This is a genomic window from Kitasatospora sp. MBT66 (genome assembly GCF_000710405.2).
Taxonomy (GTDB): Bacteria; Actinomycetota; Actinomycetes; order Streptomycetales; family Streptomycetaceae; genus Kitasatospora; species Kitasatospora purpeofusca.
The window spans coordinates 111,357-169,027 of the sequence record NZ_JAIY01000001.1; the positions used below are offsets into that span (position 1 = coordinate 111,357).

Consider the following 57,671-nt stretch of genomic DNA (forward strand, 5'->3'; position numbering starts at 1 on the left):
GAACGGCTGTCGCGGCCACGCACTTGGGGCGTAGCGTCGTCCGTGAGGCCAATCACAGGACGGAGACCACGTTATGACGCAGTGGCAGGACCGCACCACAGGTGAACGGGTCAAGTTCCTTCGCGGCTCGAATCTGACCCAGGAGCAACTGGCCGAAGCCTCGGGCGTGAGTGTCGGCACGGTCCGCAAGCTCGAGCAGGGCGGAAACCTGAGCCTGCCGTACCTGATGAAGATCGCCTCCGCGCTGGGTACGGACGTCTCGACGATGCTGGGCCAGCAGTCACCGAGGCGCGGCATGGAGCGCGACGAACGCGCCGCGATAAGGGCCATGTCGCAGGCGGTCCACGGTTCGGCGCTCGGGGACGTCACCCTCAACGAACCTGGGCCCCTGGCCGACCTCCAGGCCGCCGTGAGGCACGCCGACGCGCTGCTGTGGGTCTCCGACTACCCGAAGCTGGGCGCCGTACTGTCGCAACTGCTTCCGGAGGCCCGGGCGCTGTACGACTCCGCCACCGGAGAGGAGCGCAGCGCAGCAGCCGGTGTTCTCGCGGATGCCTACCAGACCGCTGCATACGCCTCGAATTTGCTCGGGCAACGCGATCTGTCCCGCTCGGCACTCAACTACGGCCGAGTGGCCGCCCTGTCGGTCGGCGACGACCTGCGCGCGGCGCACCTGACGTCCACGGTGGCCTGGGTGAGCCTGCGCGACGGCCAGACCGAGTTCGGCGTCCAGGTGGCCGAGCGGGCGGCTGGGTCGATCGAGCCGAGGATGTCCGAGACGGACCCGGATCGGCTGAGCGTCTACGGCCAGCTGGTCACCAACGCCGCTGTCGCCGCGTCCCGGGGAGGAGCCAGTTCGGATAAGGCCCGGGACCTGCTCAGCCAGGCCCACGCGGTGGCCGCCCGGATCGGCCGCGAGCATGCTCGGGGCGGTCAGAACCAGCCCTTCGGCCCCTCCTATGTCGCTACACAGGCCATGAGCGTCGCCATCGCACTTGGCGACATCGGGAAGGCCCAGCGTCTGGCGGAGGGTGCCGTACTCGACCGCAGCATGCCACTATCCACCCGGGCCCGCTGGTTCCTCGACGTTGCGCTGCTGAACACCGAAACGAAGCGGTGGGAGGCGGCGGCGGACGAGCTCGAGCGGGTGTGTCTGATGGCACCGGCGTGGGTACGGCACCAGGCGCTGCCCGGGGTTGTCGCAGCACGAATCGCCGACCACAACGTCGCCCGGGTCCGCAGGATCGCGGCTGTCGCCCGGGTGCCGCTCGGAATCTGACGGACTACTACGGAGCGTGGTATCCAAGCGGGCGTGATCTGCCCCGGGTACCACGCTCCGTGCATTCACGATCAGTAACTGCGGCGCCACTCTTGGATCATGTCGAACCTGCCGGGCAACCGCATCGTGGTCCTTGTGCAGCGCCGCTCCGGTCCGGCACTGCTACGGCGCCTACGGGACACCCTGCCCGACCGCCGGCCGCGAGTCTCGGCGGAGCTGTGCGTACGCACGCCGCCCGGCACGGGAGTCGTGCCGGTACCCGCCACGCCGCGCCACAGCGCGGTCGAACCGGCGCCGGCAGCGGCGGGCGAATGGGGCGAAGCCTCCCTCGACACCGTGGTGCAGGGGCAGCTGCTCCGGCTCGCCCAAGGGGTCTGGCCGGACGGCGGCGGCGCTTGCGGGCCGGAGTCGCCCGCTCTACCGGGGCCTGCTGGCGGCGTCCCAGCTGCCCTTGGAGGGCACTGTCGCTCCCGCACCGATGCACCCGGCGCTCGACGGCGTCCCGGCGTCCGCACGGCCGTGGGCGGGGGGTCGTGATGGCGGTCTTCTCCCGGACGGGACGTCACCGCGGCCGCGCCGCGGACGCCCTGGCCGCCGTGCGGCAGGAAGTGCAGGATGCCGCAGAAGCGGCCCTTGTCGACACATGGCTGCCCCACCTGCTGCGGGCCGCCGAGGGCGGTCTGTCCCCGCGCCTGGACGGGGCTCCGTCGGCCGTCCTGCGGGCCGCGGACCTGGTCCTCGCGTCGGCAGCCCGGCTCCGGCGGCAGACCGCCGAGGAGGTGACGGCGGACATCGGGCCGGTCCTCGACCAGCTCGGCCGCCAGGCCACGTCCTTGACCGCCGCCCAGCAGACGGTCCTCAACGAGGACGCGCTCCGCCACCTCTACTGCGCCGACCACGCCGGGGCGCTCGCCGCCCGTTTCGGCGTCCGCCTGACGGTGCTGGCCGGAGGCGGCTGGCCCGTCAGGCGTCGGCCCGCCGCGCTGCGCGAGGTTGGCCAGGCCGCGCAGAGCCGGGTGGCGGACTACGAACGGGTGGAGGTCCGGGGAACCCCGGCCCTCAACGTGGTGGCCGGGGCCGTCGAGCCGCTGGTCGCCGCACTGGCCGAGCTCCTGGACAACGCGCTGCGCGCCGGGCCGCAGACCCCGGTCCTCCTGGAGGGATCGGCGGATCCCGGCGGCGCCGTGTGGCTGGTGGTCACCGACACCGGACCGGGTCTGCCACCGGAGACCCTCGCGGCCGTACGGCGCGTGCTGGCGGGCGGCGGGAGCATCCCGCCCGCGACGACGTGGACCGGGCGTGGTCTGCGGCTGGTGGCAGCCGCCGCCCGGCACCTGAACTTCCAGGTCGCCGTCACCAGCAGCCCCGGGCGGACGACCGCCGGCCTGCTTCTGCCGCCAGCCCTCCTCACCCCGCCACCGGCTCCCGTCGCTCCCGCCCTGCGCCGCATCCAGTAGTCCCTCCCGATCGAAAGGCCGACCCGTGCCCATGTCCACACCCGCCTCGCCCGCCCCCGTGTCCGTCCGCCCGTCCGGTGCCGGCGCCCTCCTGCCGGTCGATCCCCAGGCGCTGGCCGCTGCGGTCGCGGCCTCCGGCGTGTCCGCGGCCCTGCATGTGAGCCCGGACGGCCTGCTGCTGTGCGCGGCCGGCGACCTCCACCGGGACACGGCGGAAGCGGCGGCCGCCGCCCTCACCGCCGCCACCGCGGCGATCAGAGGCTGCGGCGCCGCGATCGGCGCCGCCCCGGCCTCCCCGGGCCTGGGCCTCAACCGCTTCTGCGGCGAGTTCGACGACGTGACGCTGCTGGCACAACCGCTCGCAGACGGCGCGCTGGTCGCGCTGGTGGGCGGCGGCCTGGCCGAACTGGCCGCCATGGACTTCGCGCTGTCGGACCTCGCCGCCGAGGTCCGACGCAGCGCCTGCTGACCGGCCCCCCTCACCCGCCACTTGCCCCTGCGATCCGCGAGGACGATCCGATGACCACCCCCCGCACCGCGAAATCCCTTCCCCGGCCGGGCCGGCCCCGTACCGGCCGACCGCGCGGTCCGCTCCGCACGGTGCCCGACAGCCGTGACCCTGTCCGCGCGGCACCGGAGGACCCGGCGGCGGTCGCCGACCGGACCGGCGTCGCGGCGGCGCTGCTGGTGTCGGCCGCCTCCGCCCTGGCCGGGGTCCGGGCCACCTCGAACAGCGGCACCATAGCGGTCACCTGCTCCTACACCGGCGGAAGCTTCACCCGGGCGGCCCCGGCCGGCCCGGGGCGCGGCACGCGGGAGTTGCTCGCGACCGTCCTCCTGGGAGCACCCGTCGGCGCGGCCCGCGTCTTCGTGGAGAGCAGGCTGCACCCGACGGTCGTGGCGGTGGCGGGCGGGTGGCGGGCCTTCGCGCTGGAGGCGGACGGCTGGCTGCTGCTGGCCGTGGTCCCGGACCGGCCGGGCGAGGGCACCGCCCCGCACCTGCGCCTCGTCGGCCCCGGCGCCAACCGCGCCGGAGAAGCGAGGGGAGCGGCATGACGACACCCCACACATCGGCCTTCGCCCGCAACGCGCGCCCCGCACCGCAGGTCTCCACCGCTGCCCGGCCGGTCCCGCACCGTGCGACGGCCCCGCACACGGTGCGTCCCCCGGTCGGCGGCGGTCGGCGGACAGCGCTGGCCGGCGCCCTGTTCGGCGTGGTCCTGCTGGCTGTTCTGGCCGGCGCGGCTGCCGCGGCGGCAGTCCTCGCGGCGGTCCGGGCCGGGCTCTGGCAGGCCTCGCTCCTCGCCGCGTTCGTGCTCGTCGCGGGCATCGGTGCGGGAGCGGCCGCCCAGGTCCGGTCACCGCTCCCCGCGCCGCCGCGGGGCCACCGCCCCCCGCGCCTGAGACCCAGGAATGTCTCCCACCGCGCCCCTCACCGAGGTCCGGTGCGCTCGACCGACGTCACGGCCCGCACGGCCGATGCTTCGCACGCCGTCAACGTGCTGGCCGGCGAACCCGGTCCGGCGATGCCGGTCGCGGTCCTGGTCAGCCGCCCCGGCACCGGCACCGGACAACTGGAGGAGGCCGCCGGCCCGCAGCGGACCACGACATACCCGGACGGGTCCCTGGCGTGCGTGCGGCCCGACACCGCCGGAGCCGGTCCGGCGGACCTGGCCGCACAGCTGCTGCCCGACGCCACGGAGATGACCGGGTACCTGCGCGTCGACGGTCACCTCCTGATGGCCCAGGAACGCCGCACCGACGGGTGGACGGTGCGCGCCACGCGGTGGCGGGGCCTGCTGGTCGCGGCCCGCACGCCCGCCGGTGTGCCCGGCATTCCGCAGGTGCTGCTGACCGCCCACGGTCCCGCTACCGAGCCGGAAGGAAGCTCGTCATGAGCTGCGACCACCGTCCCAACTGCCACAAGGCCGGGGCGGGCGATGCCCAGGCGGCCGTCCCGGTGGCGAACCACCCGGACCGGGGTTGGACCCTCTTGTGCAACCGCGTCGTCTGCTCCTCCGACACCGGCCTGCTGCTGCCCGACGGTCGCACCGTCGCGCCCCGCAGGCCCGGCACCGCCACCCGGGGGCGGGCTGCGTGAACGGGCCCGCCTCCCCGCGCCAGGGCCTGGCAGACCGTCCGGCCGGCCACGCCACCGGCACGCGCGCACGCGCCGTCGTCCACCTCGCACCGCCGCCCGATCTTGCCGACCAGGACCCGCCAGCACGGTGGTGGCGCTCGCGCTGGAGCGAGGACCACCACGGGAGCGACCTGCGCACCGACACAGCCGCATCCGCCCGCGTCGCCGCCGCGCTCCTGGGCGGCAAGGACGACCTCGCGCCCGACCGGCTCGCCACCCAGCACCTGCTCCAGGCGGACCCCGCCTGGAGTCAGGACGCCGCCGCGGCCCGCCGCCTCGTCCTGGACAACGTCGCCCGCCTCGCCGCCTCCGGGACGGACCAGTACGCCGACCTCGGCTGCGGCCTGACCACCGGCGACCACCCCCTGGCACCGCCCGAGCTGCGCCCGCTGCACACGGCGGTCCTCCCGGTCGCCCCGGGCGCGCGGTTCCTCTACGCGGACCGGGACCCGATGGTGATGGCCCACGTCCGCGCCCTGCTCCACACCCCGGTTCCCGGCCACGCCCGGCACCTGCACACGGACCTCACCGAACCGGGCCCGCTCCTGGCAGGCCTGCGCTCCCCGCTCGCGGGCCTGGACTGGCGGCGGCCGGTGGCCGTCGTCCTGTCTGACGTCCTGCACGAGCTGACCGACCGGCAGGCCCGCGCGCTGCTCCGAGCGCTGGGCGAGGAACTGCCCGCCGGCAGCGTCCTGGTCGTCACACACCGTGCCCCGGACGGGGACAAGGAGCGGCGGGCTGCGGTTGCTGCGGCCCATGCCGGGGCCGGGCTCGCTTGGCATCCGCGCACCGGCGCCGAGGTCGCCGTCCTGGCCTCCACCTGGCGGACCCCGGGCCCGCCGTGCGGTGCGGGGGCGGTTGACGGCTTCGCCGTGGTGGTCCTGGAGAGCGGGGCCGGTCGGTGAACACGATGCCGCGCGGGGTGCCGGCGGTGACCCTGTGGTCCGGGGAGTCCCGCACCGGCGAGATCGTGCTCCAGTCCTCGCAGGCGACTGCGTTCTGGCCCGCCCGGGTGCTCGGTGTGGGCTACGCGGACGAGAGGGACGAGGACCGCGACGCGACGGGTGTGCTGATCCAGCGCCGACTCCAGGCGCCCGGCTCGGGCACCGCCCGCCTCAAGCTCGTCCACCCGGCCCGCCAGTACCGGTTCATGGCCGACGAGCTGTGCCAGGGCTGCGAAGGCGACCCCGACCGCACACCGGAGGGGACCCTGTGGCTGATGCCCCGCCCCGATACGGCACCCGCCGGGTGGCCGGAGGGCGTGGCGGTCGAGCACCCGCCGATCTGCCTTGCGTGCGCGCTCCGCTCACGCGACGCGTGCCCGGAGGGCCGTCGACGCGGCTGGGTGTCGGTCCGGGTGGGCGACAGCGACCTGTCGCACGTCGCGGGCCCGGTGTTCGCCGAACGCGAGGGCCGGGCGGTGGAGGTCGGGCAGGGCGTGCTGAGCTACGACGATCCGCGACTGGGGTGGATCACGGCGACCCGGTGGCTGCGCACGCTGTGGGACTGCACACCCGTCGACCTGGACGCCGAAGCCCGCGGCGCCGCAGACACGGGCCGCCTCGCGGCCCCGACAGAGGCGGCGCGGTGAACACGACCACGAACACGATCACGGGCGGAAGCGTGGGCGGGCCGGTGGTGCAGGCCCGCAGCATCCACGGCGGCGTCCACATCCACCCCGGCCCCGCCCAGCGGTGGCAACGCCCTGCCCAACTGCCGCGCCCCGCGACCGTGTTCGTCGACCGGACCGCCGAACAGGCGACGGTGACCGCGACTCTGGCCGCCGGGCGCATCGCGGTACTGGTCGGCCCCGACGGCATCGGCCGCACCGCCCTGGCGGCACGGGTACTGCGCGCACACGACGAGCCGGGCGGCTACCTGGCCGCCGACCTGCGGCCCGCCGCCGGCCGGGCACCCGTGGCCCTGGAGGTCCTCGGAGGCTGGCTGCGCGCGCTCGGCGCACCCCAGGTGCCCGAGCGGCTCGACGAGGCCCAGGGCCTGTGGCGGACCCTGAGCGCGGCCCGCCGACCGGCGGTCCTGCTCGCCGGCGCCCTCGACGACACCCTGGTCGGCGACCTCCTGCCCGCGGCCGGCTGCCGAACGGTGGTGACCGCACCGGCCCCCTTGTCCGGCCTGGTGCCCCACGGCGCCGTGCACCTCGACCTCGGCCCGCTCCCCGCGGGCGACGCGGGTGACCTCCTCGCCGCGCTCGCCTGCCGCGAGCTCGAGCGAGGCGATTGGCCGGGCGTGGAGCGGCTGGTCGAGGTGTGCGCGGGCCTGCCGATCGCGATCGGACTGGCGGCCGCCCAGCTCCAGCTCGACCCCGACCTCACCCCCGCACACCTCGCTCACACTCTGACCCCGTCCACCGCCGCCTCCCGGTCCCATCCCGTGGAGAAGGCCGTGCACCGCGCCCTCGACCAGGCCCACGCCCGCCTCGACGACACCCACGCCGCTGCCTACCGCGTGCTCGGGGCGCTGCCGCCGGTCCCGGTGGACGCCTTCCTGCTCGCCGCCGCCACCGGCACGGACCCGGCAACCGCGGCCGCGCACCTCGCGGCGCTCGAGCGCCGCCACCTCACCGCCACGGCCGGCGAGGGCCCCACCGGGCCGCGGCACCGGCTCCCCGGTCCCGGACACGATCACGCCGCCGCTCTCGCCACCGCCCTCGACGGGCCCCGGGCCGCGACCGACACCGTGCTGCGGGCGCTCTCGTGGTGGGTGGGCGCCGCCGAGACGGCCGGGGCCCTCGCCAGCGCCCGCCGCCCGCTGCTCGCGCCCGACGCCGCCCTCGCCACCATCGGGCACCCGCCGTTCACCGGTGCGGCCGGCGCCCGGACCTGGCTGGACGCCCAGGAACCCCTGGTGCGCCCGCTCGTCGACGCCGCCGCCCGCGCCAGCCACCACACGCTGGTGTGGCGCGCCGCGCTCGCCCTCTGGCCACTGGTCCTGGCCGGCCGCGACTACCCGCTGTGGCTCTGGCTCTACCGCTTGGCGCTCGATGCGGTCCGCCAGGACCCCGACGCGCCGCCCGCCGCACTACGCCAGACCCTCAACAGCCTCGCGATCGGCCTGCGCGCCACCGGCCACCACGACGAGGCCCTCGACCTGCTCCACGTGGCGCTCGCCAGCGCCGACACCGATCCCGCAGATGATGCGGCCCTGTCACGGGCGCAGCATCTGCACGACATCGGCGCGACTCGGCACGACGCCGGACACCCCGAATCGGCCCGCGCCCCGCTGGAGGAGGCCCTGCGGCTGCGCCGCGAGCTCGGCTACGTACGCGGCGTGGCACTGACCGAGATCGTGCTCGCCGGCGTCCTCGCCGACCTCGGCGAGACGCGGCCCGCCCTGGCGCTGCTGCGCCGGGCCCGGCAGGCGCTGGCCGGTGAGTCGCTGGAGGCGATGCGGGCGCTCGCCTGGACGGGCAGGGTCCTCGCCGGTGCCGGGCATCCGGTGCTGGCCGGGCGTGTGCTGGGCGCGGCCCAGGACGCCGCCGAGGCGCTGGGGAACGTGCTGTGGAGCGCGCGCCTGCGGGAGTGGCGCGCTCTCGCCTGCGAAGCCGCAGGCCGGCCCGCCGCCGCGTACCAGCTGTTCGCCGCCTCCCTCGAGGCCTACACCGCGGCGGCGTCCAGTTCGGACGTCCGGCGCCTTGCCCGGCACCTGGAACGCCTCACCGGTCCGGCCGGCCGGTCACCGACCTGACCCGCCTTCGCCTCATTGCCCCGCGCCCGTCCCCGTCGATCCTGGAGCAGCTCGTGTCCCGCCCCCGCTCACCCCAGCGGCCCCCGACCCACGGCCCCGGCCCCTGCCCCGGCCTGGAACCGGCCCTCGTCTCCCCGCCGCCCGGCCCCGACGGCCTGCTCCTCGACCCCGGTCCGTCCGTTGCGCCAGGCGAGCGGGCCGGCGTCGTGGCCGGTGTCACCGGGCTGGCGGTCGCCGTCCTCCACGCCTCCGAGGCTGGGGCGCCGCTGCGGATCGACGCCACCGTGGAGACGGTCGACGGCGGCAACCGCTACACCGGCACCACCGCCCACTACGCCGACGGCGTCACCGTCTCCGTCCGCGCCCACCTGCCGTGCCCGGTGCCGGCCGGGGACCGGGCCGAGGGAAGTCTGGCGGGCGACGGGGCCGGCCTGTTCGCCGCCGGCGCGCTGGTCGCCGACGGCGTCCCGCACCCGGCCACGGGCTGCCGGGCGGTGCCCGGCGGGCCGGTGAAGGGCTGGACAGCACGGGTCGACGGCTGGACGGTGACCGTGCACGGGGTGCCGGACACCCCGGCGGTGCAACTCCTGCGCCCCCAGGCCGGGCCCGGGGCCGGCCGGACCGTCTCCGCGGGCCCGGCCCTGCGGGTGCCGCTGCTCGACGGCGGGGGCGAACCCCGCGTCGAGCCCGTCACCGCCGGCGGCGCCGTGGCCGCGGTGCGCAGCACGTACGACGACGGCACCGTGCTGTGGCTGATGGCGGGCCGGGTGGGGCCGGACGCGGCCGCCCGGACCGTCTTCCCCGGCGAGACGACCACGCCGGGCCCCGAGGTGTTCGTGCGCATCGACGGCTGCACGCGGACGGCACAGCAGCGCCGCACCGCCGGGGCGAGCGCGCGGGTGGTGGATCTGTGGGGGGCGCGGTCGCGCACGCTGGTGCTGGTCACGCCCGGCCGCCCGCAGGGGCCGGCGCCGCGGGTCCTGCTGGCCCCGGGCGAGGGTGCCGGCCCGCTCGCGTGCGGTACCGGGGCGCTGCGGTGAGCGCGGCCGCCCTCGCCGGGCGCCCGGAGGTGCCCGCCGACGCCGGGTCCCTCGCACTGGCCAGGCTGCTCGCCGGACCGTCCGGGATTGAGGACATCGCCCGGGCGCTGGGCTGGTCCCCGGCCCGGGTGAAGGACGGCACGGCCCACCTTCAGCAGGTCACAGGCGCGCGCGACCGCACCGAACTGGTCGCCGACTACGCCTGGGCCGGACACCTGACCGCCCGCCACCTCGGCGCCCACGACCTCGAGGCCGTCCACCGCCTGCCCGCCGACAAGCGGCTGCTGCTGCGCCTGAGTGCCGGCGGGGGTGACGACCGGACGGTCGGCGCGGAGATCGGCGCGAGCGCGGCGACGGTGCGCCAGCGCCGCGACGTCCTCCTCGGGGCCCTGGAAGTGGCGACAGTGCACCAGGCCGTCGGGCTGGGCTGCCTGGCCGGGGTCGTACGCCGTGCGGACATGCCCAGGCGGTTCGGGCCCGCGGCCGCGCCGGTGGCCGACCACCTGCGGCTCCCGGTCGCCCTCGCGCTGCGACAGCTCGGCTCCTCGGGGCGGGCCCTGGTCATGGTGCCGCGCCGCGAGCAGTCCCGCCTCGCTGCGGCGGCCGCCGCCCGCACCGGCGGCCTGCGCCGCGTCCTGGTCCTGACCGAGCCGGGCGAGTACTGGCAGCACGACCTGGAGGTCCTCGCGGCCGCGGACCTCGACACGGGCCAGGTCCTCGCCGTCCTGGGCAGGGCCGAGGCCGCCCGGCTGCCACTGCCGCCCGGTGTCGAGGCCGCCACCAACCCGTCGGCCGTCCGCGCCGCCGCCGGCACCACCCTGCCCGCGGTCTTCGTCACCACCCCCCAGGGCCTGCCCGCTCTCACCCGCCTGCACCGCGAAGGCCGGTGGCCGCTGCTCGACCTGGCCGTCGTGTTCGACGCGCACCTGCCCGGCATCGGCGACCCGACCGCCCGCCCCGAGGAGTGCCCGCCCGCCGACGGCGTGCTGCGCCTGACGTCCGCACCCCGGTTCACCACCGCGGACCGCACCGGGCGCGGCGGCTGCCGGCGGGCCGTCACCGGCGCGCTCACGGCGGCGGTGCCGCTGAGGCGGGCCGCGGAGCTGGAACTGATGCGCCACTACCGCCTCGCGGCCACAGCCATCGGCCGCAGCGCCCAGCACGCAGCCCCGGCCCAACTTGTCGCGGACCTGGTCCGGGCCCACGCCCTGCGGCGCATCCTCGTGCACAGCGGCCCGCGTGACGCCCGGTCCCTTGCCGTCGCCCTCGCAAGGATCGGCCTGGACGCCGAGGTCCTTCCCGCCCGGGACCGCGGGCCGGTGCTCGCCCGGTTCGCCGACGACCGGGCCCCGAGGGTGCTGGTCACCGACAGGCCACTGCCGTCGGGGCTGGGCGCGGACGCCCTGGTCCACACCTCCACCGGGGCCCCGACCGAGCGCACCGCCGCGGTTGTCGAGGCCGCGCTCACCCCCGCCCGCCCCGGCGAGGGCCCGCTGCGGCTCGTCTCCGCGGACCGGGCGGACGAGAACTGGGCCGCGCTGGCCGAACTCACCGGCGCGCTGGCCGCTCTCGACCCGCAGCTGGCCAAGGATCTGGCCGACGCCCGCGACCGGCACGCCGGCCACGCCGGCCTGGAGCTCGCCCTGCCGCTGCCCGCCGGCACCGCGGAGCAACGCGCCCGGGCGGTGTGCGCGTGGGCGGACACCACATGGGACGAGGAGATGAAAGCCGCTGCGACCCGCGCGCCCGCCGCCGTCCGGCCCCGCCGCGACGCCGTCTCCCCGTCCGGACGCCCGCTCTCGACCTTCACCCTGTCCCGTCCCGCCGCCCGGACCGCCGCACTGCGGCACAGCACCGGCGGTGCCGCGTGAGCGCCGCCGCCCGCCTCGCCACCCTGTGGGTCCCCGGCCTCGATGCCACCGGCCTGACGCCCGCAGCCGCCCGGCAGGCCGCGGGCCGGCTCGCCCTGCCTGACGGCGATCCGGACCGGCGGACACTGCTCGCACTCGCCGAGATCCACCACCGCGCCGACGGGACATCCCCCGAGCGGGTCGTCGACACCCGACCGGGGCGGCAGGACCGCCTGGAAGCGCTCGCCGCCCGGCCGGCACGCTCGTGCCCGGCGGGCTGCGCACCCCCGAATACGCCCGCCTGCTCGGCGCGACCGCGGCCGGCAGCCGCTTCGCGCCGGGGACCGCCGACCCGGTGGGGGAGGGGTCGGTCGTCGTCCTCGACGAGTCGGCTCTGGCCGCGTCGTCTACCTGCTCGCCGGCACACCCTCCGGACGGCGGGCGCGGGCCGTCCTCGACCGGTGGCTGCGCCACGCCCAGGACACGAGAGGTGCCCTCGAACAACTGGCCGGCGCGCGGGCGGCACTGCGCGCACTCGACCGCACCCGCCGCCCACCCAGATAGCCGCCTTGTCTGAAATGCATCTTTGCTGACCTGCTGTCGTGAACGGAGCCCTGTGTCCTCCCCGCCCTCCCCCCTCGACCCGTACGCCTCTCCGACGGCCGACCCCGACCACCTCGGCACGCCGCACTCCGACAGTCCCCGACTGGGCTACCTGGTTCTCGGCCGCCACTTGCGGCACCTGCGCGAGTGCCAGGACCTCGCTCCCGGCGACATCGCCGACCGCCTCCCCGCCTTCCCGGGCCTCACCTCCCGGGACATCGCGGACCTGGAGGCCGGGCACGGCCCGGTGCTACGCGAGGCCGCCGCGGCCGACCGCCTCCGTTTCCTCCTGCGCGCCTACGGCGCCGGCACGGTTGCCGTCGCCGATTTCCACCAAGGCGCGGCGGAAGCCGGCCGTGAGGGTGGCGGCCGTGCGTGGCCCGATGCCGGGGCGGGTGCGGCCCACCGCTACCAGCTCCTGGAGCAGGACGCCGAGCATCTGCTGCTGGCCGCGGTGACGTCGATCCCCGGTCCGCTGCGCACCGCTGCGGTGGAGCGGGGGATGTGGATGGAGGGCGGCGAGGCACCGCTGCCGCCGGCGCCCACCTCGCAGGTCCTGCGGATCCTGCCTACCGGTGGCTGCCAGGTGTGCCGGATCTACCGGGCGGACCTGTTGGCGGACCAGAACGTGGCCGCCGTGTGGAAGCAGGCCGTCGCCGCCACCCGCAAGGAGGCCCTCGACCAGCGGATCCGACGCCCCGGGCCCGTGACGACCCTGCTGATTGACGAGGCGCTGCTGCACCGCGGCGCGGGCAGCTCGCGCGCGCACGCCGAACAGATGGCCCACCTCGCCGACCTCGTCCGCACCACCCGGCTACAGGTCCGGGTCGTGCCGCTGAACAGCGGCGCCGCACTGCGCTTCGACACCGTCGAACTCGGCCTCGACGGGCGCACGATCACCGCCAACCCGGCGGGCACGCACACCCGCTACCTGGGCGGCGAACACCACGCGCTGCGCTTCGCCCGCGACCGCGCCCACGATCCGGACACCAGCCTCCTGCTGCTGAAGAAGGCCGCGGACGGCACGCTGCGCCGCCCGGACAGGCAGCCGTGGTGACCCCGAGCACCCGGCCGACCAGTGCCTCCCTTCTCGGGCCCGCACACGCACCGCCCTCCTCGTCCCCCCGTCTCCCTCGTACCGAACGGATCCGCCGTGTCCCGCTCCCTCCCCGACCCGGGCAACGGCCGCCTGGCTCTCGACCCCGACTACCTCGCGGCCCTCGACGCGGACCTGTGCCGGCGGGCGAGCGAGTGGCTGCATCCCGTCCGGCCGGACGGCGTCCGCCGGGTACTGGACCCCGGCTTCGGCCAGGACGCCCCCGAGGTCGACCTCGACGACAGGATCGAGGCGGTGCGCCGCGCCACCGGCCTGCCGGTCGTCCTGCTCGACACCGACGAGTCCCCGAAGCGGATCAGCGCCCTGACCCGGTGCGTCGACGGCTTGTCGCGCTACACCGGGACCGTGACCCGCTACGCGGACGGCCGGTGTGCCGAACTGCGCCTGCCCTGCCCGCTGGGCCCGCCCCCGCGGAACGCCGACACCTCCGCGGCCGAGGAAGCCTGCGGGCTGTTCACCCACAGCCACCTAACCGTCGACGGCACACGGGTGGATGCCACCGGCTGCCGCCAGGAGCCCGACGGACCGGTCGAGCTGCGCCTCGCCGATGTCGGCGGATGGAACATCGGCGTGCGCGGCACGGCCGTGGCCGACGGCGCCGCGGTGCGCACGGTGGGCGCCGGCCAGCCACCGCGCCCGGGCCACCTGTGCACCACCGGTGCCACCTGACCCCACCACCCCCACGGCCCGCCCCGGCCCGACCACCCCACCGAGGACACGGGACCGACCCCGCCACCGCACGCACCACGTGCCGCCGTCCACCGTCCAGTCCTCCGATCCACAGGAACGCCCGTGATCCACCTGACGCACCCCGCCACCCGCGCCGCAGCCCCCACCGGGGCGGCCCTGCTGGCCGACCTGCTCCCGCGCGACCGTAGGTCACTTGGATGGGCCGAAGCGCTGTGCTCCGGCGGGACCATCCGCAGCATCACCGACAGCGGCGCGACCGCGCGCGCTACCGCCCGGCGGGAGATCACCGCCCTGATGGACCGCTGCGGCACCTCCCTCCGTCCCCAGATCACCGCGCAGTACACCGCAGCCGACCTGGTCCCCGCCCATTGCCTGCCCCGTGAGGTGACGGACCCGTGGAACCTCGACCCGGCCGACCGGGCGCTGCTGCGCCTGCTCGCCCGCATGTCCCACTCCGAGGCCGCCGCCGAGCTCGCCCTCACCCAGGACACCGTGAGCTCGCGGGCCGCCCGGCTTCGGCGGCTGCTGCATGTGGCCACCGACCACGAGGCGACCGCGCTCGGGGCGATGCGGGGCCTGGTGCGCCCGGGCGACACCCGACCAGGACTGCCGCTGCCCGCCCCGGACCTTCCCGACGCGCTCGCCCCGGCGGTGCGGGCCGTCCTCGCCCGCCTCGCCGCCACTTCGCACGCCACCGCGCAGATCCCGCGCGCCGAGCAGCAGGTCGTGGCCGCGGCCGTCGCCCATGCCCGCGCCGGCCACCGCTCGCGGGTCCTGGTGGTCGCCGACGACGGCCCCGGGTGGGACTGCGCGATGGACACCTGGGCAGGAGCCCGCAGGGACGAGGGAAGCGTGGTGGGCCTGCGCCACCGGCCCGTCCACCCCACGGACGACGAACGGGCACTGGCGTGGACGCGACGCGGCCTGCTCGACCTGGCCGGCACCCGCCGACCGGTCACCGTTGTGGCGACGCCCGAGTCCCTGGACCTGCTGACCGCCCTGCACCACGCCCCCAGGCACCCCCTCACCCGATGGGACCTGATCGTCACAGTCGACGCCCACCGCCCCGCCAACACCGGGCACCGTTCACCAGGAGCCGCAGCCGACCCCGCGCTTCCCGCCGCGGCCCGCCTCGCCCTCACCGCCGCCCACACCCCCGTGCCGCTCATCAGTACCGCAACAGCAGTTCGGCGCAGCGTCGCGCTCGCCGGCGGGCAGGGCCGTGTGCGCGGCCACCGGCTGCTGGCCGTTCCCTGGACGGTGTCCGCGACACCGGACGAGGTGGCCGCGGTGGTCCTGGAGGCGGCGCGCCGACACGGCCTGCGGCGGGTGCAGGTCGTCTGCGGTTCGGCGACGACGTGCCAGCAGCTCGTCGACGCCGTGGCTCGGGCGGGCGAGGCCCTGCCCGGCTGGAGGCGCCCAGTGTCCTCGTGGACCGGCACGATCACCCCCGACCTGCCTGCCGGGGAGCGGGCGCAGGTGCTGCAGTCGTTTGCCGAGGGCCACGAGGAACTGCTGGTGCTCGCGGCGAGCGGCCCGGTGCGGGCAGCCGGCGCGGATGCGTTGCTGCACCTGGTCCCGCACGACGGGGCCGCGGCGGGTGAGGCCGTGGAGTGGGCCCTGGAGACCCGCGACCCGCGCGACAGTGCGCGCACGCTCGCCGTCCTGGTGCCCGTGCCCGACGAGTCCACCCCCGGCTCCGGCACCGGGCGCGCCGAGGAGGTGCTGCGGGTGTGTGCGGCGCTCGACCCCTCCCTCGCCGACCGGGCCCAGGGACATCCGGCCGGGTCGCGGTGGCCGTGGATCGACGGCGCCCCGTACCTCGACTCCGGCCGGCGCTCCCACCTCGACGCGGCCGTGCGCGCTCTGACCACAGGACAGCCGTCGTGACCGCCGACCTCGACAACGGGACGACCGCCGGGCCCGTCACCGTCGTGCCGGACGATGCCGAGCACACAGTGCTGGACCAGCTCTCCGCCGGGGTCACCCAGCGGCGATCGCCGACCGCCTCATCGAGGCGCTGCGGGCCCGCTACGGGGTGCGCACGACGTGCGGTCTCCTCGCCGAGCACTTCGCCGATCCGGCCCACCACGCCCGCTGGAGGCCAGCGGGGACTTTCCGAAATTTCGGACGACGAGCACGGACAGACACACGTGTGAGAGCGGGCGGTCAAGGGCCCGGACCAACCATCAATCCCAATGATCAGGAGAGGCACCGTACGTGGGAGCTCTGTTGTGGCCGCACCAGGAGGAGGCAACCGAAAGCGTTGCCAAGGTGCTCGCCCAAGACCGCAAAGCTGTGCTGCTGATGGCCTGCGGAACAGGCAAGAGCCGTACTGCCGCAGCGGTCGTCAACACGATGCTCGACCATCCAAGCGGCCACATCCTCGTCGGAGCGCCCACGCTGGATCTTCTCTCCCAGATGCTGCAGCAGTGGATCGACGCCTTCGGCCGCAGGTGGCTCGGCGAGATCCTGGCGGTGTGTACCGACAAGGAGCTCCTGTCGGCCCAGGTCTTCCGCGGCGGGCCGGGCGCAGGCGTCAGCAGCAACCCCGCAGACATCGCGCACCAGCTGGGACCTGACCGCAGGGTGACTACTGCGGTCACTTACCAGAGCCTGCACACCCTGGTTGCAGCCCACCGTGACCACGGGCTGCAGCCATGGGACCTGGTGATCGCCGACGAAGCGCATCGCACCGTCGGCGTCAACAACAGCTGGTCCGTGATCCACGACGAACGGCTGCTCCCGTCCCGGCTGCGCCTGTCGATGACAGCAACGCTGAAGGCGGTCATCGGAAGCGAGGACGACGAGCGGGCCGTAAGCCTGGACCGGCCGGACCAGGTCGGACCCATCGCGTACAGCCTGCCGTTCAGCCAGGCCATTGAGCGGGACTTGCTCGCGGATTACCGGCTGGTCGTCGCTACTGTCACCGACGACGACATCCGCGCGCTCGTTTCCGACGGCGGTCAGTATCTGACGATCGGCCACAGCAGCGTCGAGGCCGCCGTCTTCGCCAAGGCCATCGCGGTCCTGCGGGCCGCAGCGAAATACGGCTGCCAGCGGATGATCACCTATCACGCCACGATCGCCGCCGCCAAGGCGTTCGCGCTGGTCCTCCACCAGGCGATGGAGCACCTGCCAGCGGAGGAACGACCGGCATCGCTGTGGACCGGACACGTCAACGGCGAGCAGCGGCGCGAGACTCGCCGACGAGTCTTGGACCGGCTGCGCACCGGGACCGACGCCCTGATGGTGGTCACCAACGCGAAGCTCCTGACTGAGGGCGTCGACGCACCGGAAGTCGACTCGGTTGCCCTCATCGACGAGCGCGGCTCCGTCATCGACCTCATCCAGATCATCGGACGCGCCCTGCGCCGCGGTGACCGGAGCAGGCCCAAGACCGCCACCGTGATCATTCCCGCGCTTGTCGGTCCCAGCGACGGCGACGGGCAGGAGGCTGCCTCCGCGTCAGCAGTGCTGGCACCGGTGATGGCCATGGCTGCGGTGGACGACCGGGTTCGCGTGACGCTCGACCGTGCCAGACGGGGCCGCCACACCACCCACTCGGACTCCGGGGGCGGCCCGACCTCCTCGCTCCCGGACTGGATCTCCTTTGAGGGCAACGCGGTCCCGGAGAGATTCGTCCAGGCGATCAGGGTGTCTGCTCTCGACGCCTCTGCCTCCCGCCGCGAACACATCCTGGACGCGCTGGCCGCCTTCAAGGCCGAGGAGGGCCATCTTCTCGTCCCCCCGGACTGGGTCAGCCCCGCTGGGGTCATGGCCGGCAGGTGGCTCGCCAACATCAGGAGGAGGCCTGGCCACCTGCCCCCCGCCATCCGTCAGCGCCTGGACGAACTCGGTGTGGTCTGGAACATGCTCGACGCGGCCTGGGACCAGTTCATCACCGACCTGGCCGCGTTCAAGAAGGAGTTTGGGGATCTGCTGGTTCCGAACGCTCACGTCACCCCCGAAGGCCGCAGGCTCGGCTATCGCGTCCAGCATGCCCGAAAGGACTACGACCGCTACACCCCCGCCCAGCGCAAGCAACTGGACGACCTGGGCTTCGTCGTGAGTGACCTGGAGCGGCGCCGTCAAGCCTGGATGAAGCTCCTACGGCAGTACATCGGCGGCACCGGGCGCCGACGCGTGGTGCAGAGCTACGTCACACCTGATGGCGACAAGCTCGGCGCCTGGTTCAACGCCGTCCTCGTCAAGGCCCGCCGGGGACAGCTCCCCGATGAGCACCGAGCGGAACTCGTCGCGGTGGGAGCAGACATCCCCCTCCCGAGGGACGCTCCGAATCCTCCTGGACTCGACCCCACGCATGCCTCTACCGCCGAGCGCTGACGGTGAGGTCCGCCCTGATCGCCGTGCCGCTGCGAGGAGCCCTTCCCCGTGCGCCGGTATCTGGCCGCACGGCTGCAGATTGCCGCAGCGGCGTCGCCGCTCCGCCCCTGAATGGAGAACGCCCGGCATGACCGGAGGAATGGACGGCCCGGCCGAGCTTGCGGAGTACCTCCAGCTCAAGAAGCGGAAGGAGGAGAAGACCCGCCTGAAGGAGGAGATGAGGCTCCTGGCGGACCCCACAACGGACTTCAGCGCCCTCCAGGACCGCGTCTTCGGGCGGCTGCTGCGAGCGGTCTGCGCCGACGGCGTCGTGCCGGAGCCGTTCAGGGACGAGCTGGTGCTGCGGGTGAGCGCCGGCCGGGTCCGCGCACCGTACCTGCGCGCCCTGCTGCTCGGCGACAAGGTACCCGGCGTCATGCCGCTGGCTGTCGCGGCGTGGGAGGCGATGGCAGCGGCACCGCACAAGGCGGCCGCCGTGCTGACCGCCCACCACCAGGCCACCGACAAGTCCGCCCGGCTGGTGGTCCGCCAGGTCCCGATGTCCGGGGACGGAGTGGCCGTCCAGGCCGCCTGTCGCTCGGACAGCGGCTTCGCCCACGGTGCCGCGGCCTTCTCCCACACTCTGGAGGCGGCGCAGGACCTGGCCGTCCTGAGCCTGCTCGGACACCTCAGCGGAGCCCACCCGGTCGCACAGGTGGAGCCGGATGGGGACGGCTGGTCGCCGTACGGTGCCAAGCCGGCGGCGGAATCTCCGGCCGCTGCTCCGGAGGCGTTCCACACCGAGTTGCTGCGGCTGTGCGCGCTGGAGACGGTGGCGCCGGCGGTCCTGGCCGAGATTTCCGCCCGGGTCCGCGCGGGCGCCTTGGCAGCTCGCGACCTCCACCTGGTCCTGTTCCTGGCCGCCGGGCCGCAGTGGGAGCCGGTACGCCGGACCGCGCTGGAGGCCGCGGCGGCCCCCGGCAAGGCCCAGGCCGTGCTGAAAGCCCACGCCAAGGAGGCAGGGGCCCGCAGGCCGGTCTACCAACAGGAGCCGGCCGCGGACCCCGCCGACTTGGGGAAGCTCCATGCCGTCCGAGTCGTCTACGAGGTCGGCGAGTACGTGCACCAGGTGACCAGCGGCCTCTACCGCTCGCCGACGACGGCCCTCTCCGTCGCCGCGCTCCGCCTGCTGGCAGACCTCGCCGGCCTTCCCACGCCCGACCTCGCCGGACCGGCCGCCGCAGACCCGCAGGGAGGCAAGGACAGCATCGCCACGCTGCGCGAGATGGAGCAGGCGATGCTCCTGACCGGTCTGCGGATCGAGGACGACGACGAGCTGACCGGCACCTCGCTGATGTTCAACTGCCGTATCACGTGCAGCGCCGGAGGCCGAGACCTCAAGTCCCGCGGGAGTGGGGCGAGCACCGCAGGCGCCCGGGTCAAGGCGGCGGACGCGATGCTGCGGCTCGTTCTCGACCTCCCCACGCTCGACCCCCACCCCAAGCAGCCACCACAACTGCCGGTGAGGATGGTGGCCCCGCCGGAGCTCACCGACGGCCGGGATCCGCTGCGGGTGCTGAAAGTGCTGCGCGACCGGCGGACGATCACCGACGTGACGGAGGATGTCGGCACTCCGACCGGCCCGGCCCACAGCCCGCGGCTCCCCTGCACCTTCTCCTGCCGCGTCCAGGGCGCCGCCTACTCGGCCACCGCCCGCGCCGTCGGCAAGCAGACTGCCCGGCGCGAGGCCGCACGAGCCCTGCTGCGTCTGCTCGGCACCGTCCCCCTCCCCGCCACCGTCACCGCGCCGGCCGCACCACCGGCCCCCGAGCCCGTGCCGGTCCCGGCGCAGCGCCGCGCTCCGGCGGCGAGCGCCGCCGAGGTGGTGGCGGCCGAGCGGGCGGTGTGCGAAGTGCTGCTGGACGGTGCGGCGATGGTCGCCGAGCCGGTGGACGGCGGTGTGGCGATGGCCGTGTTCCGGGTGGACGGCGCTGCTCTGCCGGGCGGCTGCCCCGCACCGCTGCTGGAGGCCGGCATGGAACTGGTCCTCCCGCACATGGGCGTGGGCGTTCGGGCGGTGGCCGTTGCCGTCTGGCGGGTGCCGGTGCGGCTGCTGACCGGCGTCCTGGCCCGGCTGTCGGACCAGGGCCTGCATCCGTCGGTGCTGCTGTGGGCGCGGGCGACCCGGCTCGCGCTGACCGCGATCGCGGCCGGATTGCTCTACCCGACTCTGGACGCCGGCGACCGCGACGTGTGGCGCCTGGGCCCGCTCCCCGCAGGGCTGGCCGCCGAGGCCGCGGGGCTGGCCGACGCGATGCCGGCCCACGCCCACTGCGTGCCGGCCGCCCGCGCGCCGTACCGGCTGTGGGCGCCGCGCACCGTGCTGCGCCAGTACCTGGACGCCGTGGCCGAGGCGGTGGTCCGCGGGCCCGGTGCCGCCGCAGTCCTGGGGACCGGTCCGTGGAGCGGCCCGGTCCCTCGCCCGCAGCAACCGCGGTTCCGCTCCTGGTGCGACCAGGTGGAGCGCAGCATCGGCCACCGGCTGCCGGCGCTGGTCCTGACCATCCGGCAGCCGTCCGAGGGCAGCCCCCTGGACACCGACCTGCTGTGGGCCCATCTGGGCGTGCGCACCGCCACCACGCGCGGCGGGCGCCTCCACCTCGTCCCCGCCGCGGAGTACCTGCCCGTCGCGGGCTGCGACCTGGCCCGGCTGGAGCGGGTCCGAAGCGCGCTGCGGGCGGCCGAGCCCGCCTGGCCGCCGCTGGGCCGGCTGCTGGAGCAGGAGCGGCCCGGCCGGTTCACCGTCCGTCCCGCCGAAGCGGCTCTGCTCCTGGGCGAGATGGGCCAGCGCCTCACCCGGGCTGGCGTCGAGGTCGCCTGGCCCAGGCACTGGGCGATGGGGCTGCAGCTGCGCACCGTCGTCGGCTCCCGACCCGTCCCCGAGGCGACCGACGCCCCGCACCGCTTCGGCCTCGCGAACCTGCTGGACCTCCGCTGGCAGCTCGCCCTCGACGGCGACCACCTCACCGAGGCGGAGATGGACGCCATGGCCGCCTCGGGCCGGCCGCTGCAGCAGGTGCGGCGGCGCTGGGTCCTTCTCGACAGGCCCACCACCCACCGCGCCGGCCACCGCGACATCGGCACCCTCGACGTCCCGCAGGCCCTGGACGCCGCGCTGACCGGCACCGCCGCCGTCGACGGAGTGGACCACCCCTGCGATCCGGCCGGACCGCTCGCCGACCTGGTCGAAGCGCTGCGCCCCGGTGCCCGCGAACCCGTGCCCGCGCCCGCCGCCCTGACCACCGCGCTGCGCGACTACCAGGAACGCGGCATGAGCTGGCTGGCCCACACCCTGAACCTCGGCTTCGGCGCCGTCCTGGCCGACGACATGGGCCTGGGCAAGACCGTCCAGACCCTCGCGCTGCGGCTTCACCGCCGGGAACAGACCGCCCGGCCCCACCCGGACCTGATCGTCGCACCGGCGAGCATGATCACCGTCTGGCAGCGCGAGATCGCCCGCTTCGCCCCCGGCACCCCGACCCGTATCTACCACGGCCCCGAACGCACCCTCGAGGGCGTCACCGCGGACACGGTCGTCATCACCACCTACGGCACCCTGCTGCGCGACATCGACGCCCTGGCCGGCTTCCCGGTCGACCTCCTCATCGTCGACGAGGCACAGTTCGCCAAGAACCACCTGAGCCTCACCGCCCGCGCCCTGCGCCGCATCCGCAGCACACGGCGCATCGTGCTCACCGGCACCCCGCTTGAGAACCGCCTCCTGGACCTGTGGGCCGTCTGCGACCTCGCCAACCCCGGCCTCTTCGGGACAGTGCGCGCCTTCGGCGAGCGCTTCGCCCGGCCGATCGAGGCGGACCCCGGCGGCGAGGCGACCCGCCGCCTGTCCCGGCTCATGAGCCCGTTCTTGCTGCGCCGCCGCAAGAGCGACGCCCACATCCTCCAGGAACTCCCCCCGAAGATCATCTCCCACCGCTGCATCCCGCTGACGCCCGAACAGGCCGTCCTGTACGAGCGGGTGGCCCAGGAGGCGATGGAGCGCATCCGCACCGCCGAGTCGCCGCACCGGCACGCCCTGGTCCTGACGCTCCTGTCCGAGTTGCGGAAGATCTGCAACTCCCCCGCCCACTACCTGCGCGAGGAGCCGCAGGAGCCGGGCACCTACGACGTGCCGGCGGCGCGGGGCCGCTCGGGCAAGCTCGCGGCCCTCGACGAGCTCGTCGAGCAGGTCCTCCAGGAGGAGAGCGGCGGGGGCGCGCTGGTGTTCACCAACTACGCCGTGATGGGGCGGCTGCTGGTCGCCCATCTCAAGGCGCAGGGCATCGCACCCTTGTTCCTGCACGGCGGCGTCCCGCCCGGTCCCAAGCGGCAGCATCTCGTCGATGCCTTCCAGGACGGGCGCAGCCCGGTCCTGATCAGCACGATGAAGGCTGGCGGCATCGGGCTGACGCTCACCCGTGCCACGGACGCGATCCTCTACGACCGTCCCTGGAACCCGGCCGTGGAGGACCAGGCGACCGACCGCGCCCACCGCTTCGGCCAGGACGGCACGGTCCGCGTCCACCGGCTGACGACCGAGCTGACGGTCGAGGACCGCGTCGACGCCCTCCTTCACCACAAGCGGATCCTGGCTGACGCCGCCGTGCCCCATGCCGCGGAGACCGCGCTCGGAGAGCTCTCGAACGGCGAACTCGCCGACCTCATCACCCTCGGAGCACGCCCATGAACCCGCACGGCCCGTGGGCCCTGGCCTGGCAGCTCGCCGCGCAGCAGGCCGCCCTCCACCAGCACACCTTCCTCCAGGCAAGCGCGATCCACCTCGCGGGCGAAGTCGGCGACCTGAACCTGGCCGCCGGGAGAGCAACCGGGCTCGTCACCGCCCACCAGGACGAGCCGGCCCGCGCCCAGCTGGACCTCGTGCCGTTCACCGCCGACGAGCAGGCCACGCTCGGTGCCGCCCTCGCGGCCGGCACGCACCGGGAACTGCTGCTCGCCGGACACCTCCCGGCAGCACTCACCGACTCCGACCACACCGGCGGCATCAACATCACCCCCGACCCCGGGCACTTCACCTGGGACTGCTCCTGCGGCCAGGCACCCTGCCGGCACACCGCCGCCCTCGCCCACGCCGTCACCGACCGCCTCGACGCCGACTCCGCCCTCCTCCTTCTCCTACGGGGGCTTCGCGAACACCGACTCACCCAGCTCCTCCACGACCACGCCCCCGGCGCCCGCCCCAAGCGCCAACACCAGTACACCGCGCTCGTCCCCGCCCACCAGGCCTTCCAGGCCCGGCCGGCCGCGCTGCCCAGCACCCCCGCGGCATCCGAACCCCTCCAGGACCCGAACGCCGTCACGTTCGCCGACGCGCCGCTGCCCGCCTCACCCGAACCCGCCCCCGCGCTCGCCCAGCTGCGCCACCTCGCCGCCCTCGCGGCCGACGAGGCCCGGCACCTCCTGGCGGGCCGCGGCACGCTGGACAACGACCCGGTCAGCGACGCCGTCCGCATCGCCGTTGCCCTGCCCGCCGCCGGGAAAGTACCCGACCTCGCGCACCACCTCGGACTGGAACCCGACGAACTGCGCCTGCTGCTGGCCGCCCACAAGGTGGCCGGCGCGGCCGGAGTGCGGGCCGCCCGGACAGACCTCCCCGCCAACCCGGCCCTGCTGGAGCGAGCACAGCGGGCCATCGCCCCGCTCCGGCCCGCCAGCCGGGCACCCCTGTCGGCCGAGGGCAACCGGATCACCGACACGCTCGTCGGCGTCCAGGTCCGCGTCGACCCCGACGGGAACTGGCACCCGTTCACGGCGGCCGACGGCGACTGGAGGCTCGCCGGGCCGGCGGCTCAGGACGCCGCGGGCGCGTACCGCGACGCTCTCGCGTCCCGCCGGATCCGCACGAAGGGGCTCTCCCAGGACCGAGGCCGGCATGCCTGAGCTGACGGCCATCCAGGTTCCGGCGGCATCCGCATGAGCGGGTCGGTGCCGGTGAGCGGCACCTCGCAGAGGAACACGGAGCTCGAGAGGATCGTGCGGGATGAACTCGGGTGGTCGATGTCGGGTTTCGCCCAGCGGATCCGGGAGCGCTGCGCGGCCACCGGCCACCCCCGGTCCGTGAGCACCAGCACGGTGTCGCGATGGTGCGCGGGGGCGCACCCGGGGCCGGATCTGGCGGCCGCGGCGTGCTACGTCCTCGCCCAGGCGTGCAAGCGCCCAGTGACGCCCGAGCGCCTGGGGTGGCCCCCCGAGGATGTGAGGGTCGCCGAGCAGGCGCTCCAGTACGGCGATCTGACCCACGCGGTACGGATGCTGAGCCGGCTGTGGCAAATGGACGCCGTCCCCGAAAGCGCGTCGGTACGAACGATGCCGTTCGCCGCGACGCCTCCGCCGATGGAGGCGCTGGTCATGTTGCCCGACACCAAGATCGCAGGGTCCGGGCAGTACCGGGTGACCGTGGCGGACATCGAGTTTCTGGACTTACAAACCGATCTGTACGGCAGGTCGGACGCCCGGCACGGGGGAGGGAAGTTCCGCTCGGCGTTCGCCGGCTTCCTGGCCGCTCACGCCGTCCCGCTGCTCGAAGGCGGGTACAGCACCGGGCGTGGGCGGCGGCTGCTCGGCAGCGTCACCGACGCGGTGCTCGTGCTGGCGAGCATGGCCTACGACGACCAACTCACGGGCCTGGCGCAGCGGTACGACGTGCAGGCGATGCGTATGGCGCAGGCGATCGGTGATCGCGGCCGGCTGGCCCGGGGCTGCATCCACCAGGCGCGGCTGGCGGCGGTGCGAGGGGACGGCCGGGAGGTGCTGACCCACGCCCGCAGCGCTGTGGTCGCGGCCACCGGCTCTCCCGCGCTGGTGCGGGCGTATGTCGCGGTGACGGAGGCGAGGGCCTGGGCCTACAACGGGGACGCCGGCCAGTGCCGGGCGGCGGTGGAGCGGGCGCGGGCGGCGTTCAACCGGGCCGGGAGCGGGTCGGACCCGCGGTGGCTGGCGTGGCTGGACCGCCCGGAGCTGGAAGGCCAGGCCGCGTGGGCGCTGGCGATGGCCGGGCTGGTCGAGGAGGGCGGGCAGGCGCTCAAGGTGGCGATGGGCCTGTCGCCGGAGCGCACGCGCGACAGCGTGGAGCTGCTGATCACCGGTGCCGAGCTGGCCCGGCTGCGCGGGGACCGGGCGGAGCGGGAGGAACTGCTGGCGAAGGCGAAGACGACGGCGCAGCACCTCAAGAGCCGCCGGCTGGCGCGGCGCCTGGCCGACGCCGCCGCAGGCGGGCCGCTCCACGACTTCTGACCCCGGGCCGACCGGGCCGGGCAGCCGGTGGTCAGGAAGCCGGTCAGGCCGCCGTGGAGCCGAGCCAGCTGAGCCTGGAGCGGACGTCGATCGCCGCGCGGGGCCGGGCCGCCTCGCCGGGGACCGGGGTGCCGACGTACAGGTAGCCGAGCAGCTGCTCGTCGTCTCCGATGCCGAGGTGCTTGCGGACCTGCGGCGCCTCCGGGCAGGGGCCGCCGAACCAGACTCCGCCCCAGCCGCGCGCGTCCAGGAGCAGCAGCAGGGTGGTGGCCATCGCGGACGTCGCTGCCATCTGCTCCCAGCGCGGGATGGTCGGGTGGTCGCGGGGCTGGAAGACGAGGCCGAGCATCAGCGGTGCGCGCAGGTGCTTGGCGGCGATCCGCTCGGCCAGGTCGGCTGTGGGCGCGGCCTCGGCGGCGGCTTCGCCGAGCCGGGCCCGGGCGTCGCCGCAGATCGCGATCACGCGCCAGGGGCGCAGCTGCCCGTGGTCGGGCGCGGTGGCCGCGGCCGCCAGCAGGTCGAGGAGTTCGGCTTCGCCCGGGGCGGGCCCGGTGAGGCGGATGGTGCTGCGCCGGGTGCGGATCGCCGTCTCGGTGCCGGCTGCGGCGGGCCGGGTGTCGGGGGTGGAGGTCACCGGGCTGCTCCCGGGGTGCTGGGCTGGGCGGTGACCGGCACCTCGATGGGGCCCGGGGTCGTCAGGTCGGGGGCGCCGCGGGTGAGGCGGTCGAGCAGGGGCGCGGTGGCGGCGGTGGTCACGACGGCCATGAGGACCATGATCGTGAACAGGTTGGTGGAGATGACGCCGAGCTGGAGGCCGATGCCGAGGGCGACGATCTCGGTGATCCCGCGGCAGTTCATCAGGGTGCCCATCAGCGCCGACCACCGCCAGTCGCAGCCGGCCAGCCGGGCCGCCCCGGCGGCGCCGATCCACTTGCCCGCCACGGCGACGGCCAGGACCAGGGCGGCCCAGCCCCACTGGCCGGCCGGGAGGTGGGCGAGGTCGGTGTGCAGGCCGAGGTCGACGAAGAACAGCGGGAGCAGCACCGGGACGAAGACCGCCTGGAGGCGGGCGGCGGTGCGCTCGACGGCCAGCAGGCCGCGCGGCACCGTCGCGCCGAACAGGAACGCTCCGAAGGCGGGGTGGACGCCGATCCGGTCGGTGGCGCACGCGGCCAGGAGCAGCCCGGCGACCAGCAGCACCGTCACCAGGTCTTCCGAGCTGCGGGCGGCGCGCTCCAGCATCCGCTTCAGGACCTGGCGGGCCAGGGCCAGGGCTGCGGTGAGGGCGGCGGTGAGCGCGAGGGCGGTGAGCGCGTCGAGCGGGGAGCCGGCGGTGGCCAGGGCGGTGACGGCGATGAGCAGGCACCAGGCGAGCGCGTCGTCGGTGGCCGCGCACGCGAGGGCGAAGGCGCCCAGGCGCGTGGTGGCCAGGCCCCGGTCGGTGAGGATCCGGGCGAGGACGGGGACCGCGGTGATGGACAGCGCGGTGGCGACGAACAGGACGAACGGCAGCCGCTGCACGCCGGGCGGGGCGAGGGCCGGGTACATCACGACGGCGAGCCCGGCGCCGAGACCGAGCGGCAGCAGGATGCTCCCGGCAGCGACGGAGGCCACGGCTCGGCGGGTGGTCCGCAAGGAGCGGAGGTCGAGTTCCAGGCCGACGAGGAAGAGGAACGCGAGCAGGGCGATGTTGCCGAGCACCGAGGTGTAGGGCAGGACGGTGGCCGGCAGCAGGGTGTGCTGGAGGCCGGGGGCGAGCCAGCCGAGCAGGGAGGGGCCGAGGAGGATGCCGACGGCCATCTCGCCGATGACGGGCGGCTGGCCGAGGCGGCGGGCGGCCCAGCCGCCGGCCTGGCAGGCCAGCACCACGGCCGGGACGGCGAGGAGGACGAGCGAGAGCGGAGTGGACAACAGGGTCTCCGGGCGAAGGGCCGGCCTGGGGTGCGGGCTCCGCGAGCGGCCGGGCAGGGATCGACATGCAGGGCGGGCAGCTGCTCGACGGCAGCGGCGTCGAGGCCGGGCGGCGCCGCGGCACGCGCGTGCTCGGGCCGCCCGGGCCGGACGTGCGGTCAGGCCGTGGGGAACAGGGCCCGGTAGAGCGGGTTGGCCCGGAAGGGGCCGCCGTGGTGGGGGGAGGTCAGCGAGGCGTGGTGCTCCTGTCCGCCGGTGGTGCGCAGCGTGGCGGCGAGGTGGTAGTCCGGGTGGATGCCGTTGTCGCTGAGGGCTGTTTCGACGGCGAGTTCCAGGACGTCTCCGGGCGTGACAGGGACGGGCTGGTCGAAGAGCGGGAAGTAGATGCTGGCCCAGTTGGTCTTCATGTGCAGCGCGTCGAGCGGCTCTTCGTCGGGCAGGCACCAGAGGTTGAGCCAGGTGAGCACGCCGTCGACGTGGCCTGCCCGGGTGATGGCCATGCGGGTGGTCGTGCGCTGCTGCGTGCGTAGGTCGCCGTTGAAGTCGAGCACTTCGACGGGCCGGCCCTCGCAGAGGGGGGCGTCGGTGTCGGGGTTCTCGATGCGCAGCCGGATGTCGAAGGGGCTGCCGTGCCAGTCGAAGATGTGCTGCAGGTACGGCAGGGCCTCCTCCGCGAACGCGACGGGCTGGCCGGGCAGCAGGTCGGGGAGGTGGACGGGGGCGGCGAGGGTCACCGCGCGGTGCGGCACCACCAGGCCCCCGGGCGCCAGGTGGCGGTCGCGGGCGTCGGTCAGGACGGCGGCCGCGCCTTCGGCGCCGGCCAGCGAGCCGATGATCTCCGCCACGCAGACGTCGGCCCTGGGCGCGAACTGGAGGGCGGTCGACTCCCCGCGCAACAGCGTGATCAGGTCACGCTCGTCGATGGTCTCCAGGGTGCCGGCGGCCGTGCGGAAGGCGTCCGCGATGACCTCGACGGCCACCGCGGTGCGGGCTCCAACCTGCACGCTCTTCCGCGCCCACAGGAGGTCCTCACCGGTGCCGATGTCCAGGACGCGCCGGCCCGGGGCGAGCTTGGCCAGCGCGGCGAGGAAGCGCCGGTTGCGCTCGTGGTCGGTGGTCATGGTCGAGTAGAGGAAAGGGTCGTAGACGGGGTACTCGCCGACCGTCGGCCACAGGGCCGCCCTGCCTTCCCGCCCAGGCTCCGGGTCAACCTCCACGAGCACGGCCTCGCCGTGCACCTCAAGCTCTCGGGTCTCGTGCATGGTCAGCCTTTCGCGGGTGTGTCGGACTGTCGGGCGGGGTCTGCGCTCGGAGATCGGCTGCCGGTCGCCGGTCGCCGCGGCTTCGTTGGCCGGGAGCGGTGTTCGGCCGCCGGGCGGGCGCGGCGGCTCGGCCCGGCGGCCGTGCCGACCGGGCTCTGGCAGTGCGCGGCCAGGGGTCAGGCGCGCATCAGGGGCAGGGTGGTGCAGCGCAGGGAGCCGGGGATGCGGGTGACCTCGGAGTAGTCGACGGCCAGGACCTCGAGTCCGAGGGCGGTCAGGGCGGCGGCGATGCGGTCGCTGCCGGCGGCGACCACGACCGTGGTCGGGGCGATGGCCAGGACGTTGACCTGGACGGCGCGGGCCTCGGCGTCGGTGACGGGGACGAGGTGGTCGAAGTGGGCGTCGAACCAGCGGTTCTGGTCGGCGGTGAAGACCTCGCGGTGGATCAGGGCGGTGCCTGGCGCGACCACGGCGAGGTGGTCGTCGAGGTGCACGATCCCCTTGACCGCGAAGGGCACCGAAACGACCTCGCGGCCGATGCCGTACCGGGCGAGGGCGTCCTGGAGGGCGGCCGCGCCGTCGGGGCTGGTCTCCTCGCTCAGGCCGACGAGGACCCGGGTGGTGTCGGGGAGCAGGACGTCACCGCCCTCGATCGTGCCGCGCGCGAGGTCGACGGGCTGGACGCCGAGGGCGGGGTCGGTGAGGGCGTCGGCCTCGGGCAGGCGGTGTGCGGAGTTCAGGCGGGCGCGGAAGAGGAGGTGGTCGACGGCGAAGGCGATGTCGCGGGGGTAGTGCTGCACGGAGCAGCCCGGAGCGTCGGGGAGCAGGACCACGTCGGTGCCGCGGTCCCGCAGCAGGGCGATCAGCCGGTCCTGCTGTGCGCGGACGGTGGCCGGGTCGTAGGTGCCCCAGGTGCTGGTGGCCTGCTGGCGGGCGAGGACCGGGTGGACGCCGGGGCCGTCCAGGGGGCGGCTGAAGTCTCCGGCGTGGCGCAGGGCCACCCTCTCGAGGGTGCCGTACTCGGTGGCGACACGGACAGCGTGGTCCACGGGTCCTCCAGGGATCGGTGCGGGCGCGGTGGTGTGCGGGGTGGAGGCGGTCCCGGTACGGCCCGGTGGGTCTGCGGGGGCGGGCGCTGTCAGGCGAGCCCGCCCCCGCAGGGTCCGTGGGTCAGCCGGCCGCGGCGGGCTGGGCGCACTGGGCGAGCCAGGGCGCGGCCTCGGCGACCCGGTTGAGGTTCGTGGGAACCAGGGCCGGGTCGGTGCCGTAGTCGTCCAGGGCGGTGGCGAGGAAGCCGATCATCGTGTCGTCGCCGTAGTCGCGGGCGGCGAGGTGGGTTCCGCACGTTCCGCAGAATCCTCGGGCCGTCTTGCCGGGGTAGGTGTCGAACCAGGTCGGCTCGCTGCCCTCGCCGGTCCACTCCAGCCCGTCCGCCCGGAACCCGACCCACCACTGGAACGGCGCGCCGGAGCGCTTGGCGCAGTGCGCGCAGTTGCACACGTGCGGGTCGTCCACCGGCCCGGTGACGGTGAAGCGGATCCACCCGCACAGGCAGCCGCCGGAGCGGACCTTGAGGTCGGGGCCGGTTGCGGCAGCGGCGGTGGCAGTGGCAGTGGCAGTGGCAGTGGCAGTGACGACGGCGTCGGACACTAGTTCAGTTCCCTTGCGCGATAGGCCAGTTGGGTCCACCAGTGTGCCATTGCTCCGAAGATCTGCAGGAAGCCCTCCAGGGCCTGCGGCAGGTCGAGGTGGAAGAGGTCACTCTGACGGACGAACCGGGCCAGGCCCTCGATGTGGGCCTCCTCCACGCTCATGCCGCCGACCTGCGCGGCCTCGTGGCCCTCGTCGAGGTGGAGCCGGTAGTAGTAGTCCAGGTTCTTCAGCCGTGCGCCGCTGGCCTGGATGGTCAGCTCGCCGTACCGGTCGGTGATGGCGCGCAGGATCTCCGTCTCGGCGACGGCGACGCCCTCGGTGGCGTAGTAGCCGCCGGCGATGAGGCCGGTCATGTGGCTGTTCACCAGGACCTGGTGCTGGAGGACCAGCTTGGCGGTCTCGTCGGCGGGGACGTGGCCGTTGACGAGCAGGCCGAGGTCGGTGAGCAGCGCGCGGGTGTAGAGGATGTAGTGGGCGGGGACCTTGCCGGGCTCGCCGCCCTCCTCCAGGAAGTTGCGGTCGAACTCGTGCCCCAGGGCCGGGCAGGCGCCGTAGACCTGGGCGGCCGCCAAGCGCAGGAACTGCGCGTTGTGCCGGGCGAAGACCGCCAGCTCGGCGATGTACATGCGGGCCTGCGCCGCGGTGAGGGTGGCGGGGTCGACCAGGGCGCGGATCTGCCGGTAGACCGCGTCGATCATGGGCCTGAGGTGCTTGTCGACGAGGTCGTCGCCGCTGTCGCGGGTGCCCTGGAGGGTGGCGTGGATGTAGCCGCGGGTCTCCGGGTTCGCGGCCAGGTACGCCTCGACGAGGCTGGTGCCGCGCAGGGTGTCGAGCGTGGGCGCGGTGGCGGTGGTGGTCACGCGGTCTCCTCGGGCGTGGTGGTGAGGCTCAGGCCGCCGGTGGCGCCGAGCGTGCGGATCGCGGCGAGCACCTGCGGGTCGTCAGGCAGGGTGGTCGGGCCGGCGTTGAGGCGCTCGACCAGGGCGGGGGTGAGGACGGCGGGGTCGGCCGCCGTCTCGCAGCCGCGCAGGAACGCCTGCCGGCCGGTGACGATCAGCCGGTACGGGGCGCGGACGGTGACGCTCGTGCCGGGCGTGAGCTCGGCGGCGGTGAACGCCGCGGCGGCCTCGTCCCGGGCGAGGTCAAGTTCGGTCTGCTGCCAGCCGCCGTTGCTCAGGACGGTGTACCAGCGCTGGTGGGCGTGCTGGGCGGCGGCGGCCGTCGCCTGCTCGGCGGCGGCGCTGAACGCGTCGGCGGCCACCGTGCCCAGGCGGCGGGCGAGCTCGTCCGGGCCCGCGGTCAGCGGCTGCATCGGGGAGGGCCGGCCGGCGTCGGTGTCGGGCTCGCTGGCCAGGAGGTTCTCCAGCAGGTCGGGCGCGATCCAGCCGCGGGCGATCGCGGCGTCGGGGAAGGTGTAGAGGGGGATGGCGACGGAGATGCTGAACTCGTCCTGGCGGCCGACGTGGAAGACGCGCTCGGGCAGGAACAGGGCGTCGCCGGGCTTCAGGGCGAAGTGCTCGCCGTGCTCCAGCAGCCACGTGTAGTCGCCGTACAGCGGGTCGCTGCCGCCGGTGAGCTTGCGGTACTCCTCGGCCGACCAGCAGTAGAAGTCCTTGGTGCCGGGCCCGTAGTGGGTGAGGAACGCGTTCTCGTAGCCCTCGTGGACGCCGAACGCGGTCCCGGAGTAGTTGCCGACGAAGGCGACCAGTTCGGCGCCGCCGGCCGGGACGCCCCATCCGTCGATCAGCGCGCCGACGAACTCGCCGAGGCCCGCGGCAAGCGGCTCGGAGACGCTCTCCAGGGTGTTGAGGACCAGGCTGAACCGCTCCGCGCCGACCTGCTCCTGCATCCACGCGACGAAGTCGCCCTCCGCCCAGCCGTCGGCGGCCAGGACCTTGTCCACCAGGTCGGGGCGGTGCTCCTCCCCCACGTACACCCGGGCGTTCGCGGTGATCTCCACCCCGTCGGCATGGGCCCGGCGGATCGCGGCGAAGCCCTCCAGCACGCTGGCGGCGTTCGCCGCCGAGGTGGGGACGACGCCCTTGAACAGGTACGGGCGCCTCATGCCGTCGGTCCTGGCGGGCAGGGTGTCGGTCCAGAACTCGCGGGGCGGGGGCCACTGTCCGGGGGTGCTGCTCATGGCCGGGGTACTCCTTCGGGTTCGCGGCCGCGCAGGTAGCGGCCGGGCGGGCGTGCACGGGGTGCGGGCCGGGGCGGACTACGCGGCGAGGTAGTCCTCGGGGCCGCCGTCGCGGACGGTGTCGAGGGTGAAGCAGTGGTGGCCGCCGCCGAACAGGCGTCGGTGGCGGTGCCGGACCGGGACGACGGTGAAGCGGCGCTGCTCCAGCACCTTGATCAGCTCCGGGTAGAGGGAGTTGACGACGACTGTGTTCTCGTCGATCGACAGCACGTTGATGTCGATGTACCGGGACGCGGTGGGAACCACGAACCCGAGCCCGTCGTAGTCCTGCTCGGGCACCGAGCTCGGCGGCGGGTAGATCGCCTCCCAGCCACGCATCGCCTCCGGCAGGAGCTCGAGGTAGCTCGGGTCGCGCAGCAGCATCAGGCCCGGGCGCAGCGGGACGACGATGGAGTCGACGTGGTTGTCGGCGATCCCCGGCAGCCGGTGCCAGCGCAGCTGGGGGAAGGTGCGGGCCAGCCACTGGAAGGCGAGCTCGTGGTTGTGGTTGGCGACGTTGACCAGCACGTCGCGGCCCAGGCGGACGCACTGCGCGCCGTCGAAGACCATCTCCAGGCCCAGACCGTCGATGGGCAAGGCGTCCTCGCCGGCCATCGCCGCGGTGACGTCGACGCCGTGCCGGTCGAAGTAGGCGGTGTCCAGGGAGTGGGCGGCGAGCGCGGGCCGCGGCATGGCCAGCCAGTTCGAGCCCTGCTCGAAGTAGCGGGTGAAGTGCGCCTTGAGGTGGTCGTTCTCGAATACCCGGCCGCGGATGTGTGGCGCGGTCTCCACGATCGTCTCCCCGAGGACGACCGTGTTGTCGCGGACGTTCAGCGGCGGCGTCGCACCGCTGCTCCACCACGGGGAGGAGACCTGGACGTCCTTGCCGGGGGCCGAGGGGCGCAGTACGCGCACCCCGCAGCCGGCCAGGGCGTCCGCGAAGCCGGTGACGTCCTCGATCAGCTCGTCGACGATCTGCTGCGGGATCGTCAACTGCCTCTGGCCGTCGGGCAGGTGCGGGGCGACGTTCTCGTAGTAGAACAGCCGCCAGCTGCTGTCGGCGTCGTGCGCGGTGTAGTGGTCAGCACGGCCGACGACGACCTCGCGCAGCCGGGTGAAGTCGTCGAAGCTGTGCACACCTTGGGTGGGCGGGTCGAGCTGGGACTGGGGCTTGGTCATGGGGTGGCCGCCTCCTCGGCGGCGGGTGCCGGCACGGCCCGGGCGGGCAGGGGGTGCCGCCCGGACCGCGCTGCGGCGGACCGGTCGTTGGTGGTGAGAAAGAGGCTGAGCGGTCAGGCGGCCGTGCGTTCGGCGGCCGGGGCCCGGCGCGGTGCGGGCCGGGCGGTGAGGCGGGCGATGACGTCCTCGATCACGCACGGCACCTCGGGGGTGGAGCGGCGGCGGAAGAAGTAGCCGGAGCACCACGGCACCTCGCTCCAGCGCTCCAGGCGCCCAGAGAGGAGGGCGGTGGCCTCGGGCAGGCGCCGCCAGGGGATCTTGGGGCACCAGTGGTGCACGGGGTGGTGCATGTCGTCGAGGTGGCCGCCGAGCAGGTGCCGGGTGAGCCAGTGCGAGGACCAGCCGCGGGTCTGCAGCAGCACATCGTCGTCCTCGATCAGGCCGGCGTGGTTGCCGAGGTCAGTGATCCAGGTGACCACCGGCCGTACGAACACCAGCGGGACCAGCCAGTACAGCAGCAGATCGCCGAGGACGCCGAAGGACCAGCACGCGGTGGCGACGCCGGCCCACAGCACCGCGCGGGCGGCCGGCGCCCACCGGCTCTCCCGCGGACCGCGGGTGACCAGCGTGCGCAGCGCCGACGTCGGCAGCCGCCACAGCGCGGCCCCGCCGATGACCCGCACCACGAACGCGGTCCTGGTCACCGGGGCGCGAACGGTGTGCAGGCGCCCGGCCCGGTAGGACTGGAACATCGGATCGGCTCCGCTGCCGAGCTGCGCGTGGTGCACGCCGTGGGTGGCCCGGTAGGGCCGCAGCCCCTCGCCGAGCAGCCCGGTCAGCAGGTACCCCACCAGGCGGTTGCCGCGCGCGGTGGCCAGCAGCTTGGCATGGACGCACTCGTGCGCCAGGTTCGAGATGTGCCGCTGACGCACCCCGATGTACAGCACAGCGAGCAGCGGGCCGACGACGTGCCCCACCAGGGAGCCCGCGAACCCCACCGCGACAATCGCGCCGACGTCCAGCGCGACATCCCGCAGGCCGACGCTCGGGGCGCCGCACAGGCTCTCCAGCTCGCCGATCAGCTCCGGCCCCAGCGCCTGCCGGACCGGACCGGACGCGCCGGTCGAGTGCCGGGTGCGCCTCGGTGTCTTCTCGCGCCGGGGTATCGACCACCGGCCGGGCCTGCCCATCTGCTCTCCTTCGAACATCACTGAGGGCTGGGTGTCGGCCTTTCGTGCACCGCTGTCGGTGGGCGGGGCGCCCCGCCCACCGACAGCAGCACGTCAGCCGATCAGGACGATCGGAGTCAGGCGGCTCTACCTTCTGAGCCGGGTTGATCGAGCCATTCGTAAGGTTGGGTCGCCCAGGGGTGCTGGGTGTGGCTATCAGGCGGCTGCCGTTTCGTGGCTTGCGTCGCTTTGCCGCCCGGTGCCCCACGACGACTCGGCCGCCGATTAGGAAGTGCGAGCAAGTCGCTGAGTAGAGCAATGCCGGCGAGGTCGTCCGTGGTACGAACAGCACGAACACGCACGTCAGGAGCATGATGAGCCGGATATGGGCGGGGATCGACAGCGGCAAGGGCCACCACCACGGCCTGGCCCTGGACACCGAGGGCAAGACCCTGCTGTCGCGGCGGGTCGCCAACGACGAGCCCGAGCTGCTGCAGCTGATCGGCGATGTTCTCGCCCTGGCCGGCGGCGATCGGGTGACCTGGGCGATCGACATGACCGGTGGGGAGCCGGCCCTGCTGCTGAGCCTGCTCGTCGCGCAAGGCCAGGAGGTCCTGTACATCCCCGGCCGGCTGGTGAACCGGGCATCCGACGGCTACCGCGGCGAGGGGAAGACCGACGCCCGCGACGCCTACGTGATCGCCGACCAGGCCCGGATGCGGCGCGACCTGCAGCCCGTCCGTCCCGGTGACGAGGCTGCGATCGAGCTCAGGCTGCTGACCGGCCGACGGGCCGACCTGGTCGAGGACCGAACCCGGGCTGTCAACCGCCTGCGCGGCACTCTGCTGAGCATGTTCCCGGCCCTGGAGAGGGCCCTGGACGTGACCAACACCGGTCCGCTCAAGCTGCTGACCGGGTACCAGACCCCGGCCGCGATCCGCCGCACCGGCGTCGCACGGCTGACGAAGTGGCTGGCCAACCGCAAGGTCCGCAACGCCAGAGCCCTCGCCGAGGCGGCCGTCGAGGCCGCCGAGCGCCAGTACACCTCCGTCCCCGGGGAGAAGACCATCGCCAGGCTGGTCCACACCCTGGCCGAGGGGGTGATGGCCCTCAACGAGCAGATCGCCGAGATGGACAAGCTCATCGAGGGCCGGTTTCGAGAGCACGAACTCGCCGGCATAGTCGAGAGCGTCCCCGGTATCGGCATCGTGCTCGGCGCCGAGTTCCTGGCCGGCGTGGGCGGCGGTCTGGACGGCTTCGCCTCCCCGGACGCCCTGGCGGCGTTCGCCGGCGTCGCACCGGCGCCCCGCGACTCCGGCAAGGTCAGCGGGAACCTGCACCGGCCAACCGTCTACCACCGCAGACTCCAACGCGTCTTCTACACCTCCGCGTTGGTCAGCATCCGGTGCGACCCGAACTCGCGGAAGTTCTACGACCGCAAGCGCGCGGAGGGCAAGCGGCACGTCCAAGCCGTGATGGCCCTGGCCCGCCGACGGGTCAACGTTCTCTGGGCCCTGATCCGTGACCGACGGTGCTACCACGTCACACCTCCAGTGACCACGGCGGCTTGACAACGACATTAGGAAGCGGCGCCCGGCCGCATGCCGAGCTTGATGCCCGGGCGCATGCCGAGCTTCACGGAGGCGCCGGGGCGCATGCCGAGCTTCACGGTGCCGTCGCCGGGGCGCATGCCGAGCTTCAGGGTCTGGTCCATGGGTTCTCCTCTCGGGCCGCGGGCATGCCGCAGCCACGCGTGGTGAATCGGATGGTCGAGCCGCAGACGAGCAGGCTCGAAGGAGCCGGCCGGGGCGCTGCGCCGTAGCGCCGGTGACCCGTCGCGCCGAGTGGCCGTGCCATCACGCTAGGACCGGACCGGGGGCGGCGGCAACGGGTCGTGCCGTTGCGTCGGATGCGCCGGACCGTTGCGTCCCCGTTGCGTCCATCACGCCGATGACCTGGGCAAACGCCTGCCGGTGCGGCGGGAATCGCCGACACCGTCCACGGGTCGGCCCCTCGGTCGATGCGCGTGGTCTTCTGTCCCGCGGCAGCGCGCGACTACCTTGAGGCGCTCCAGGGCGTCCGCTCCGCCCGGGTCGCCACCCCATGGTCAACTCCCTTTTCTTGTAACCCTGTTGAGAGGAAGTGCGCATGTCTGCGCTGTCCGGTCCCATTCGTCTCAAGGCCGACGTGCTGCACGGCCTGCGGACCCTGCTGCACGAGGAGCGCTTCACCGAGGTGGTCACCCCCGTCGCCCGCCGGGCCGACCTCGGGCCCGGCCGCCGCGTCCCCGCCGCCCTCCACGAGGGCCGGCACCTGCGCGCGATGATCGGCCCGGCGCTGCGCGTCAACGTCCGCGCCGACCTCCCGCGGGTGTACGAGATCGGCCCCTGCTTCCGCCCCGAGGCCCCCGACGCCCTCCACGCCTCCGAGTTCACGATGCTCGACCTGTACGCCGCCGGCCTCACCTTCGAGGGCCTGATCGACCTCGCCTGGCGCCTGGTCGGCCCGCACCTGACCGCCTCCACCCCCGACCGCCTCTCGATCGCCGACCACGTCCGCGACGCATTCGGCATCGACCTGCGCACCGAGCCCCTCGGCGACCTGCACCCGCGCATGGCCGCCCGGATCGGCGCCGATCCGGGCGAGCCGTTCCGCGACGTCCTCGGCCTCTACATCGCCCGCGAACTCGAGGCCGGCACCACTGGCCGCGCGGTGTTCCTGACCGACTACCCGACCGGCGGCGACGAGCCCTGCGCCCGCCTGGCCCCCGGCACCACCGCCGTCCTGGAGAGGTTCGAGCTGATCGTCGACGGCGTCGAGCTCGTCCACGGCTACACCGACGAGACCGACACCGCGGCCTTCACCGACCGCGCCAAGGCCGTCGGCCTCTACGATGCCGAGCAGCAGCTCGCCCTGGACGCCGTCGAAGCCGGAGCCGTCCCCGCGGACACCGCAGGCCTTGGCATCGGCATTGAGCGGCTGTGCGCCGTGTCCGCCGGGCTGCGCGACATCACCCCCTTCCTCCAGTCCCCCCAGTTCTGACCCCGGCACCCACCCTGGACCTGGAGGCACGATGGACCTCGCGATCACCCCGCTGCCCGGCGGCTTCGGCGCCCGCGTCGAGACGGACCTCGCCCGCACGGCCGGCCCCGCCGCGGCGCGCACGCTCACCGATCTCCTGCACCAGCACCGGGTGCTGGTTCTGCCCAGCCAGCACCTCAACCACGCCGACCTGCTCGCCGCGGCCGCCCTGTTCGACGACGTCGACACCGCCACCGACCGCCGGTACACCGTCCCCGGGTTCCCCGGCCTGACCGTCGTCTCCAACATCCACGACCAGGACGGTCGGCCGATCGGCATCTACGACGGCGACGACGAGGAGGAGTGGCACGCCGACAACTCATTCAAGCCGCAGCTCACCGCCGCCACCCTGCTCTACTCGGTCATCACCCCCGGCGAGGGCGGCGAGACCCGCTTCGCCGACGCCACCCGCGCCTACGCGGACCTTCCGGTCGACCTCCGGAATCGGGTCGACGCTCTGAGCGCCGTCCACTCCGCCCAGCACCTGGGCGCCCAGCAGGCCGACGCCGCCGGCGGCCGCTCCTCCACCCAGGCCGGCACCCTCGCGCTCCTGCCCGAGGTCATCCACCCCCTTGCCCCCGTCCACCCCGTCACCGGCACCCGCACCCTGCTGCTCGGCTCCATGGTGATCCCCCGCATCGAGGAGCTTTCCGACGCCGAAGGCCAGGCGCTGCTGGACGACCTCCTGACCCGCACCACCAGCCCCGACTACCTCTACACCCACCGCTGGAGCCAGGGAGACCTGGTCGTCTGGGACAACCTCGCGGTGCTGCACACCGCCTCCCCCTGCGACAGCTCCCGTCACCAGCGGCTGCTGATCCGCGCCGCCGTCCGCCAGGCGACACGCCGCCCGAGTCCTCCTCACGGGGGAATCCCCACCGAGTCGCCCGCCACCGCGCCGACCCACCACTAGGGTGATCGAGTGAGTTCCCAAGTTCCCCTGAAAGAACGGGCTTTAAGCCCGGAGCGGATCGCCCGGATCGGGCGCGAGATGCAGACCGCCTGCCCCGCCTTCGACGCCGCCGCCTTCACCGCCCAGGTCACCGCCGACCTGCCCCGCCTGGAACTCAAAGCCCGCATCGCCCGCACCGCCCAGGGCCTGCACCAGCACCTGCCCCTCACCGGGCAGGCCGCCCTCGACACCGTGCTGCGCTCCCTCCCGGCCACCCCGGAAGCCGCCGGCGCGGAGGTCGACTTCGGGCTCTACACCTACGCCCCGCACTCCGCGTACGTCGCCGCCCACCACCTCCACCCCGGCAGACTCGACCAGGCCCTCGCCGCGTTCGCCAGCATCACCCCGTACTTCTCCGCCGAGGACGCCGTCCGCACCGCCCTCACCTCCTTCCCCGAGCAGACGCTCGCCGCCGCCGCCGGGTGGGCGACCGCGGCCGACCACCGGGTACGGCGCCTGGCCAGCGAGGCCACCCGACCGCACCTGCCCTGGTCCGTCGGCACCGACCTGCCCGTCGACGCGGCCCTTCCGCTGCTCGACGTGCTGTACGCCGACACCAGCCGCTTCGTGACCACCTCGGTCGCCAACCACTTGCGCGACATCACCCGCACCCAACCCGACCTCGTCCTCGACACCCTGACCCGGTGGCGCACCGAAGAACGGGCCAAACCCGCCGAGCTCGCCTTCATCACCCGCGAGGCACTGCAGCTACGGCTCAAGGCCGGCTGGGCACCCGCCTACACCGCCCTCGGCTACGACCCCCAGGCCGCCGTCAGCGTCAGCCCGATCCGCCTGGACCGCACCGACTACCAGCTCGGCGACAGCCTGTCCTTCGAAGCAGACCTCACCGCACCCACCGACACCCCGGTGCACGTGATGTACATCCTGACCCGCACCGACCCCGACACCCGGACCCGCGAGAAGGTCGCCCACCTCACCCGAGCCACCATCAAGGCCGGCGCACCACTGCGCCTGACCAAGGCCCACGCCCTGCCGTCCACCGGCAGAGCCGCCCTCACACCGGGCAGCTACCACCTCGCACTCCAGGTCAACGGTCGCCGCCACAACGTGGCGTTGCTCCGCATCACCAGCGACCGTTCCAACTGACCTAAACGCCGCCGCCCGCCCATGCTCTCCGCAATGGGCAGCGGCTCCGCCATGTTCTCGCCCCTGCGCCGACGCCTACACCGAAGTGGGCTGGGAGCTGCCCACCGCCCTGAACGCTCGTGGACCTCGACTGGCCGGCCCCCTATGACGCATCGGAGTGCAGATGACCGACCGCCCCATCGTCCCCGCCCCGCGCAGTGCGCTGCCGCCACCGCCCGCCAGTGCCGCGTCCGCACCCGAGAGCGGGGACCTGACGGGACACGTCAACAAGGGGTACTGGGAGACCTTCGAAGGGCAGGCATCCCGCACCGGGGTGCTGACCATCCTCCGGAGCCTGCCGGGGATCGTGCGTCAGGTATGGATCACGGCCTGGCGGGCCGACCCGCGCGCCGCCGTGCTCGTCGCCGTGCTCCAGCTGGTCTCTGCCGCGCTCGCCTCGGCGGGCCTCCTCGCGTCCGTCAACGTCCTGCAGCGGGTGTTCGCGGACGGGGCGAGCGGGACGCGGATCCGCGCGGCGCTGCCGGCCCTGGCGGTGGTGGCCGGCCTGCTGCTGGTACGGGGGGTGATGGACACTGGCATCGCGCACTGGCAGGCCCGCCTCGGCCCCCGGGTGCGCCAGGAGCTGGAAGCGCAGCTGCTGGCCCTGACCAGCCACGTGGGCCTGGGTGTGGTGGACGACCCGGGGTGGGCCGACGACGTGCGGCGCGCCTACGATCAAGGCCTCTACTTCGCCAAGGAGTCGGTCGGCAAGACGATCGAGCTCGTCTCGGCGCTGCTCGCGCTGGCCGGGGCCGCCGGGGTGCTGGGGGTCCTGCACCCGCTGCTGCTCGTCCTGCTGCTGGCCGCGGTGCTGCCCAAGGGAGCGGCGTCGGTCACCTCGGTGCGCAAGGGCTACCTCTCGGCGGTGCGCCAGAGCAGCCTGCGCCGCAGGATCCTGCACTTCTCGTGGGTGCTGTACGAGCGGGACACCGCGGCCGAGCTGCGGACCTCCACCGCCCAGGGCGCGCTGCTGGCCGAGCACGAGGCGCTCGCGACCCGGATCAGCGACGAGGAGGTCGCGCTGGGGACCGACCAGGCCCGCACCGCGCTGGTCGGGCGGGCGCTCGGCGGTCTCGGCCTGTTCGCCACCTACGCGGTGCTGGCGTGGATGCTGGGCGCCGGCTGGCTGCCGCTCGCGGCCGGCGGCGGCGCCTACTTCGCCATCCAGGCCAGCCAGAGCGCCCTGCTGCGGGTCGTCATCGCCGCCCACCAGGTGTTCGAGAACAGCCTGTGGGTGCGGGACCTGGCCGACTTCCAGGATTCCTGCCGCCGCCGGCTGCCGCGCACGACCGGGCGTTCGGCACCGGCCGCGGTCAAGGAGATCACCGTCAGCGACGTCGCGTTCTCCTACCCGCAGGGCAAGCAGGCGCTGCACGGCGTGAGCTTCACCCTGCGGGCCGGGCAGAAAGTCGCCTTCGTGGGCCGCAACGGCTCGGGGAAGTCAACGATGAGCCGGATCCTGGCCGGGCTGTACGAGCCCTCCGCCGGCAGCGTGCACTGGGACGGCACCCGCGTGACCGACTTCGACAGTGAGAGCGTCCAGGGCCGGGTTGCCCTCGTGCTCCAGGACCCCGGCCACTGGCCGCTCACCGCCCTGGCCAACGTCACCATCGGGGCCGGCACCATCAACTCCGCCGAGCCCGAACGCGCGCTGCGCGCGGTGCGCGCCTCCGGCGCCGACCGGGTGATCGAAGGGCTCAACCACGGCTGGTCGACCATCCTGAGCCCGCAGTTCGAGGGTGGCGCGGAGCTGTCCGACGGCAACTGGAGCAAGATCGCGTGCGCCCGCGGCCTCTATCAGGACGCACCCGTGCTGATCATGGACGAGCCGACCGCCAGCATGGACCCCCTCGCCGAGCACCAGCTCTTCCAGGCCGTCCTGGACGACTACGCCAGCCCGGAGACCGTCACCGTCCTCGTCTCCCACCGCCTGGGTCCCGCCGTCGCCTGCGACCTGATCCTGGTCTTCGACGAGGGCCGCATCGCGGAATCCGGCACCCACCACGAACTCATGGCTCGAGGCGGCATCTACGCGGCCATGTTCGAGACCCAGGCCGCCGCCTACCGCACCGGCCCCGACCGGGAGGATCCCGCCAACCCCTACCGGCCCGGCCGCACACCGAGCTGACCCGGCTCGCCGAGCCCAGCTGCTCCAGGAGAGGAACCGCCCGTGAGCATCCCCCGCGCAACCCGCGCCGAGCCCTGCCCGCGGACGCCGCCAAGCTCACCCGGCTGGGCCTGGTCATGCTCCACTCCGCCGGCACCTACCCGCCGGAGCCCTGGAACGCCCTGCCCCGCCACCGGCCCCGTGCGCACCGCGCCCGTCCTGTTCGGAGAGCCGATCCCATGTGTTCCCCGCCCCTGCCCGAGGTGCTCGCCTGGGCCGCAGAGCACCTGCCCGGCCCGGTCGAGGCCACGGACTGCTCCTGGCCGCGCGAGACCTCCCGGGTGTGGCGTCTCGACGGCCCCGACGGCGCCGCCGTGTTCCTCAAGATCAGCCCCGACGAGGCGGCGTACGCCCGGGAGGTGGCCGGATACGCCTACGCCGCTCGAGTCCTGATGAAGGGGCAGGCGCCGCTGCTACTGGCAGGCGATCCGGGGCTGCGCACGCTGCTCACCTCGGCGCTGCCCGGCCGTGTCGTGCGCGACCTGCCGCTGGAGCGGGGCGTGGAGGTGCGGCTGCACCAGGACGCGGGGCGGCTGCTGCGGAGCTGGCACGACCACTCCGGTCCCACAGCCGCCGACCGGGCGGCGGTCGCCGAGGCGATGGGCGCCTACGCCCAAGAAGCGGAGAAGTGCCGGACCGCTCTCGCGGGGCAGGTGCCGGACGAGGTGCTCGCCCTCGTCGCAGCCGCGGCGGCCGAGATCCCAGGTCTGGCCGACCGGCTGCCGCTGCGCTTCCTGCACGGCGACTACGCGACCCGCAACTGGCTGATCGACCCGGACACCGGCCGACACGGCCTGATCGACTTCGAACAGGCCCGCCACGGCCTGGTGGTCGAGGAGTTCGTGTGGCTGCTGGGGGCGCTGTGGCCGACGCGCCCCGACCTGCGCAAGGCGTTTTTCGCTGGATACGGTCGTCCGCTCGACCCGGTGGAGGAGCGGCTGCTGGTGCTGCTGACCGTCCGCCTCGGCGCCTCCTACCTCTACACCGGCCTGCGCAAGGGCCGCACTGACCTCCAGGAACGCGGCCGTCTCGCCCTCGTCCGCACCGTCGCCCACCCGTCCCGTCCCTGACTCGCACCGCCGTTGCCCCGCCCGCCCAAACGAAGGAGACGATCGTGTCCGTCGCCGAACCGCACATCGAGCCCGTCGGGCAGGAGCCTGAGGAGCCGGGCGCCGCCCTGCGGCACCCCCTGGCCCATCACCCTGCACCACTGGCCTGCGCTGACGCCCTTCTGCGCTCCCCTGATGGGCGGCTGCTCATCGTCGACCCCACCTACAAGGCCGACTGGAACCTGCCCGGCGGCATGGTGAAGGAGGAACTGCCCGCGGACGCCTTGACCCGCGACCTGCACGAGAGTCTCGGCATCCAGACGACAGTCGGACGGCTGCTGGCCGTGGACGGGGAGTCCGGCCCGTTGGACCGACCGCTGGTGTCCTACGTCTACGCGGCGCACGCATCGGGCCCGGTGGAGGTGACGCTGCAGGCAAGGGAGATTCGGGAGGCCCGGTGGGTCACCGAAGAGGAAGCACTGCAACTGCTCGCCCCGCACGTGGCGGCGCGGCTGCGGGCGGCGCTGGACGCCGAGCGCGGCGCGCACACCGCCCTGCTGCGCGACGGGGTGCCGGTGCCGCCCTCGTCGCGGGACTACTACCGGCAGTTGCCGTCCCCGCTGGCGGCCGCCACCGTGCTGGTCCGCGACACCGCAGGCCGGGTCCTCGTCCTAGAGCCCACCTACAAGCAGCACTGGGAGCTGGTCGGAGGCATGGTCGAGGCCCACGAGTCCCCGGTCGAGGCCGGGGCGCGCGAGGTGAAGGAGGAGATCGGGCTCGACCTGCCAGTCGGGCGGCTGCTGGTGGTGGACACCGTCCCGGGCCGCCTTGCCCGCAACGGCCGTGCCCTGATCGCCCACGTCCACGACCTGGAGCCGCTGACGCCCGCTCAGGTGGACGCGATGGTCCTGGACTCCGGCGAAGTGCGCTCGGCCCGCTGGCTGGCCCCCGCCGAAGCCGCTGGCCTGCTGCCGCGCATCCTGGCCGAGCGCGTCACCGCCGCGCTGCGCGCCCTGGAGAACGGCACCGTCGAGATCCTGGACCGCACGGACACCACCACCCTGGCGGACCCCGAACGTGGGGACGCCGAGTAGCGCCCGCCCCGGTCCTACCGACCGAGGAGCACCTGTCTTGGCGTCGGCTCAACCCGTTCGGCCGGTACGGTAGCGTCCGGCCCGCTCGCCGGCCCCCGCTCCAGTGCCCGGCCGCACCCCACCGGCCCGTTTCGGCATCAACTCGAACCTGCTCGCCCACGTCGCCGACGGCGCGCTGGCGGCGTGCGCGATCGACGTCGTCTACCGGGGCCACGACGGCCCCGCCTACCCCGGCGGCCTGTGGGGCCGCGTCCACACGGTCGTCACCGACCCGCGCCACCGCCACCGGGGACTGGAGAGGCAGTCACCCGGGCCCTGGTCGGCAAGCTTAGGGAACGGGGCTGCGCCCGGTGACGGCCGCCACCAAGCCGTCGGTGCCCAGCCCGGGGCACCAACGCAACGAACCCCACTCAGATCAGAGGAACTCCGACAAGTCGATGGCTGGCACGCCGTTGTTATTGTCGGCCTGGCGGTGCAACAGCGCGTGGCCGGCAGAGGTCAGCACCGCCGTAGTCCCATCCGCTGCGCCCTCCACCAGTCCGTTGGCGACCAGGCCTGAGAGCGGGCGGGTGTCGAGCGGCGAACCCCCTAGCGGGCCGGAGTCGACCCACCGCCCGCGCTGCTTGGTGACGCGCGCCTGGTCGACGGCAGTGAGTAGCCGCCGGCCCTCAGCAGCCAAGGGCCGGACCGCGCTCACCTGGACGCCTACGTTGCGGCAAGCCGGCGCGTCGATCGTCACGGCCTCCATCCCAGCATCGCGCACCAACTGGCGGATCTGGTCGTGGAAGCGGCCCTCGCTGAGCTCGTCGCCCTCGTCGTGGACGTAGCTGACCCTCCAGCCAGGCGGATGCTCTGTCTTCTCAAGGACGAAGCCCGAGCGGCGGTGCACCACCAAGCCGGCTTCATCGCGGCCTGATTCCTGGCGGGGCAGCAACCCCTTGGAGGTGAGCAGGCGGACCAGCACGTCCTTGCCCGGACGGGTGCGGATGAGCGGGGACTCCTCTGCCTGCATGAATCGCCTTCTGGAGGAACGCGGTGCGAGCCGCGGATGCCGTCTGCCCGAGCGGGGTTCGGGCCCGACTAGCACCGTAGAGGTGGGCTTCGGTGCCCGAGGGTGGGCAGGCCGTAGACGTACCGGAAAGGGTGAAGCCGAGGTGGCCGTGATTGCCGCTCGGGACGGGCGGCGGCCCTGGAACGCGCCTCCTGCGTCCGCTGGGCAGGAGTGGGGGCCGTGACCAGCGACAGCGGCCTCGTCCACCCGGTGGTCAGTCCGGACCACTTCGTTGGCGGACGTTGCCTCGGTGGGGTTGCGGGTGCCGTTCTCCAGAGGTGGCAGATGACCCGGACTCATCCCGGGGCGGGCCAGCGCCCGCACCGGCCAGCCGCTGCCGCCGCAACTGCCGTCCGAACCGCACCCGCCCGATCATCCGGTCCATGGCCGCGAGCCTAGGTAGCTGCCGGATGTCCTCTCAAGGCGGTGCGAGCTGAAGACATTCGTCAATCCGTGACTGGGCCGCAGTGACCGCGAGGTTCTCCTGCCTCGCGCGGTTTCCGCGTCCACTCGTTATTACTCTTCGGTAGGAATAGACGGAGGCTCGCCGGGCACGCCCGGCTGGATCGCTCCCCGGCATGGAACCTAGGCGCTGGACGCGCGCTGCCGTTGAACACGCCACGGTGGCAGCAGCTCGAGCTGGACGGCACACCGGCTACGCATGGTCATCGGCAGCGGGAACAATCCGCCACCCGTCAGGCAGGCGCTCACGTCCAGGCGCCAGTCGGAGTGGAATCCGGGCATCGCGCTTCGCGACCTCCGGAAATTCCTCCGCCATCGGTTCGTCTTCAAACTGTAATGAGGGGCTGCATCGCGCTCGACCAAATCACCGAGCCACTCATCTCAGCTCCACCGAGGCAACACTGACAGGCCGTCAGTTATTCCCGTACCCCCCTCGCCGTCGACGGCGGTGGCGATGCGGTGCTGGTCAGCCAAGTGATCCGGCGAACACCGCAGAAGCAAGTCGGCACAGTATGAGTTCGGAGAGTAGTGATGGAAAGGGACTTATCGGACCTTGATGTAGGTCAAATCGGTCATTTTGGACCCCGCCTCTCACAACTGCTACACATCGTGACAAAGAGTTTTCGGTTGACTCTGCAAGGTGATCGTGCGAGATTCGGCCAGTAGTTCCGTGGGAGCTTGTCCGAAAATGGACACGACAATCACGGCAGGGTCACGCAAGGGGGAGTCATGGACGGGCGGGTCTGTCGCATCAGCCGTGGCCGAACCTGCGCGGCTCCCGACACACCGGTTGAGCCGCTCGGGTGGGCTCCCGGCCACGCGCTGTGCCCTACGAGGGCTGGCTGAACCGCTCATGACGGACCGTGACCACCACTCGCCAGGGGGTATGACAGTGGCAATTGCCGATCCACGTTCGCGCCGTGCGGCCGCAGCAGCGGCACTGGTCGGCTCCGTGCTCGCGCTCGCCGGATGCCAGTCGTCCGGCGGCAGCGCGGCGCCGAGCGCGCCCGCGTCCGCCCCGACGAGTGCGGCGCCGAGCCCGTCCGCCAGTCCGGATGCCGAGGCGCGTCAGCTGGTTCTGGCCGCGTACAAGGGCATGTGGGCCGAGCAGGTCAAGGCGTTCACCAGTGGCTCGCTCAAGGACGTGAAGCTGGAGACGTTCGCCGGCGACAAGGCGCTGGCGGACATCAAGAGCGCCGCTGTCTACTACCAGGACAACAACCTGGTCCTCAAGGGCGAGCCGAAGCTCTCCCCCGAGATCACCGCGCTCGACCTCACCGGTACCTCTCACCGGGCCACCATCCGGGACTGCGTCGACACCAGCAGCTTCCTGCCCTACGACAAGGGGACCGGCCAGCCCGCGCAGCTGACCGACACCAACCGACGTCATGTCCAGACGAGCACCCTGCGGATCTACGACGGCCGCTGGGTGGTCATGGAGTCCACCCTGAGCAAGGACCAAACGTGCTGAGCACGCGACGGGCCCTGGCCGGCATCGGGGCCGTCATCGCCGTGCTGCTCGGATTCCTGGCGACACCCGCGCTCGCCGACGGCGGGGCGAACTGCCCGCCGTTCGTGCTGGACTGCACCGTCAACGCCGGCGGTGGCGGCACCACCGGCGGAACCGGCGGAACCGGCGGGGGCGGCGGAAACAACGGCGGCGGAGGCGGCAGCGGAGGCGTGGCCAAGTGCCACGCAGGCGAGCGGGAGGTGCCCTGCTACCGCGACGGCCTGGGCTGGTTCAACAGCTTCGACAGTTGCTACTACACGCTGATGGACCCGCAGCCGCCGGCCGACGACCCGATCTGGACCGGGCCGATCGCGGCGCAGGCGAAGGCGTACATGGCGACCTGCCCCTACAGCACCGCGCCGACCACCAACCCCGGCGGCATGCGCATCCTGAGCACACCTCCCCCTGGCTTCGGTGGCCCGGCGGTCGACCCGCGCCAGCTCGCGGAGACCGCCGTGGAGAACATGCGGCTCCAGGGCGCTGACATCGGCATCGCGCCGAAGCAGGGTGGCGTGAGCCTGGTCGGCCTGCCGGTGTGGCTATGGACCGCGGTGTCCGACACCACCTGGGGCCCGAAGAGCACGAGCGTCAGCGCCGGCGGGGTCACCGTCACCGCGACCGCGAAGGTCGACAAGATCGCGTGGTCGATGGGCGACGGCACGACCGAGGTCTGCCGCACCCCCGGCGAGGCCTACGACCCCTCGTACGGGACGCGCACGCCCTCCTGCGGCCACACCTACACCAAGGTGTCCGGCTCCAGCCCGTACAAGATCGACGCGACCAGCACCTGGATCGTGACCTGGACCTCCAACACCGGTCAGGGCGGCACGATCACCACCACCCGCGCGTCGTCCACGACGGCCGCGATCGCCGAACTGCAGACCGTCAACCGCTGACCTGTCTGCCCGTAGAACCCATTCGTGAGGACACCGATGGCCCGCAGCACCACCAAGCAGCGCACGGATCCGGCGACCGAGTCGGCGCCGGCTTCCGTGCCGATCACCGAGTCGGCGCCCCGGCGTGGCCGCCGCCCGGCCCTGGTCGGGATCGGCGTCGCCGTTGCCGTCGTCGGCGCGCTCGGCGGCTGGAGTCTGGTGGACCAGGCGCGCGACCGCGTCCAGGTCCTCGCCGTCGCCCGCCCGGTCCCGGCCGGGCAGGCGATCACGGCCGCCGACCTGGTGGCCGCGGAGGTCGCCCCCGATCCGGCGCTGCGCCCGGTCGCGGTCAGCCGCAGCAAGGAGATCGTCGGCAAGACCGCCGCCACCGACCTGGTCCCGGGCTCGCTGATCACCACTCAGTCCGTGCGCGAGGGCAAGCCGGTGACGACGGGCAGGGACGTCGTCGGCATCCTCACCAAGCCGGGGCAGATGCCCCAGGGCCGGCTGCAGATCGGTGACGCGGTCATCCTGGTCGCCACTCCCCGTCAGGACGACACCAAGGCGGACGCGCAGCCCGCGACCATCAACGCGGTCGTGGCCCGGGTCGGCGATGCCGACGGCAACGGCGTCATCGTGGTGGACGTGGCGGTCAGCCCGGTCGACTCGCCCTCGGTGGCCGCGTGGACCGCCTCCGGGCGCATCGGGATCGTCCTCAAGGCCAAGTCATGATGATCTCCCTCGTGTCCGCGAAGTCGAGCGGCGTCACCTGCTCGGCCCTGGCCCTGGCGCTCGCCTCGCCGCGGCCGACCGCGCTGGCCGAGTGCGATCCGGCCGGCGGCACCATCCGCACCGGTTACCTCCAAGGTGGCGGCCCGACGGCCGCTGTCGGGCTCCACCGGCTGGCCACCGCCTCGCGTGCAGGAACGATTCAGCACGAGTTTCCGGAGCACTGGGTGCGCCTGGACGACCTGGGCCACCGGATGTTCCTGCCGGGCCTGACCGACCCGTCCCAGGCGTCCGGCCTCGCCGGAGCATGGGGCGACATGGGCCGCCTGCTGCGGGTGTGGGAGAACCCGGGCGGCCACGACGTCATCATCGACGCTGGCCGCGTCCAGGTGTCCTCCAAGACCACCCTCGACTCCGTGTCCTACCCGGCCGCGTTGCTGCGCCAGTCGGACCTGGTGCTGCTCGTGGTCCGCAACACTCTGCCGTCCGTCCTGTCGGCCGCGCCCGTCGTGCAGATCCTGCGCGCGGACCTGACGGAGCACGGCACCGGCGGTGAGGCTCTCGGCGTCCTGATGATCGAGGAGGGCGGCCTGTCCAGCAGCGAGATCGGCGCCCGCCTCGGGGTGCCCGTCCTGGCGGGACTGCCCTGGGACGAGGACATGGCCCGGAACCTGACGACCGGCAGGGAGCTGCGCCGAGGCAAGCCGGCCCGCACCAAGCTGATGCGGCAGGCGCGTTCCGCCTTCGGGCCGCTCACCGAGGCCGCCACCCGGCGGCAGATCCAGCTGCGCCGTCCCGGCGCGCTGACCGGCGCTGCGGAGGTGGCGTGATGGTGGAGAAGACGCTCGGCCCGGCTACGGCGCCCGCCAGCCCGGCCCATGCCCTCGCCGGGGCGTTCGCCGACGCACTCGAGCAGCGGCCCGCCACGGTGCGCGTGGTTCCCCAGGTCGTGACCGGCCCGGTGGCCGTAGGTGCGGTGTCCCCGGCTGCCGTCCCCGCACCCGCCGGCCCCGCCGGTGTGCTGCCAGTTCCGTTCTCGGAGATCAGCGCGCTGCACACCCGGGTGTCGAACGACCTTGCCGAGCAGACCGCCTCCCGCCCCGGGCTGTCGGAGGCCGACCGGCGCCAGCTTGGCCAGGAGATCGTCACCCGCGTGGTCAGCGTGTGGGCGACCGACTACGCCGCCACCCGGCGGCCGCTCACCCGCGCCGATGAGCAGGCCGTGCAGGCGGCCGTCTTCAGCGAGCTCTTCGAGGCCGGCCGGCTCCAAGCGCTCCTGGACGACCCGGGGATCGAGAACATCCTCCTGCGCGGGCACAAGGTCGTTCGCGTCGACTACCACAACCGCCCGAGCCAGCTCGTCGCGCCGGTGGCCGACAGCAACGAGGGCATCATCGCCCTGGTCAACAAGCTGGCACGGCAGGCCGGTCACTCGGAGCGGGCGCTGACCCCCTCCAGCCCGATGCTGAACCTGGCCATGCCGGACGGGTCGCGCCTGGCCGCGACCGCGTACATCAGCGCCGAGCCGGAAGTGGTGATCCGCCGCCACCGGGTCCAGCGCGTGAGCCTCGAGGACCTCATCAGCTGGGGCACCATCGACTCCACTCTCGCCGCCTTCCTGCGCGCGCTCGTGAGATCTCGCAAGAACATCCTGGTCGTCGGCAGCCAGGGTGTGGGCAAGACGAGCCTGCTGCGTGCGCTGGCGCGCGAGATCCCCAGGCATGAACGGGTCGGCACGCTGGAGACGGACTACGAGCTGTGGCTCCACAAGGACGACGACGGCCCCGAGGTCGTGGCGTTCGAGGCACGGGAGTCCAACGGCGAGCGCGGCCCGGACGGCAAGCCCGCCGGAGCCATCACCCTTCTCGACATGTTCCCTCAGGCGTTGAGGATGTCGCTGCGGCGCGTCATCGTCGGTGAGGTCCGCTCGGCAGAGGTTCTGCCGATGCTGCACGCCATGAACGAGGGCGAGGGCGGCAGCATGGCCACGCTGCACGCCCGCACCGCGCGCAAGGCGATCGAACGCCTGGTCACCCTGTGCCTGGAGGCCGGTACCGGCATGACCCCGGACCTGGCGTACCGCCTCACCGAGGGCGTGGACTTCATCGTCTACGTCCGCCTGGTCGACGAGACCGAGATCGGCGGCCGCCGCCACCGCTTCGTCTCCGATGTCCTGGAGATCAACGGTCTCGGCGAGGGTGGCCGCCCGGCGACCTCGGCGATCTTCGGCCCCCGGGAGGCGGGCGGGCGGCGTGAGCCGCGAGCGGTGCCGCTGCTGCCGCCGCAGTGCCTTGACGACCTCGTCCGGGCCGGATTCGACCGCAGCCTCCTGCGTCAGGAGTGGGGCGCGTGGGCCGAGCCGATGAGGACGGTGACGCAGCTGTGAAGCTCTCCCTGGAATCCCTCGCCGGCGCGTTCTGCGGCCTGGTCGCCGTGCTCGGCCTGATCCTGGCCATCGCCGGCCTGATGCGCCGCCCCGCTCCAGCGTCCCGCCGCCGCGGGCCACTGGAGCGCAAGGCGCGTACCCTGCTCGGCCTGGACAACCCCGATTCCCGCCGCGCCTGGTGGGCGCAGGACCGCACCCGTGTCCTCGGGTCCCTCGTCGTGGGGATCGCGGTCTGGCCGATCACCGGGTGGCTGCTCGGCGCCGTGCTGGTCACCGTGGCGCTGCTGGGCCTGCCGTGGATGCTGCAGCCGGGCAAGGGCGCCAAAAACCAGATCGTCCGCCTGGAGGCGCTCGAGGAGTGGGTGCGGCGCCTGTCGTCGATCCACACCGCCGGCGCGTCGCTGGAGTCGGCCGTCACCGCGAGCCTGCGCACCGTGCCCAAGCCGATCCAGGAGCCGGTCACCCACCTCAGCTCCCGGCTGAAGAGCGGCTGGCCAGCGGCCCGGGCGTACGAGGCGTTCGCCGACGACCTCGACGACGCGACCGCTGACCAGGTAGCCGCCCTGTTCAAGCTGCACGCGCAGGACCGCGGCTCGGGCCTGAGCACCGCGCTGGAGGCGCTGGCCGGGTCGGTCGCCGAACAGGTCCGCATGCGCCGCCAGGTCGAGGCCGACCGGGCCAAGCCGCGGACCAACGCGCGCTGGGTCACCGCGTTCTGCCTGCTCATCTTCGGTCTCGCCGTGATGAGCGGCAGCTACACCGAGCCGTACAGCAGCGTGATGGGCCAGCTCGTCCTAGTGCTGCTCGCCGTCTGCTTCGTAGGTGCCCTGCTGTGGATGCGCAGCATGGCCGCCAGCCGGCCGACGCCCCGGTTCCTGACCGGCGTCGACCGCACCGGCTCCGGGGAGGACTCGTGATCGCCAGCGCCCCCGCCCTGGTCGCCGGAGCCGCCGTCGGCGGCGGACTCGTGGTGGCCGTGGCCGGCCTGCTGCCGGCCCGCGCCGACCTCGGCGACGTCATGCGCCGCCTGGACGCCGGACGGGTCGAACACCTCGGTGCGCCGGCAGTCGCGCCGACCGGGCTCTTCGACAAGCTCGGCCTCAAGCTGCTGACCCAGGTCGGCGAAGGTGCCGTCCGGCTGCCGCGCCGCGAGCTCGACCTCATCGGGCGCAGCCCCTCCCACCACGTGGGCCTCAAGATCGGCATGGCGCTGGTCGGGCTACTCATGCCCACCTTCGTCCTGCTCGGCACGATCGTGCTCGGCACAGGCCTGCCCGTCGCCGTGCCGGCCATCGGCGCGCTCGCCCTGGCGACGCTGTTCTGGATGTTGCCCGACATCCAGGCGCGCCAGCTGGCCGCCGAGGCCAGGAGCGAGTTCCGCACCGCGATCGCCTCGTTCCTGGAGCTCGTCAGCCTGGAGCGGGCGGCCGACGCCGGCCCGATCGAGGCGCTGACCAGGGCGGCGTCCGTGGGCGACGGGTGGGTGTTCCACCGCCTGCGCGGCGCGCTCGACGCGGCCGAGCTGGCCGGCATCCCGCCGTGGGAAGGCCTGCGGCAGCTGTCGGAGGACCTCGGCGTCCCAGAGCTCGGCGCACCGGCCGACATCATGGCCGTCGCCGGCGAGGAGGGCGCGGCGGTGTACTCCACGCTGCAGGCCCAGGCCGCCTCGCTGCGCGGCGCGCTGCTGACCGAGGCCCAGGCCGAGGCGAACACTGCCTCCGAAAAGATGATCTTGCCGGTCTCCCTGCTCGTGATCATCATGTCCAGTTTCATCGCCTATCCGATGATCATCAAGATCATGTCGAGCTGACCCCAGCCCGGCAGTACCCATCAACTCCCAAGGGGGAAAGCACACATGCAGGACATCAAGGTTCTCACTCTCGCCATCCAGGCCAAGTTCGCGCAGCTGCGGGCCGTCGCCCAGAAGGGCGGCTCGGACCGGGGCGCCATCTCCCTGGAGCTGGCCGTCCTGATCGCCTGCCTGCTGGGCCTGGGCATCGTGCTGGCCGGCGTCGCCCTGTCGAAGGCGACCGAGAAGAACGCCGTCATCACCGGCCAGTAGGCCACCTCGCACCCGATCCGAACCATCGCCAAGGAGCCGTCGTTGCATAGCCTGCTCCGCGCCGCTCCCCGGCGCGTGGCCGGGCGCATCCCGCGAAGCTCCAGGGACAGGGGAGCCCTGTCCCTGGAGCTCGCAGTGCTGTTCCCGCTCACCCTCATGATCATCTTTGCCGGTCTCCAGACGGTGTTCTGGTTCCACGCCAAGGACGTCGCCAGCACCGCGGCGCAGCGCGGGGTGGAGACCGCTCGGTTGCAGAACTCCTCGCTCGGCGACGGGACCGCCCGGGCCCGGGCCTACCTCGACCAGGTCGGCGGGGGGAGCCTGCGCGATGCCTCCGTGACCGCGAGCGGCGGGGCGACCGTCACCGTGACCATCACCGGGACGATCGACACCTGGATTCCCGGCCTGCACTTCTCCATCCGCCAGCATGCCTCGGCCCCGAAGGAGCGGGTGACGCAGCCGTGACGCTGAAGCCGCTCAGCCGCCGCCTTCGGCGCCCGGGCCGTGACCGGGGCGCCCTCTCGCTCGAGTTCGCCGTCCTCATCCCCGCGGTCTTCGTCCTGATCGGGCTGATCGCCATTGCCGGCCGGGTCACCGGGGCCGGCAACACCGTCGACTCCGCGGCCCGCGCGGCGGCCCGGGCCGCCTCTCTGGAACGCGACGGAGCCACCGCCCGCAGCAAGGCCCAGGCGGTGGCCAACGACATGCTCGCAGGTCAGGGAATCCGCTGCGTCTCCAGTTCCGTCGACGTGCCCACCGCCGGGTTCCAGGCCCCGCTGGGAACCGCGGCCAGCGTGACCGTCACCGTGACCTGCCAGGTCAACCTGGCCGACATCGCCTTCCCCGGCGCACCCGGCACCAAGCAGCTGAGGGCGTCGTTCACGAGCCCGCTCGACCCCTACCGGCAGAGGCCCTGACCATGATCCGCACAGTCACCCGCCACCTGCGCCGCGCCGCGGGCTCCGATGCGCAGCGCGGCGCGATGTCGCTGCTGGTGGCTGTCGTCGCTGTCGCTCTCCTGGCCGGCGTCGCGCTGATCGTCGACGGCGGAGGGAAGCTGCGCGCGGTCTCCAAGGCCGAAGCCACCGCCAACGAGGCCGCCCGCTCCGGCGCCCAGGCCATCAACGTCGGCTCGGCGATCGCCGGCAACGGCATCGTGATCGACCGTGAGGCCGCCCTGCGGGCCGCCCGCAGCTACCTCGCCTCCGCCGGCGTCACCGGCACTGCCGAGCTCAGCTCGGACCGCCGCTCCATCGTCGTGAACGTCACCGCCACCTACCAGGGAGTCCTCATCCCCGGCTCGTGGCAGATCGGCGGGCACGGATCGGCCGCACTCGTCGTCCAGGGAGGCTGACCCAGATGCCCCGCAGAACCACCTCACGCATCGGCGCGGCGCTGCGCGCGCTGCTGTCCCTCGCCGTGCTCGCCACCCTGCTGGTGGCCGTCCCGCTGCTCCTGTGGCGGGTCGGTGTCCTGCCGGGCTCCGTCCCGGGCCTCGGCGACGTCACCGATGCGCTCACCAGCCCGGACAACGGCACCCTGTTCCTCGGGGCCGTGACGCTGCTGGGGTGGGCGGGCTGGCTGCAGTTCGCGTTCGCCGTCCTGGTCGAGCTGTTCTACACGGTGGTGCGCCGCCGCTCCGCCCCGCGGATCCGTGTGCTCGGCGCGCCGCAGCGTCTGGCCGGCGTGCTGGTGGCAAGCATCGTGCTGCTGGTGCCCACCGGCGCCGCGATGGCCAGCCCGGCCACCGCCAGCGCGGTGCCGGCCAGCGCGTCCGCGACCCCGGGTGCCGTCCAGGCCGCACCCGCGGCCACGGCGGCGGCCTCGAACGCCTCGTGGACGGGTCCCGTCCACGAGGTCCACCAGGGCGACACGATGTGGGGCATCGCCGAAGCGAAGCTCGGCGACGGGGTCCGCTGGAAGGAGATCGCCGACCTCAACATCGGTGTCACCCAGCCCGACGGCACCGTCATGACCGCGGACACCACCTGGCTGCAGCCCGGCTGGAACCTGCGCCTGCCCGGCGACGCCACCGCGGACCCGGCAACCGCCGCGCCGGCACCGGCCGCCGCGGCCACGGCCGGCCACAGCCACACCGTGAAGGCCGGCGAGACCCTCAGCTCGATCGCCGAGCACGAGCTCGGCGACGCCGACCGGTATCCGGAGATCGTCGAGCTGAACAAGGACCGCCCGCAGCCCGACGGCGCTGCCCTGACCGACCCGGACACCATCCGGCCGGGCTGGGACCTCACCCTGCCCGCCACCGCCGAGGCACCCGCCCCGCAGGCCCCCGACACCCCCCAGACGCCTGCTCCGGCCACGCCCGCCCCGGCACCCGAGAGCGCCACCCCGGCGGCCCCGGCCCCGGGACCGTCGTTGCCCGCGCCGGGCGCCGAGGCCCCCGCCCCGGCCACCCAGGCGCCGGCTGCGCAGCCGAGCGCCCCCGCCGCGGAGAGCCAGAGCACCGAGGCGGACACCGGCACGAACTCCACCGGCACCGAGGACGACGACTCACAGCTCACCGTCGTCGGCGCCGGGGCCGCGTTCCTCGCCGCCGGGCTGCTGACCGCGCTCGGCGTGCGCCGCACCCTGCAGCAGCGCCGCCGGCGCCACCGCCGGCGCATCCCCATGCCCAAGGGCGAGGCGGCCGCCGTCGAGCGTGAGATGCGCAGTTCCCAGGCCGTCATCGGCCCCGAGCACCTCGACCGGGCACTGCGCACCCTGGCGGTGCGCTGCGCCGAGGTCGGGCGCCCGCTGCCCGAGATCGAGGCCGTGCACCTGAGCCCGCAGGGCATCGACCTGTACCTGGCCGCACCCACCGCGCCCGTCAAGCCGTTCCAGGCGTCCGACACCGTGCCGGACGCCTGGACCTGCCCGGCTCGCTCCGCGCAGCTGCTCACACAGGAGGACGCGGCGGTCGCCGCCTCCCCGTACCCCGCGCTGGTCTCCCTCGGCTCCACGCTGGAGGAGGACAGCACCGTGCTGGTGAACCTGGAGTGCGTCGGGCTGCTCAGCCTCACCGGCGCCGAGGACGACGTGCGGGACGTGCAGCTGGCCCTGGCGGCCGAGCTGTGCACCTCCCAGCTCACCCGCGAGTCGACGGTGGTCCTGGCGGGCGTCGGCGCCGAGCTGGCCGAGCGGTTCCCCGGCCGCGCCGCGCACTACGACACCACCGAGGCGGCCGTCGCCGAGCTGCGCGCCCACGACGCTCTGCAGCGCACCGCCCTGGAGGACGCCGGCGCGGCGGGCCTGGGCGAGGTGCGCCTGGACGGCGCCGGCGCCGACGCGTGGAGCGCCGCCGTCCTTCTCACTGCCGACCTCGGGAACCACGAGACCTCGGACCAGATCACCGATCTCCTGATGTCCCGCCCGCGCACCGCGGTGGCGATCGTCTCCCCGACGGACGCGGTGTCAGTGCCCAGCGCCTGGCGCCTGGACGCGGCCCCCGGTGCCCTCGTCACCCTCCCAGGCATCGGCCTGGACGTCGTGCTCCAGCGTCTGGCCCCGGACCGGTACGCCGCGCTCATCCAGCTCCTGGCGACGGCCGACCGCGAGGACGACGTCGCCCCTCCCGCCTGGACACTGGGCGCCAGCGGCAGTGAGGACGATCCCGGGTTCCTGGAGACCGTGCTGGACGCGGACGAGGCCGACGCGCACGGCCACGAGGACGTGCCGGGTGATCCTGAGGCAGCGCAGGAGGACGCCGTCCAGGCCGGTGCCGAGACGGGAGCCTTCGAGGAGCCGGACAACGAGGCGCAGCCGTGGCAGGTGTCCTCCCCGGCGGCGCTCTCGCCGTCGTCGGTGCCCGACTTCACGGCCATGCTGGCCGCCACCCGCACCGAGATGGCGCAGGCGGGCGCAGAGGAGGAGGCCGATGGCGCCGTCGAGGACGCGCAGGAGGCCACCGCGCCGACCCGGCTGAGCTCGATCTCCGATGTGCTCGTCGTCCTCAACTCCGACCCCGAGCCGCCCGAGCACCCCCAGGTGCAGTTGCTCGGCTCGGTGGACCTCGCCGGTGCCCAGGGCCCGGTCGAGTCGAAGCGGCGTCGGACCCTGCTGGAGATCGCCGCGTGGATGGTCCTGCACCCCGGTCGCAGGTACGAGGAGATGGACGCCGCGCTGTGGCCTGGCCGGCGCGTCACCCCGCAGTTCCGCAACCCCCTGGTGTCGAAGCTGCGCCAGTGGGTGGGCCGCGATCCCGCGCTGGCTGCCGACGACCCTGCCGCGCAGTACCTTCCG

At 73.9% G+C, this 57,671-nt stretch carries 48 protein-coding genes (1 of these 48 only partly in view); 37 read left to right on the forward strand and 11 right to left on the reverse strand.

All coding sequences use genetic code 11. The features are described from left to right. Positions 1-73 precede the first annotated feature (73 nt). The 18 genes from BI06_RS00555 (at position 74) to BI06_RS50140 (ending at position 25,515) form a co-directional block, all read left to right on the forward strand. Positions 74-1,279, forward strand: a complete 1,206-nt coding sequence (locus BI06_RS00555; RefSeq protein WP_043463618.1) for a helix-turn-helix domain-containing protein — start codon at positions 74-76, stop codon at positions 1,277-1,279. 536 nt (positions 1,280-1,815) lie between these two features. Continuing rightward, positions 1,816-2,736: a sensor histidine kinase gene (locus BI06_RS00560; RefSeq protein ID WP_043463620.1), complete on the forward strand. Its 921-nt coding sequence runs from the start codon at positions 1,816-1,818 to the stop codon at positions 2,734-2,736. 31 nt (positions 2,737-2,767) lie between these two features. Continuing rightward, positions 2,768-3,205, forward strand: a complete 438-nt coding sequence (locus BI06_RS50125) for a hypothetical protein (RefSeq protein ID WP_043463621.1) — start codon at positions 2,768-2,770, stop codon at positions 3,203-3,205. A gap of 131 nt (positions 3,206-3,336) precedes the next feature. Beyond that, a complete protein-coding gene (locus BI06_RS50130) occupies positions 3,337-3,792 on the forward strand; it encodes a hypothetical protein (RefSeq protein ID WP_158516355.1) in 456 nt (151 codons plus the stop codon). Beyond that, on the forward strand, positions 3,789-4,634 hold the full coding sequence (locus tag BI06_RS00575) for a hypothetical protein (protein WP_043463626.1): 846 nt from the start codon (positions 3,789-3,791) through the stop codon (positions 4,632-4,634). The genes BI06_RS50130 and BI06_RS00575 overlap by 4 nt, the downstream gene beginning before the upstream one ends. Next, the gene (locus BI06_RS00580; RefSeq protein ID WP_043463628.1) at positions 4,631-4,837 is read left to right on the forward strand and encodes a DUF5999 family protein; all 207 of its coding nucleotides are present in this window, start codon (positions 4,631-4,633) and stop codon (positions 4,835-4,837) included. The genes BI06_RS00575 and BI06_RS00580 overlap by 4 nt, the downstream gene beginning before the upstream one ends. After that, positions 4,834-5,781: an SAM-dependent methyltransferase gene (locus BI06_RS00585; RefSeq protein ID WP_043463631.1), complete on the forward strand. Its 948-nt coding sequence runs from the start codon at positions 4,834-4,836 to the stop codon at positions 5,779-5,781. Before BI06_RS00580 ends, BI06_RS00585 begins: the two co-directional genes overlap by 4 nt. Then, complete coding sequence (locus tag BI06_RS00590; protein WP_051740044.1) at positions 5,778-6,467, forward strand: hypothetical protein; 690 nt, start codon at positions 5,778-5,780, stop codon at positions 6,465-6,467. Before BI06_RS00585 ends, BI06_RS00590 begins: the two co-directional genes overlap by 4 nt. Then, positions 6,464-8,581: a tetratricopeptide repeat protein gene (locus BI06_RS00595; protein ID WP_051740045.1), complete on the forward strand. Its 2,118-nt coding sequence runs from the start codon at positions 6,464-6,466 to the stop codon at positions 8,579-8,581. The genes BI06_RS00590 and BI06_RS00595 overlap by 4 nt, the downstream gene beginning before the upstream one ends. 53 nt (positions 8,582-8,634) lie before the next feature. After that, the gene (locus BI06_RS50135) at positions 8,635-9,621 is read left to right on the forward strand and encodes a hypothetical protein (RefSeq protein WP_043463640.1); all 987 of its coding nucleotides are present in this window, start codon (positions 8,635-8,637) and stop codon (positions 9,619-9,621) included. Then, positions 9,618-11,492, forward strand: coding sequence for a hypothetical protein (locus BI06_RS00605; RefSeq protein WP_149030202.1), 1,875 nt, complete (start codon positions 9,618-9,620; stop codon positions 11,490-11,492). Before BI06_RS50135 ends, BI06_RS00605 begins: the two co-directional genes overlap by 4 nt. A 595-nt stretch (positions 11,493-12,087) precedes the next feature. Next, positions 12,088-13,131, forward strand: coding sequence for a Scr1 family TA system antitoxin-like transcriptional regulator (locus tag BI06_RS00610; protein WP_043463646.1), 1,044 nt, complete (start codon positions 12,088-12,090; stop codon positions 13,129-13,131). Positions 13,132-13,227: 96 nt separating this feature from the next. Then, positions 13,228-13,860 carry a hypothetical protein gene (locus BI06_RS00615; RefSeq protein WP_043463649.1) on the forward strand — a complete coding sequence of 211 codons (633 nt, stop codon included), beginning with the start codon at positions 13,228-13,230 and terminating at the stop codon, positions 13,858-13,860. 123 nt (positions 13,861-13,983) lie between these two features. Beyond that, positions 13,984-15,771, forward strand: coding sequence for an AsnC family protein (locus tag BI06_RS00620; RefSeq protein WP_043463652.1), 1,788 nt, complete (start codon positions 13,984-13,986; stop codon positions 15,769-15,771). Positions 15,772-16,101: 330 nt separating this feature from the next. Further along, complete coding sequence (locus tag BI06_RS00625; RefSeq protein WP_051740046.1) at positions 16,102-18,228, forward strand: DEAD/DEAH box helicase; 2,127 nt, start codon at positions 16,102-16,104, stop codon at positions 18,226-18,228. Positions 18,229-18,355: 127 nt separating this feature from the next. Then, on the forward strand, positions 18,356-22,951 hold the full coding sequence (locus tag BI06_RS45745; protein ID WP_149030203.1) for an SNF2-related protein: 4,596 nt from the start codon (positions 18,356-18,358) through the stop codon (positions 22,949-22,951). Next, positions 22,948-24,162 carry a hypothetical protein gene (locus BI06_RS00635; RefSeq protein ID WP_043463655.1) on the forward strand — a complete coding sequence of 405 codons (1,215 nt, stop codon included), beginning with the start codon at positions 22,948-22,950 and terminating at the stop codon, positions 24,160-24,162. Before BI06_RS45745 ends, BI06_RS00635 begins: the two co-directional genes overlap by 4 nt. Before the next feature lie 177 nt (positions 24,163-24,339). Further along, a complete protein-coding gene (locus BI06_RS50140; RefSeq protein ID WP_158516356.1) occupies positions 24,340-25,515 on the forward strand; it encodes a transcriptional regulator in 1,176 nt (391 codons plus the stop codon). Between the two features lie 43 nt (positions 25,516-25,558). On the opposite strand, the gene BI06_RS00645 is transcribed toward BI06_RS50140, so the two are convergent. The 9 genes from BI06_RS00645 to BI06_RS00685 form a co-directional block, all read right to left on the reverse strand. Continuing rightward, positions 25,559-26,149, reverse strand: a complete 591-nt coding sequence (locus tag BI06_RS00645) for a nitroreductase family protein (RefSeq protein WP_051740048.1) — start codon at positions 26,147-26,149, stop codon at positions 25,559-25,561. Next, positions 26,146-27,426, reverse strand: coding sequence for a cation:proton antiporter (locus BI06_RS00650; protein WP_043463662.1), 1,281 nt, complete (start codon positions 27,424-27,426; stop codon positions 26,146-26,148). The genes BI06_RS00645 and BI06_RS00650 overlap by 4 nt, the downstream gene beginning before the upstream one ends. A 158-nt stretch (positions 27,427-27,584) precedes the next feature. After that, complete coding sequence (locus tag BI06_RS00655; protein ID WP_043463665.1) at positions 27,585-28,688, reverse strand: hypothetical protein; 1,104 nt, start codon at positions 28,686-28,688, stop codon at positions 27,585-27,587. 176 nt (positions 28,689-28,864) lie between these two features. Continuing rightward, positions 28,865-29,737 carry a dimethylarginine dimethylaminohydrolase family protein gene (locus tag BI06_RS00660; protein WP_043463668.1) on the reverse strand — a complete coding sequence of 291 codons (873 nt, stop codon included), beginning with the start codon at positions 29,735-29,737 and terminating at the stop codon, positions 28,865-28,867. Positions 29,738-29,858: 121 nt separating this feature from the next. Then, the gene (locus tag BI06_RS00665) at positions 29,859-30,338 is read right to left on the reverse strand and encodes a GFA family protein (protein WP_082558163.1); all 480 of its coding nucleotides are present in this window, start codon (positions 30,336-30,338) and stop codon (positions 29,859-29,861) included. Next, positions 30,338-31,201 carry a DUF3865 domain-containing protein gene (locus tag BI06_RS00670; protein WP_233289962.1) on the reverse strand — a complete coding sequence of 288 codons (864 nt, stop codon included), beginning with the start codon at positions 31,199-31,201 and terminating at the stop codon, positions 30,338-30,340. The genes BI06_RS00665 and BI06_RS00670 overlap by 1 nt, the downstream gene beginning before the upstream one ends. Further along, positions 31,198-32,481, reverse strand: coding sequence for a hypothetical protein (locus tag BI06_RS00675; protein WP_043463671.1), 1,284 nt, complete (start codon positions 32,479-32,481; stop codon positions 31,198-31,200). Before BI06_RS00675 ends, BI06_RS00670 begins: the two co-directional genes overlap by 4 nt. A gap of 78 nt (positions 32,482-32,559) precedes the next feature. After that, positions 32,560-33,699 (reverse strand): inosamine-phosphate amidinotransferase 1, encoded by a 1,140-nt coding sequence (locus BI06_RS00680; RefSeq protein WP_051740049.1) that lies wholly within the window; start codon positions 33,697-33,699, stop codon positions 32,560-32,562. 113 nt (positions 33,700-33,812) lie between these two features. Then, complete coding sequence (locus BI06_RS00685) at positions 33,813-34,889, reverse strand: fatty acid desaturase (protein ID WP_051740050.1); 1,077 nt, start codon at positions 34,887-34,889, stop codon at positions 33,813-33,815. Positions 34,890-35,242: 353 nt separating this feature from the next. Between BI06_RS00685 and BI06_RS00690 the strand changes: the two genes are divergently transcribed. Next, positions 35,243-36,439: an IS110 family transposase gene (locus BI06_RS00690; protein ID WP_043463675.1), complete on the forward strand. Its 1,197-nt coding sequence runs from the start codon at positions 35,243-35,245 to the stop codon at positions 36,437-36,439. 8 nt (positions 36,440-36,447) lie between these two features. Here BI06_RS00690 and BI06_RS54570 read toward each other — a convergent pair whose 3' ends face one another. After that, positions 36,448-36,582, reverse strand: coding sequence for a hypothetical protein (locus BI06_RS54570; RefSeq protein WP_255360170.1), 135 nt, complete (start codon positions 36,580-36,582; stop codon positions 36,448-36,450). 434 nt (positions 36,583-37,016) lie between these two features. Between BI06_RS54570 and BI06_RS00695 the strand changes: the two genes are divergently transcribed. The 6 genes from BI06_RS00695 to BI06_RS45750 all read left to right on the forward strand — a co-directional run bounded on the left by BI06_RS00695 (position 37,017) and on the right by BI06_RS45750 (position 44,357). Then, on the forward strand, positions 37,017-37,910 hold the full coding sequence (locus tag BI06_RS00695) for an amino acid--tRNA ligase-related protein (protein ID WP_043463678.1): 894 nt from the start codon (positions 37,017-37,019) through the stop codon (positions 37,908-37,910). Positions 37,911-37,941: 31 nt separating this feature from the next. After that, on the forward strand, positions 37,942-38,862 hold the full coding sequence (locus tag BI06_RS00700; RefSeq protein ID WP_051740051.1) for a TauD/TfdA family dioxygenase: 921 nt from the start codon (positions 37,942-37,944) through the stop codon (positions 38,860-38,862). A 9-nt stretch (positions 38,863-38,871) separates the two neighbouring features. Next, a complete protein-coding gene (locus tag BI06_RS54575; RefSeq protein ID WP_051740052.1) occupies positions 38,872-40,008 on the forward strand; it encodes a hypothetical protein in 1,137 nt (378 codons plus the stop codon). Between the two features lie 163 nt (positions 40,009-40,171). Then, positions 40,172-42,175, forward strand: coding sequence for an ABC transporter ATP-binding protein (locus tag BI06_RS00710; protein WP_051740053.1), 2,004 nt, complete (start codon positions 40,172-40,174; stop codon positions 42,173-42,175). A 218-nt stretch (positions 42,176-42,393) separates the two neighbouring features. After that, the gene (locus tag BI06_RS00715) at positions 42,394-43,284 is read left to right on the forward strand and encodes an aminoglycoside phosphotransferase family protein (RefSeq protein WP_043463682.1); all 891 of its coding nucleotides are present in this window, start codon (positions 42,394-42,396) and stop codon (positions 43,282-43,284) included. Positions 43,285-43,328: 44 nt separating this feature from the next. Beyond that, positions 43,329-44,357, forward strand: a complete 1,029-nt coding sequence (locus BI06_RS45750; protein WP_051740054.1) for an NUDIX hydrolase — start codon at positions 43,329-43,331, stop codon at positions 44,355-44,357. 415 nt (positions 44,358-44,772) lie between these two features. On the opposite strand, the gene BI06_RS00725 is transcribed toward BI06_RS45750, so the two are convergent. Continuing rightward, complete coding sequence (locus tag BI06_RS00725; protein WP_043463685.1) at positions 44,773-45,369, reverse strand: hypothetical protein; 597 nt, start codon at positions 45,367-45,369, stop codon at positions 44,773-44,775. Between the two features lie 1,387 nt (positions 45,370-46,756). Here BI06_RS00725 and BI06_RS49090 point away from each other — a divergent pair. The 12 genes from BI06_RS49090 to BI06_RS00785 all read left to right on the forward strand — a co-directional run. Next, positions 46,757-47,341, forward strand: a complete 585-nt coding sequence (locus BI06_RS49090) for a hypothetical protein (RefSeq protein WP_149030204.1) — start codon at positions 46,757-46,759, stop codon at positions 47,339-47,341. Beyond that, the gene (locus BI06_RS00735) at positions 47,335-48,276 is read left to right on the forward strand and encodes a hypothetical protein (RefSeq protein WP_043463691.1); all 942 of its coding nucleotides are present in this window, start codon (positions 47,335-47,337) and stop codon (positions 48,274-48,276) included. The genes BI06_RS49090 and BI06_RS00735 overlap by 7 nt, the downstream gene beginning before the upstream one ends. A gap of 24 nt (positions 48,277-48,300) precedes the next feature. Further along, positions 48,301-48,987: an SAF domain-containing protein gene (locus tag BI06_RS00740; RefSeq protein WP_233289964.1), complete on the forward strand. Its 687-nt coding sequence runs from the start codon at positions 48,301-48,303 to the stop codon at positions 48,985-48,987. After that, on the forward strand, positions 48,984-49,814 hold the full coding sequence (locus BI06_RS00745; RefSeq protein ID WP_043463698.1) for a hypothetical protein: 831 nt from the start codon (positions 48,984-48,986) through the stop codon (positions 49,812-49,814). Before BI06_RS00740 ends, BI06_RS00745 begins: the two co-directional genes overlap by 4 nt. Beyond that, positions 49,814-51,370 (forward strand): CpaF family protein, encoded by a 1,557-nt coding sequence (locus BI06_RS00750; protein ID WP_051740055.1) that lies wholly within the window; start codon positions 49,814-49,816, stop codon positions 51,368-51,370. Before BI06_RS00745 ends, BI06_RS00750 begins: the two co-directional genes overlap by 1 nt. Then, positions 51,334-52,287 carry a type II secretion system F family protein gene (locus tag BI06_RS00755; RefSeq protein WP_233289965.1) on the forward strand — a complete coding sequence of 318 codons (954 nt, stop codon included), beginning with the start codon at positions 51,334-51,336 and terminating at the stop codon, positions 52,285-52,287. The genes BI06_RS00750 and BI06_RS00755 overlap by 37 nt, the downstream gene beginning before the upstream one ends. Beyond that, positions 52,284-53,180 (forward strand): type II secretion system F family protein, encoded by an 897-nt coding sequence (locus BI06_RS00760; protein ID WP_051740057.1) that lies wholly within the window; start codon positions 52,284-52,286, stop codon positions 53,178-53,180. The genes BI06_RS00755 and BI06_RS00760 overlap by 4 nt, the downstream gene beginning before the upstream one ends. Positions 53,181-53,225: 45 nt before the next feature. Next, a complete protein-coding gene (locus tag BI06_RS00765) occupies positions 53,226-53,432 on the forward strand; it encodes a hypothetical protein (RefSeq protein ID WP_043463701.1) in 207 nt (68 codons plus the stop codon). 75 nt (positions 53,433-53,507) lie between these two features. After that, complete coding sequence (locus tag BI06_RS00770) at positions 53,508-53,897, forward strand: TadE family protein (protein WP_043464125.1); 390 nt, start codon at positions 53,508-53,510, stop codon at positions 53,895-53,897. After that, positions 53,894-54,349, forward strand: a complete 456-nt coding sequence (locus BI06_RS00775) for a TadE/TadG family type IV pilus assembly protein (RefSeq protein ID WP_051740058.1) — start codon at positions 53,894-53,896, stop codon at positions 54,347-54,349. The genes BI06_RS00770 and BI06_RS00775 overlap by 4 nt, the downstream gene beginning before the upstream one ends. A gap of 2 nt (positions 54,350-54,351) precedes the next feature. Then, a complete protein-coding gene (locus BI06_RS00780; RefSeq protein WP_149037934.1) occupies positions 54,352-54,786 on the forward strand; it encodes a pilus assembly protein TadG-related protein in 435 nt (144 codons plus the stop codon). A 5-nt stretch (positions 54,787-54,791) separates the two neighbouring features. Further along, positions 54,792-57,671, forward strand: the 5' portion of a protein-coding gene (locus tag BI06_RS00785) for a LysM peptidoglycan-binding domain-containing protein (protein ID WP_043463704.1). The gene runs 495 nt beyond the window's last position; 2,880 of the gene's 3,375 nt are visible here — the first part of the coding sequence; it begins with the start codon at positions 54,792-54,794; its stop codon lies beyond the right edge, outside the window.

Excerpts from the sequence above, each read along its gene's own strand:
- BI06_RS00555 (WP_043463618.1), top strand. The coding sequence starts at position 74 with ATGACGCAGTGGCAGGACCGCACCACAGGTGAACGGGTCAAGTTCCTT.
- BI06_RS00560 (WP_043463620.1), top strand. The coding sequence starts at position 1,816 with ATGGCGGTCTTCTCCCGGACGGGACGTCACCGCGGCCGCGCCGCGGAC.
- BI06_RS50125 (WP_043463621.1), top strand. The coding sequence starts at position 2,768 with ATGTCCACACCCGCCTCGCCCGCCCCCGTGTCCGTCCGCCCGTCCGGT.
- BI06_RS00575 (WP_043463626.1), top strand. The coding sequence starts at position 3,789 with ATGACGACACCCCACACATCGGCCTTCGCCCGCAACGCGCGCCCCGCA.
- BI06_RS00580 (WP_043463628.1), top strand. The coding sequence starts at position 4,631 with ATGAGCTGCGACCACCGTCCCAACTGCCACAAGGCCGGGGCGGGCGAT.
- BI06_RS45745 (WP_149030203.1), top strand. The coding sequence starts at position 18,356 with ATGACCGGAGGAATGGACGGCCCGGCCGAGCTTGCGGAGTACCTCCAG.
- BI06_RS00635 (WP_043463655.1), top strand. The coding sequence starts at position 22,948 with ATGAACCCGCACGGCCCGTGGGCCCTGGCCTGGCAGCTCGCCGCGCAG.
- BI06_RS00655 (WP_043463665.1), bottom strand. The coding sequence starts at position 28,688 with ATGCACGAGACCCGAGAGCTTGAGGTGCACGGCGAGGCCGTGCTCGTG.
- BI06_RS00675 (WP_043463671.1), bottom strand. The coding sequence starts at position 32,481 with ATGAGCAGCACCCCCGGACAGTGGCCCCCGCCCCGCGAGTTCTGGACC.
- BI06_RS00680 (WP_051740049.1), bottom strand. The coding sequence starts at position 33,699 with ATGACCAAGCCCCAGTCCCAGCTCGACCCGCCCACCCAAGGTGTGCAC.
- BI06_RS00685 (WP_051740050.1), bottom strand. The coding sequence starts at position 34,889 with ATGGGCAGGCCCGGCCGGTGGTCGATACCCCGGCGCGAGAAGACACCG.
- BI06_RS00690 (WP_043463675.1), top strand. The coding sequence starts at position 35,243 with ATGAGCCGGATATGGGCGGGGATCGACAGCGGCAAGGGCCACCACCAC.
- BI06_RS54570 (WP_255360170.1), bottom strand. The coding sequence starts at position 36,582 with ATGGACCAGACCCTGAAGCTCGGCATGCGCCCCGGCGACGGCACCGTG.
- BI06_RS00695 (WP_043463678.1), top strand. The coding sequence starts at position 37,017 with ATGTCTGCGCTGTCCGGTCCCATTCGTCTCAAGGCCGACGTGCTGCAC.
- BI06_RS00700 (WP_051740051.1), top strand. The coding sequence starts at position 37,942 with ATGGACCTCGCGATCACCCCGCTGCCCGGCGGCTTCGGCGCCCGCGTC.
- BI06_RS00710 (WP_051740053.1), top strand. The coding sequence starts at position 40,172 with ATGACCGACCGCCCCATCGTCCCCGCCCCGCGCAGTGCGCTGCCGCCA.
- BI06_RS00715 (WP_043463682.1), top strand. The coding sequence starts at position 42,394 with ATGTGTTCCCCGCCCCTGCCCGAGGTGCTCGCCTGGGCCGCAGAGCAC.
- BI06_RS00725 (WP_043463685.1), bottom strand. The coding sequence starts at position 45,369 with ATGCAGGCAGAGGAGTCCCCGCTCATCCGCACCCGTCCGGGCAAGGAC.
- BI06_RS49090 (WP_149030204.1), top strand. The coding sequence starts at position 46,757 with ATGACAGTGGCAATTGCCGATCCACGTTCGCGCCGTGCGGCCGCAGCA.
- BI06_RS00745 (WP_043463698.1), top strand. The coding sequence starts at position 48,984 with ATGATGATCTCCCTCGTGTCCGCGAAGTCGAGCGGCGTCACCTGCTCG.
- BI06_RS00750 (WP_051740055.1), top strand. The coding sequence starts at position 49,814 with ATGGTGGAGAAGACGCTCGGCCCGGCTACGGCGCCCGCCAGCCCGGCC.
- BI06_RS00765 (WP_043463701.1), top strand. The coding sequence starts at position 53,226 with ATGCAGGACATCAAGGTTCTCACTCTCGCCATCCAGGCCAAGTTCGCG.
- BI06_RS00780 (WP_149037934.1), top strand. The coding sequence starts at position 54,352 with ATGATCCGCACAGTCACCCGCCACCTGCGCCGCGCCGCGGGCTCCGAT.